The 56,397-nt window shown below is 65.8% G+C and carries 63 protein-coding genes (1 of these 63 only partly in view); 22 read left to right on the forward strand and 41 right to left on the reverse strand.

Going from position 1 to position 56,397, the window contains the following annotated elements; genetic code table 11:
- Positions 1-137: 137 nt before the first annotated feature.
- Positions 138-2,198 (reverse strand): MDR family MFS transporter, encoded by a 2,061-nt coding sequence (locus CH281_RS05980; protein ID WP_094693412.1) that lies wholly within the window; start codon positions 2,196-2,198, stop codon positions 138-140.
- Between the two features lie 3 nt (positions 2,199-2,201).
- Complete coding sequence (locus CH281_RS05985) at positions 2,202-2,687, reverse strand: MarR family winged helix-turn-helix transcriptional regulator (protein ID WP_094693414.1); 486 nt, start codon at positions 2,685-2,687, stop codon at positions 2,202-2,204.
- A gap of 226 nt (positions 2,688-2,913) precedes the next feature.
- Here CH281_RS05985 and CH281_RS05990 point away from each other — a divergent pair, with 226 nt between their 5' ends.
- Positions 2,914-3,264, forward strand: a complete 351-nt coding sequence (locus CH281_RS05990) for a VOC family protein (RefSeq protein ID WP_094693416.1) — start codon at positions 2,914-2,916, stop codon at positions 3,262-3,264.
- A gap of 2 nt (positions 3,265-3,266) precedes the next feature.
- On the opposite strand, the gene CH281_RS05995 is transcribed toward CH281_RS05990, so the two are convergent.
- The 9 genes from CH281_RS05995 to CH281_RS06035 form a co-directional block, all read right to left on the reverse strand.
- Positions 3,267-4,382, reverse strand: coding sequence for a TDT family transporter (locus CH281_RS05995; protein WP_094693496.1), 1,116 nt, complete (start codon positions 4,380-4,382; stop codon positions 3,267-3,269).
- A 68-nt stretch (positions 4,383-4,450) separates the two neighbouring features.
- Positions 4,451-5,359, reverse strand: coding sequence for a LysR family transcriptional regulator (locus tag CH281_RS06000; RefSeq protein WP_032391161.1), 909 nt, complete (start codon positions 5,357-5,359; stop codon positions 4,451-4,453).
- A gap of 24 nt (positions 5,360-5,383) precedes the next feature.
- Positions 5,384-6,244: a GIY-YIG nuclease family protein gene (locus tag CH281_RS06005; protein WP_052054712.1), complete on the reverse strand. Its 861-nt coding sequence runs from the start codon at positions 6,242-6,244 to the stop codon at positions 5,384-5,386.
- Entirely contained in the window at positions 6,228-7,418 is a 1,191-nt protein-coding gene (locus CH281_RS06010) for a DNA cytosine methyltransferase (RefSeq protein ID WP_256983373.1), read from the reverse strand. The genes CH281_RS06005 and CH281_RS06010 overlap by 17 nt, the downstream gene beginning before the upstream one ends.
- A gap of 35 nt (positions 7,419-7,453) precedes the next feature.
- Entirely contained in the window at positions 7,454-8,398 is a 945-nt protein-coding gene (locus CH281_RS06015; protein ID WP_256983374.1) for a copper resistance D family protein, read from the reverse strand.
- 16 nt (positions 8,399-8,414) lie between these two features.
- A complete protein-coding gene (locus CH281_RS06020) occupies positions 8,415-8,996 on the reverse strand; it encodes a copper resistance CopC family protein (RefSeq protein WP_027494867.1) in 582 nt (193 codons plus the stop codon).
- On the reverse strand, positions 8,993-9,655 hold the full coding sequence (locus tag CH281_RS06025; protein WP_094693418.1) for a YcnI family copper-binding membrane protein: 663 nt from the start codon (positions 9,653-9,655) through the stop codon (positions 8,993-8,995). Before CH281_RS06025 ends, CH281_RS06020 begins: the two co-directional genes overlap by 4 nt.
- Before the next feature lie 50 nt (positions 9,656-9,705).
- Positions 9,706-10,239, reverse strand: coding sequence for a hypothetical protein (locus CH281_RS06030; protein ID WP_094693420.1), 534 nt, complete (start codon positions 10,237-10,239; stop codon positions 9,706-9,708).
- Positions 10,240-10,255: 16 nt separating this feature from the next.
- Positions 10,256-10,906: a DUF6474 family protein gene (locus CH281_RS06035; RefSeq protein WP_027494864.1), complete on the reverse strand. Its 651-nt coding sequence runs from the start codon at positions 10,904-10,906 to the stop codon at positions 10,256-10,258.
- A 129-nt stretch (positions 10,907-11,035) separates the two neighbouring features.
- Between CH281_RS06035 and CH281_RS06040 the strand changes: the two genes are divergently transcribed.
- Positions 11,036-12,658: a TM0106 family RecB-like putative nuclease gene (locus CH281_RS06040; RefSeq protein ID WP_094693422.1), complete on the forward strand. Its 1,623-nt coding sequence runs from the start codon at positions 11,036-11,038 to the stop codon at positions 12,656-12,658.
- Between the two features lie 40 nt (positions 12,659-12,698).
- Here the strand turns inward: CH281_RS06040 and CH281_RS06045 are convergent, their stop codons facing one another.
- The 5 genes from CH281_RS06045 to CH281_RS06065 all read right to left on the reverse strand — a co-directional run bounded on the left by CH281_RS06045 (position 12,699) and on the right by CH281_RS06065 (position 17,248).
- On the reverse strand, positions 12,699-13,466 hold the full coding sequence (locus CH281_RS06045) for an SDR family NAD(P)-dependent oxidoreductase (protein WP_027494862.1): 768 nt from the start codon (positions 13,464-13,466) through the stop codon (positions 12,699-12,701).
- A gap of 112 nt (positions 13,467-13,578) precedes the next feature.
- Positions 13,579-14,595, reverse strand: coding sequence for a hypothetical protein (locus CH281_RS06050; RefSeq protein ID WP_045841519.1), 1,017 nt, complete (start codon positions 14,593-14,595; stop codon positions 13,579-13,581).
- Complete coding sequence (locus CH281_RS06055) at positions 14,592-15,494, reverse strand: sensor histidine kinase (RefSeq protein WP_373453876.1); 903 nt, start codon at positions 15,492-15,494, stop codon at positions 14,592-14,594. The genes CH281_RS06050 and CH281_RS06055 overlap by 4 nt, the downstream gene beginning before the upstream one ends.
- 312 nt (positions 15,495-15,806) lie before the next feature.
- Positions 15,807-16,514 (reverse strand): TMEM165/GDT1 family protein, encoded by a 708-nt coding sequence (locus tag CH281_RS06060; RefSeq protein WP_032388118.1) that lies wholly within the window; start codon positions 16,512-16,514, stop codon positions 15,807-15,809.
- A gap of 206 nt (positions 16,515-16,720) precedes the next feature.
- Positions 16,721-17,248 carry a hypothetical protein gene (locus CH281_RS06065; RefSeq protein WP_027494858.1) on the reverse strand — a complete coding sequence of 176 codons (528 nt, stop codon included), beginning with the start codon at positions 17,246-17,248 and terminating at the stop codon, positions 16,721-16,723.
- Between the two features lie 157 nt (positions 17,249-17,405).
- Here CH281_RS06065 and CH281_RS06070 point away from each other — a divergent pair, with 157 nt between their 5' ends.
- Together CH281_RS06070 and CH281_RS06075 are read left to right on the forward strand one after the other, a co-directional pair.
- Positions 17,406-18,353 carry an ABC transporter substrate-binding protein gene (locus tag CH281_RS06070; RefSeq protein ID WP_179274128.1) on the forward strand — a complete coding sequence of 316 codons (948 nt, stop codon included), beginning with the start codon at positions 17,406-17,408 and terminating at the stop codon, positions 18,351-18,353.
- Position 18,354: 1 nt separating this feature from the next.
- On the forward strand, positions 18,355-19,275 hold the full coding sequence (locus CH281_RS06075) for a sucrase ferredoxin (protein WP_094693426.1): 921 nt from the start codon (positions 18,355-18,357) through the stop codon (positions 19,273-19,275).
- A 79-nt stretch (positions 19,276-19,354) separates the two neighbouring features.
- Here CH281_RS06075 and CH281_RS06080 read toward each other — a convergent pair whose 3' ends face one another.
- Positions 19,355-19,978, reverse strand: a complete 624-nt coding sequence (locus CH281_RS06080) for a superoxide dismutase (protein ID WP_019667073.1) — start codon at positions 19,976-19,978, stop codon at positions 19,355-19,357.
- 259 nt (positions 19,979-20,237) lie between these two features.
- On the opposite strand from CH281_RS06080, the gene CH281_RS06085 reads away from it, so the two are divergent.
- Positions 20,238-21,377, forward strand: a complete 1,140-nt coding sequence (locus CH281_RS06085) for an acyltransferase family protein (RefSeq protein ID WP_256983376.1) — start codon at positions 20,238-20,240, stop codon at positions 21,375-21,377.
- Positions 21,378-21,643: 266 nt separating this feature from the next.
- Here CH281_RS06085 and CH281_RS06090 read toward each other — a convergent pair whose 3' ends face one another.
- A complete protein-coding gene (locus CH281_RS06090) occupies positions 21,644-22,588 on the reverse strand; it encodes an LLM class F420-dependent oxidoreductase (RefSeq protein ID WP_032407184.1) in 945 nt (314 codons plus the stop codon).
- Positions 22,589-22,866: 278 nt separating this feature from the next.
- On the opposite strand from CH281_RS06090, the gene CH281_RS06095 reads away from it, so the two are divergent.
- The 4 genes from CH281_RS06095 to CH281_RS06110 are packed head-to-tail and all read left to right on the forward strand — an operon-like array spanning position 22,867 to position 26,016.
- Entirely contained in the window at positions 22,867-23,217 is a 351-nt protein-coding gene (locus CH281_RS06095) for a rhodanese-like domain-containing protein (RefSeq protein WP_027494854.1), read from the forward strand.
- A complete protein-coding gene (locus CH281_RS06100) occupies positions 23,218-24,324 on the forward strand; it encodes a DUF4328 domain-containing protein (protein ID WP_094693428.1) in 1,107 nt (368 codons plus the stop codon).
- Positions 24,321-25,094 carry a glycerophosphodiester phosphodiesterase gene (locus tag CH281_RS06105; protein WP_027494853.1) on the forward strand — a complete coding sequence of 258 codons (774 nt, stop codon included), beginning with the start codon at positions 24,321-24,323 and terminating at the stop codon, positions 25,092-25,094. Before CH281_RS06100 ends, CH281_RS06105 begins: the two co-directional genes overlap by 4 nt.
- A 10-nt stretch (positions 25,095-25,104) precedes the next feature.
- Positions 25,105-26,016 carry a DUF5926 family protein gene (locus CH281_RS06110; RefSeq protein ID WP_027494852.1) on the forward strand — a complete coding sequence of 304 codons (912 nt, stop codon included), beginning with the start codon at positions 25,105-25,107 and terminating at the stop codon, positions 26,014-26,016.
- Positions 26,017-26,173: 157 nt separating this feature from the next.
- On the opposite strand, the gene CH281_RS06115 is transcribed toward CH281_RS06110, so the two are convergent.
- From CH281_RS06115 to CH281_RS06135, 5 genes are all read right to left on the reverse strand, one after another.
- On the reverse strand, positions 26,174-26,728 hold the full coding sequence (locus CH281_RS06115) for a ferritin (protein ID WP_027494851.1): 555 nt from the start codon (positions 26,726-26,728) through the stop codon (positions 26,174-26,176).
- Between the two features lie 112 nt (positions 26,729-26,840).
- A complete protein-coding gene (locus CH281_RS06120) occupies positions 26,841-27,386 on the reverse strand; it encodes a ferritin (protein ID WP_032371710.1) in 546 nt (181 codons plus the stop codon).
- A gap of 30 nt (positions 27,387-27,416) precedes the next feature.
- Complete coding sequence (locus tag CH281_RS06125) at positions 27,417-28,622, reverse strand: LCP family protein (RefSeq protein WP_256983377.1); 1,206 nt, start codon at positions 28,620-28,622, stop codon at positions 27,417-27,419.
- Positions 28,623-28,956: 334 nt separating this feature from the next.
- Entirely contained in the window at positions 28,957-29,766 is an 810-nt protein-coding gene (locus CH281_RS06130; RefSeq protein ID WP_373453877.1) for a CPBP family intramembrane glutamic endopeptidase, read from the reverse strand.
- 35 nt (positions 29,767-29,801) lie between these two features.
- Complete coding sequence (locus CH281_RS06135) at positions 29,802-30,572, reverse strand: DUF2470 domain-containing protein (protein ID WP_027494847.1); 771 nt, start codon at positions 30,570-30,572, stop codon at positions 29,802-29,804.
- 124 nt (positions 30,573-30,696) lie between these two features.
- Between CH281_RS06135 and CH281_RS06140 the strand changes: the two genes are divergently transcribed.
- From CH281_RS06140 to CH281_RS06150, 3 genes are read left to right on the forward strand one after another with little or no spacing between them, the layout of a single operon-like run.
- The gene (locus CH281_RS06140; protein WP_032388112.1) at positions 30,697-31,419 is read left to right on the forward strand and encodes a hypothetical protein; all 723 of its coding nucleotides are present in this window, start codon (positions 30,697-30,699) and stop codon (positions 31,417-31,419) included.
- Positions 31,420-31,428: 9 nt separating this feature from the next.
- Positions 31,429-32,361 (forward strand): prephenate dehydratase, encoded by a 933-nt coding sequence (gene pheA, locus CH281_RS06145; RefSeq protein WP_094693430.1) that lies wholly within the window; start codon positions 31,429-31,431, stop codon positions 32,359-32,361.
- The gene (locus CH281_RS06150; protein ID WP_032374193.1) at positions 32,358-33,023 is read left to right on the forward strand and encodes a histidine phosphatase family protein; all 666 of its coding nucleotides are present in this window, start codon (positions 32,358-32,360) and stop codon (positions 33,021-33,023) included. Before pheA ends, CH281_RS06150 begins: the two co-directional genes overlap by 4 nt.
- Here CH281_RS06150 and CH281_RS06155 read toward each other — a convergent pair.
- The 4 genes from CH281_RS06155 to CH281_RS06170 all read right to left on the reverse strand — a co-directional run bounded on the left by CH281_RS06155 (position 33,016) and on the right by CH281_RS06170 (position 36,129).
- The gene (locus CH281_RS06155) at positions 33,016-33,879 is read right to left on the reverse strand and encodes an ESX secretion-associated protein EspG (RefSeq protein ID WP_094693432.1); all 864 of its coding nucleotides are present in this window, start codon (positions 33,877-33,879) and stop codon (positions 33,016-33,018) included. The genes CH281_RS06150 and CH281_RS06155 overlap by 8 nt on opposite strands.
- Entirely contained in the window at positions 33,876-35,096 is a 1,221-nt protein-coding gene (locus CH281_RS06160; RefSeq protein ID WP_094693434.1) for a PPE domain-containing protein, read from the reverse strand. Before CH281_RS06160 ends, CH281_RS06155 begins: the two co-directional genes overlap by 4 nt.
- 66 nt (positions 35,097-35,162) lie before the next feature.
- Positions 35,163-35,474, reverse strand: a complete 312-nt coding sequence (locus CH281_RS06165) for a PE family protein (RefSeq protein WP_027494842.1) — start codon at positions 35,472-35,474, stop codon at positions 35,163-35,165.
- Between the two features lie 88 nt (positions 35,475-35,562).
- Positions 35,563-36,129 carry a histidine phosphatase family protein gene (locus CH281_RS06170; RefSeq protein WP_256983378.1) on the reverse strand — a complete coding sequence of 189 codons (567 nt, stop codon included), beginning with the start codon at positions 36,127-36,129 and terminating at the stop codon, positions 35,563-35,565.
- Between the two features lie 249 nt (positions 36,130-36,378).
- Here CH281_RS06170 and CH281_RS06175 point away from each other — a divergent pair, with 249 nt between their 5' ends.
- Positions 36,379-36,573: a CbtB domain-containing protein gene (locus tag CH281_RS06175; RefSeq protein WP_027494840.1), complete on the forward strand. Its 195-nt coding sequence runs from the start codon at positions 36,379-36,381 to the stop codon at positions 36,571-36,573.
- Entirely contained in the window at positions 36,564-37,334 is a 771-nt protein-coding gene (locus tag CH281_RS06180; protein ID WP_032366733.1) for a CbtA family protein, read from the forward strand. Before CH281_RS06175 ends, CH281_RS06180 begins: the two co-directional genes overlap by 10 nt.
- A gap of 130 nt (positions 37,335-37,464) precedes the next feature.
- On the opposite strand, the gene CH281_RS06185 is transcribed toward CH281_RS06180, so the two are convergent.
- A complete protein-coding gene (locus CH281_RS06185) occupies positions 37,465-37,797 on the reverse strand; it encodes a metallopeptidase family protein (RefSeq protein WP_027494838.1) in 333 nt (110 codons plus the stop codon).
- A 13-nt stretch (positions 37,798-37,810) separates the two neighbouring features.
- Positions 37,811-38,893, reverse strand: a complete 1,083-nt coding sequence (locus CH281_RS06190) for a septum formation family protein (protein ID WP_032366734.1) — start codon at positions 38,891-38,893, stop codon at positions 37,811-37,813.
- A gap of 34 nt (positions 38,894-38,927) precedes the next feature.
- On the opposite strand from CH281_RS06190, the gene CH281_RS06195 reads away from it, so the two are divergent.
- Together CH281_RS06195 and serS are read left to right on the forward strand one after the other, a co-directional pair.
- Positions 38,928-39,320, forward strand: a complete 393-nt coding sequence (locus tag CH281_RS06195; protein ID WP_027494836.1) for an ankyrin repeat domain-containing protein — start codon at positions 38,928-38,930, stop codon at positions 39,318-39,320.
- Between the two features lie 11 nt (positions 39,321-39,331).
- Positions 39,332-40,585 (forward strand): serine--tRNA ligase, encoded by a 1,254-nt coding sequence (serS, locus tag CH281_RS06200; protein WP_094693438.1) that lies wholly within the window; start codon positions 39,332-39,334, stop codon positions 40,583-40,585.
- Between the two features lie 7 nt (positions 40,586-40,592).
- Here the strand turns inward: serS and CH281_RS06205 are convergent, their stop codons facing one another.
- A complete protein-coding gene (locus CH281_RS06205) occupies positions 40,593-41,108 on the reverse strand; it encodes a hypothetical protein (protein ID WP_094693440.1) in 516 nt (171 codons plus the stop codon).
- On the opposite strand from CH281_RS06205, the gene CH281_RS06210 reads away from it, so the two are divergent.
- The 3 genes from CH281_RS06210 (at position 41,095) to CH281_RS06220 (ending at position 42,813) form a co-directional block, all read left to right on the forward strand.
- Positions 41,095-41,481: a hypothetical protein gene (locus CH281_RS06210; RefSeq protein WP_141215004.1), complete on the forward strand. Its 387-nt coding sequence runs from the start codon at positions 41,095-41,097 to the stop codon at positions 41,479-41,481. The two genes, CH281_RS06205 and CH281_RS06210, sit on opposite strands and share 14 nt — an antisense overlap.
- 96 nt (positions 41,482-41,577) lie before the next feature.
- Positions 41,578-42,318 carry a lysophospholipid acyltransferase family protein gene (locus CH281_RS06215; protein ID WP_027494833.1) on the forward strand — a complete coding sequence of 247 codons (741 nt, stop codon included), beginning with the start codon at positions 41,578-41,580 and terminating at the stop codon, positions 42,316-42,318.
- A 9-nt stretch (positions 42,319-42,327) separates the two neighbouring features.
- The gene (locus CH281_RS06220) at positions 42,328-42,813 is read left to right on the forward strand and encodes a GNAT family N-acetyltransferase (protein ID WP_094693444.1); all 486 of its coding nucleotides are present in this window, start codon (positions 42,328-42,330) and stop codon (positions 42,811-42,813) included.
- Positions 42,814-42,838: 25 nt separating this feature from the next.
- On the opposite strand, the gene CH281_RS06225 is transcribed toward CH281_RS06220, so the two are convergent.
- Positions 42,839-44,254 (reverse strand): sensor histidine kinase, encoded by a 1,416-nt coding sequence (locus CH281_RS06225; RefSeq protein ID WP_256983379.1) that lies wholly within the window; start codon positions 44,252-44,254, stop codon positions 42,839-42,841.
- Positions 44,251-44,934: a response regulator transcription factor gene (locus CH281_RS06230; protein ID WP_094621295.1), complete on the reverse strand. Its 684-nt coding sequence runs from the start codon at positions 44,932-44,934 to the stop codon at positions 44,251-44,253. Before CH281_RS06230 ends, CH281_RS06225 begins: the two co-directional genes overlap by 4 nt.
- Before the next feature lie 118 nt (positions 44,935-45,052).
- Between CH281_RS06230 and CH281_RS26550 the strand changes: the two genes are divergently transcribed.
- Entirely contained in the window at positions 45,053-45,652 is a 600-nt protein-coding gene (locus CH281_RS26550; RefSeq protein WP_143544768.1) for a hypothetical protein, read from the forward strand.
- Positions 45,653-45,735: 83 nt separating this feature from the next.
- Here CH281_RS26550 and CH281_RS06235 read toward each other — a convergent pair whose 3' ends face one another.
- The 6 genes from CH281_RS06235 to CH281_RS06260 form a co-directional block, all read right to left on the reverse strand.
- Positions 45,736-46,569: an LLM class F420-dependent oxidoreductase gene (locus tag CH281_RS06235; RefSeq protein ID WP_094693448.1), complete on the reverse strand. Its 834-nt coding sequence runs from the start codon at positions 46,567-46,569 to the stop codon at positions 45,736-45,738.
- 61 nt (positions 46,570-46,630) lie between these two features.
- The gene (locus CH281_RS06240; RefSeq protein ID WP_052053248.1) at positions 46,631-47,089 is read right to left on the reverse strand and encodes a nitroreductase family deazaflavin-dependent oxidoreductase; all 459 of its coding nucleotides are present in this window, start codon (positions 47,087-47,089) and stop codon (positions 46,631-46,633) included.
- A gap of 393 nt (positions 47,090-47,482) precedes the next feature.
- A complete protein-coding gene (locus CH281_RS06245) occupies positions 47,483-48,076 on the reverse strand; it encodes a DinB family protein (RefSeq protein ID WP_051365305.1) in 594 nt (197 codons plus the stop codon).
- Between the two features lie 5 nt (positions 48,077-48,081).
- On the reverse strand, positions 48,082-48,825 hold the full coding sequence (locus CH281_RS06250; RefSeq protein ID WP_027494825.1) for a CPBP family intramembrane glutamic endopeptidase: 744 nt from the start codon (positions 48,823-48,825) through the stop codon (positions 48,082-48,084).
- A 19-nt stretch (positions 48,826-48,844) separates the two neighbouring features.
- Complete coding sequence (locus CH281_RS06255) at positions 48,845-50,143, reverse strand: YhgE/Pip domain-containing protein (RefSeq protein WP_370878641.1); 1,299 nt, start codon at positions 50,141-50,143, stop codon at positions 48,845-48,847.
- A 51-nt stretch (positions 50,144-50,194) separates the two neighbouring features.
- Positions 50,195-50,788, reverse strand: coding sequence for a TetR family transcriptional regulator (locus CH281_RS06260; protein ID WP_032366746.1), 594 nt, complete (start codon positions 50,786-50,788; stop codon positions 50,195-50,197).
- 94 nt (positions 50,789-50,882) lie between these two features.
- Here CH281_RS06260 and CH281_RS06265 point away from each other — a divergent pair, with 94 nt between their 5' ends.
- Positions 50,883-51,929, forward strand: a complete 1,047-nt coding sequence (locus CH281_RS06265; protein WP_032366747.1) for an NAD(P)-dependent alcohol dehydrogenase — start codon at positions 50,883-50,885, stop codon at positions 51,927-51,929.
- 53 nt (positions 51,930-51,982) lie between these two features.
- On the opposite strand, the gene msrA is transcribed toward CH281_RS06265, so the two are convergent.
- Both msrA and CH281_RS06275 read right to left on the reverse strand, forming a co-directional pair.
- Positions 51,983-52,495 (reverse strand): peptide-methionine (S)-S-oxide reductase MsrA, encoded by a 513-nt coding sequence (msrA, locus tag CH281_RS06270; RefSeq protein ID WP_032366748.1) that lies wholly within the window; start codon positions 52,493-52,495, stop codon positions 51,983-51,985.
- A 55-nt stretch (positions 52,496-52,550) separates the two neighbouring features.
- Positions 52,551-53,582 (reverse strand): NADP-dependent oxidoreductase, encoded by a 1,032-nt coding sequence (locus CH281_RS06275; RefSeq protein ID WP_032374181.1) that lies wholly within the window; start codon positions 53,580-53,582, stop codon positions 52,551-52,553.
- 75 nt (positions 53,583-53,657) lie between these two features.
- Between CH281_RS06275 and CH281_RS06280 the strand changes: the two genes are divergently transcribed.
- Positions 53,658-54,494, forward strand: a complete 837-nt coding sequence (locus CH281_RS06280) for a Cof-type HAD-IIB family hydrolase (RefSeq protein ID WP_027494821.1) — start codon at positions 53,658-53,660, stop codon at positions 54,492-54,494.
- A gap of 78 nt (positions 54,495-54,572) precedes the next feature.
- On the opposite strand, the gene CH281_RS06285 is transcribed toward CH281_RS06280, so the two are convergent.
- Positions 54,573-56,397, reverse strand: partial view of a peptidoglycan recognition protein family protein gene (locus CH281_RS06285; RefSeq protein ID WP_094693450.1) — the 3' portion only. Its footprint extends 362 nt past the window's final position; the window shows 1,825 of its 2,187 coding nt (coding positions 363-2,187); its start codon lies off the right edge, out of view; its stop codon occupies positions 54,573-54,575.

A 56,397-nucleotide genomic window follows, 5' to 3' on the forward strand; every position in this document is an offset into this window, starting at 1 on the left:
GTCCAACGCCTCGAAAAACCGCACCTTCAACCCAGCACATGCCACGATCCCCGCAACTCCCTCAAATCGAGGGTGTTGCGGGGATCGTTAGAACCCGCCTTCCGGGTGTGCGGGGCCTTTCGCTGTTCAGAGTCGAATCAGTTGACGCTGTGGCCGTTCAGTCCGGCGTTGGCGTAGTGATTGTGGCTGTCGGGAATGTGGTTGTCTCCCAACACCCGAGCCACCTGCTGCTCGCTGAGTCCGAGTCGACGAAGTCGCTCGCACACTGCATCGAAGTCGAGCATCTTGGCGTCGAGTTCCTGCTGCAGCTCGATCACCTCGGCGCGAATGGCCTCGGCCTCGTCGAGTGCGGTCAACGTGTCCTCGGGCTGGGGCAGCAGCAGCGTGAGCAGTCGATCACGGGCATCGGTGCTCAGTCCATCGAAGGGACGCTGACCCGGCTGAGCTTCGTGGCGACCTTCGTTGCGACGCTCGAAGCGCCGTTCGTTGCCGTACTGCGCTCCGACGTAATCCTGGGTCGCCCCGAAGGACGGGATCTCGGCGAGCTGTTCCCGACGCTCGGGCTGTGCCTGAGCATCACCGTCGAGATCGTTCTGGTCCAGTTCGGTCTTGTCCAGATCGGCAACGGGTCCCTGAGCCGGTGCCGACGCGATGTCGATCGTCTTGCGCAGCGGGCGATTCGGGATGAAGACCACTGCGATGAGCGTGACGATCGCAACGAAGCCGGCGATCATGAAGATGCGTCCGGTCGCGTCGCCGTATGCGGTGCGGATGACGCTGACGATCGGAGCAGGCAGTGCCGTGAGGTCGAGGGATCCGCCGCCTCCGGCCGATCCGTCCACACCGAGCTGCGCCAAACCGGCTGCCGACTTCTCGGCGACCCGGGTTGCCAGCAGCGAACCGAGAACCGAGACGCCGATCGCTCCGCCGAAGGTACGGAAGAAGGCAACCGTCGACGATGCTGCACCGACGTTCTGCACACTGACCGTGTTCTGCACTGCGAGAACGAGATTCTGCATCAGCATGCCGGTACCGAGACCGACGATGGTGATGAAGATGCCGACCGTCACCAGGCTGGTGGCGTGGTCGATGGTGCCCAGCAGCAGGAATCCGATGACCAGCAGGACGGAGCCGGTAACGATGAACGGCTTCCACTGACCGAACTTGGTGATCAGCTGACCGGAGCCCACGGAGGCGACAAGCATGCCGAATACCAGTGGGATGGACAGCAATCCAGCTTCGGTGGGGGTGTAGCCGCGAGCAGTCTGGAAGTACTGGCCGAGGAACGTGGTGGCTCCGAAGAGGCCGACGCCGACGGCGATGGACGCGATGATGGCCAGGCCGGTGGTGCGCTCGGTGACGATCTTGAGCGGGATGATCGGCGACTTGTGCCGAGCCTCGACGATGATCGTCAGGACGAGCAGCGCAACTCCGCCGCCCACGAGGTACGCGGTCTCACGAGAGATCCAGGCGTAGTAGTCGGCCTTGCCTGCGAACGAAACCCACACGAGGAGAACAGACACGCCTGCGGTCAGCAGAAGTGCGCCGAGCCAGTCGATGGAGACATTGTCCTTGCGGACGGTCTTGATGTGCAGCGTCTTCTGCAGCAGGCCGAGGGCGATGACAGCCAACGGGACGCAGACGAAGAAGCACCAGCGCCACCCGAGGGGGCTGTCGACGATGACGCCGCCGAGGATGGGGCCACCGGACATCGATACGGCCATGACGGCACCGGTGTAACCGGAGTAGCGGCCACGATCACGCGGGGAGACGATGGTTCCGATGATGGCGATGACGAGTGCCGTCAGGCCACCCATGCCGATGCCCTGCACCACACGTGCGGCGAGCAGCACCGGAACGTTGTGCGCGAAGCCGGCGATGAGCGAGCCCGCGACGAAGATCAGAATCGAGCTCTGGACCAAGACCTTCTTGTTGAACAGGTCGGCGAGCTTGCCCCAGATGGGCGTCGACGCGGCGTTGGCCAACAGGGCGGTGGTGATGACCCAGGCGTACGCGGTCTGCGAACCCTTCAGGTCACCGATGATGGTCGGCAATGCGGTCGAGACGATGGTGGTGCTCAGCAGCGCGGTGAACAGCGCGGCCAGCAGACCGGTGAGGGCTTCGAGGATCTGGCGATGCGTCATCGCATCGGGATCGGCGACTGCCTGATTCGGCGGATTCTCCGCGGATGTTGTCATTGGTTATCTCGCAATCAATTCAATGCGGGCCACGTCCTGGTGCTGGGCGTGGGCGTCTTCGGTGAACGTGTCGTTGAGCTTGCGGATGGAATCGAGGGCATCGAGCGCCTCGGTTTCGCTCCATTCGCTCAACATCTCTGCCAGGCGACGAGCTCGCCTGTCCCAAATCTGTTTCAGTCGAGCTTGGCCTTCGCCCGACACGCAGACCCGGGACGCTCTTCTGTCGTCCGGATCGGGATGCCGATCGATGTAGCCGAGTTCGACCAGGTCCGCGATCTGCCGGCTGAGGGCGGACTGGCTGACGCAGAGCCTGCTGGCGAGGTCGGTCTGTCTGCATTCACCCTCTGTCGCGAGGATGGCCAGAACTCCGGTCAGCGCCTGCGGCAACGGTGAATCCTCGACTCCGGTGGTCACGGCCCGCTTCAGCGTGCGCCCGAAGAGGAAAACCTCTTCGACGAGCGATTCCGCTGTCGTGGATTGAACTGCCATGAGTACTCCAACGCTGAGTTCGATTTACTTGCTGTCTGCAACCATATATATACATACATGCGCTAAGCAAACAATATTCCTGTCTGGTGGGTCACAGCGTCGTGGCGAGGTGGGGCCGAGGTGGGGGATCGGCTCCCCCGATCTGGATTCCAGCCTGCGATCGGCGGCACAAATCCGAAACTGGGGAGCCGATCCCGGGCCCAGGGGAGGGCGATACAGTCCGAACATGGACGTTGTGCGCGCGATGCCCCTGCTCACGGTCACCGATCTCGATGCGGCGCTGGACGCGTATGTCCAGGTCACCGGCATGGAGGTGGTGATGAACCACGGTTGGATCGCCACACTTGCGTCACCGGGGTACAGCAACGCGCAACTGAGTCTGATCACCGTCGACCCCACCGGTCCGGTGAATCCGTCCGCGTCTCTCGAAGTGGACGACGTCGACGCGGCCTACCGCGCCGCGGTGGGTGCACATCTCGAGATCGTGTACGAGATCACCAACGAGGAGTGGGGCGTGCGCCGATTCTTCTTCCGAGACGCGGGCGGCAACGTGGTGAACGTGCTCGCGCACATGTGAGATCAGCTGGGCTGCAGCAGGTTTCCTCGCCACACGCCTCGGACAGTTCGAGTGGCGACAGTGATCCAGGCCGTCACGAGCACGACGTACAGGAGTACGGCAAGGGCACGGACCGCGCCGAAATCGAGGGCATTGCCCATCGCGGTCGCTCCGGTGACGCAGGTGCCGATCGGGAACGTGAACGACCACCACGTCAGTGAGAAGCTCATCTTCTTGCGCGCCGCGTGCACGGTCAGGGCAGTGGCCAGTGCGAACATCAGCGCGCCGAATCCGCCCATGATCAGTCCGTAGCCGATCCCGACGACGTGCAGCCCGACGGCGATCGACGACTGCGGACCGGTGAACACCATCGATGCATCGGTGCCGAGCAGGTTCGCCGCCGTGATCGACTGGCCGATCAACCCCAGCGTGATCCAGACCGTCGGAGCCGCGTCGACGGACGACAGACCGCCGTGCAGCAGGCGTCCGTAGATCAACGTCATGGTGAGCATTCCGACGATCAGCGACAGCCCGAACATCGCGTAGCACGCGCACAGCAGCGCCAACCGCCACTGGCCGTCGGGCAGATGCGGAAGCAACAACGCTCCGGTCGATGCAGACACCATCGGCGGGACGACGGGCATCAACCACGCCGGCAATGCCGTGACCTGCTCTCGGGGACCGGCCGTAACCATGCGAAACGGCACCGCGACGCTGGTGAGCAGGCCGGTGATCGTGCCGACGACCCACAGGACTGCGAACAGTGCCGTGGCCGCCGTGGGACCGATGAGGTCTCCGCCGAGAAGGCCGGCCCCGGCACCGACGGTGAGCAAGGCCATGGGCGGTGCGCCGTAGAACTGCATCATCACCGGGTGCTGCGCGTAGTCGACTGCGCGTGCGCGGTAACCGATCCAATGCTGCACGAACGCCGCGCCGATCACTGCGAGTGCTGCGGCAGCGAGTACCCATACGACGACGGCGAAGACGTGCAACGCAGGAAGGTCGACGGGAAGTGTGGCGGCCGCGGTGGCGACGATGCCGGTTCCCATGACGGCGGCGAACCAGTTGGGGGTGATGTGCTCGACGGTCCGCCTGCGCGACAGCCGGGGTGCATACGAGACGGACTCGAGGACGGTCATGACTTCACTGTGCGCGACGCGGCCCATGTCCGGTAGGCAGCAATTCGCCATCCAGTCATAACCGGAGATTATGGCTGGATGGACCCTGCGACCGTCAGAAGTTCTGCGGCCGGGCCACTGGGCTCACGGCCCGATCGCCAGATGGCGCGCAAGTCTCTGTGCAGGGACAGATCGGGGAGCGGCACTCCGATCAGACTGCCCGCCGCCAGCTCCGTCGCGACGGCCAGTGAACTGAGGACGGCACCGCCGATCCCCGCCGCCACAGCGGACTTGATAGCCGTCGTCGACGACACTTCCAGTAGAGGAGTCGTGGGCGGGCCGAAACCTGCTGCAGCAACCGAACTCTCGTACACGGACCTGGTTCCCGACCCGGCCTCGCGGGTGACCAGCGCCGTCTCGACTACCTGCGCGGTCGACGGTGCAGTGTGTGCCCACGGATGTCCGGGTGCCACGACGAGAACCAGTTCGTCGGTTGCGACGGTGCGGTACGTGAGTTCGGCCTGGACACTGGGGTTTTCGATGAACCCCAGGTCTGCGTCTCCGGCGAGCACCGTCGCGGCGACCACCGCCGAATTGCCCGAGCTCAGCGTGGGCACGATCTGGGGCAATTTTGTATGCAGTGTGACCAGCCATCTCGGCAGAAGATATTCGGCGACAGTCTGACTGGCCGCGATCTGCAGGTGACCGATGCGCTCGGCGTGCAGCGTGGCGATCGCCGTCGCCAAGTCCTCTGCCGACCGGACGACCGGCGCTGCCCAACTCGCGACGAGCTCGCCGAACTCGGTCAGCACCGTTCCGCGTGCGCCCCGCTTCAACAACGGCGCTCCGACGCGACGCTCCAGCGCGCGAATGCGAGAACTTGCCGCGGGCTGCGACATGCCGTGGGCGTGTCCGGCACGGCCGATGCTGCCGAGCTCTGCCACCGACAGCAACAGATCGATGCTGGTGAGATCGGCAACGTGAGGGGGAAGCGGCACAGGTCGAGCCTACGGCGACGGGAGTCAGTAGTCGCTGAACAGGTCCAGCTCGGCGTCGGGCTCGGGTAGGTCCTCTGGGTCTCCGGGGTCGTCTGGATCTTCGGGATCGCTACGTTCGTGCAGCACCGAACCCACCAGGGCGGTGACGTCGATGGCCGCGGGATCGGGAATGGGGTGACCCTCGACGAAGGCGAGTCGCTCTGCAGACAAATACGCCAGCCGCACCGCCTGCACCACCAGGACGCGTCGCAGACCCTCGGACACCTCGCCGCGCTCGCGAGTGACCGCAGCCAATCGGGAGATGGTCTCCGCGCGCCGCGCGATCCGAATGTCGGGGTGCCCGCGCTCTATTCGGATCTGCTCGGAGATCAGCGACCGCCGCAGTGACGCAGGCAGAGTGATGGGCTCGGAGACCGGCGGGATCTTCTCGTTCAGAATTGCCTTGTGACGCGACCTGTCGATGGCCTCGAGGTACGCCGTGTACTCGTGGGCGTTCAAATCGCGTTCGGCTGCGCGGAATTGTTCTGCGCCGTCGGACTTCTTGAGGTCCTCGTACTGCCAGAGCGGCCAGATCTCGATCTCCGCGACCTCGAACACGTCCAGCACTCGCATCGCGACGGCGTCGGTCCGCTGATTGGTCAGATGCCGCTGCACCCGAACGCTGAGCTTCTCCTTGGTCTGCCCCACGTAGATCGGCTCGCCGTCGTAGTCGTAGAACGCATACACGCCCCACTTGGCCGCCGACCAGACGCGTCCTCGATCGTCCTTCTCGCTCAGCACTTCTCGCAGTGCAGCTCGAAATGACTGCACATCGTCCGCAGGCAGACTGCTCTTGCGCGGCGCGACCGCCGACGCCCGCAGCGAGGACTTACCGTGACTGGACATGCGCAGCAGTCGCATTCGGCGCGATGGAACCGAGTGTCCCGTTCACCAGGGGCATCAGGTAGTGCTCCGCCAGCCACGCGACCACCGGAACACACACCGCATCACCGAAACCGAAGAGCGCCTGGTTGTTCCGCAGACCGCCGAGTGTGTAGTCGCCGGCTCCCATCAAGCGGGCGTACTCGAGAGGCGTCATCCAGCGCACCTGCAACCGGCCGTGGCCGATTTTGACCACCGCCTGCTTCGACGACCCACCGCGCGCAGTGCGCAGGCAGCCGGAGATGTCGTCGGGGCGGGCCTCCCACACAGCGACGCCATTGCGCGTACGACGGTAGGCGGTGCGGTAACTGACCTTGCGTGCCTTCTTCAGAATCGCGATGCGCTGCAACTGAATCGGAGACAACGAGCGTACGAACGCCTCGGTGCGGTCTGCATCCCACCAGCGCTCGTCGCGGTAATCCATCCGCTCGACCAGATCGCCGAGACCACTGGTCAACGGGATCGGCGGGCTGGGCAGCGGAGCCCGATGCGTCGACAGCGTCGAATCGCCGTAGACCGCCTGCAACCAATCCGGACGCAGTTCGCTGTTGGGATCGCGGGCATCCTCCGGCGGATGTTGTGCACCGATCAGGAACAAACGAGGACGGGACTGCGGGACGAACCGTCGAGCATCGATGGTGAGGACGTCCACCGAATAGCCGAGTTCGTTGAGCTCACGGACCGCGGCCGCCAGATCGTCGCCCCCATGACTGGTGGCCAGACCGACGACGTTCTCCAGCGCGACCACCTCGGGACGACCGTCACCCATTTCGTCCAACACCCGAGTGAAGTGCCGAAATGTCGAGGAGTTCTTGCCCGCGAGACCGGCCCGGCCCCCGGCCAACGACAGATCCGTGCACGGAAACGACGCCCATGCCAACGACAGACCGTCCGGCAGATCGTCGCCGCGCGTGCCGGCGACGTCCCCAAGCTGGAAATGGGCCGCGTCGTCACCGAAGTGTTGGCGATACATATGGTGCTTGTCGCGCTCGATGTCGTTGGCCCAGCACACCTCGAAACCGGCCTGCTCCAGGCCCATTCGCACCAAACCGATACCGGCGAAGAACTCGGCGACCGTGGGAATCCGATCGCGCGCGGACACCGAGGAACCACCCGGCACCACAGTCAACTTCGGCATGCACTCAGGCTAGTACAGAGCCCCGACAGACTCGCTTAGGCCGTGGTCGCCAGCGCCGCCGCCAGTCCGAACGCCACCGTCAGCAGACAGACATGAGCGGCAGCTCGTCCCACCGAGTAGTCCGCCGTGGAGCGGTGCGCAGTGGCGGTCGGCAACCACGTGCGGCGGATCCGAGATGCCACGGCCACCAGGATCACGGTCATCACGACTTTGGCGAGAACGATTCGGCCGTAACCTGTCTCGATCGCAGCGGCCGGGCTCTCCAACTTCAGGACCGCGTCGAATACGCCGGTCACGGCCACCCCGACGACGCACCACAGCGCGATCCGGGAATAGGCCGGTAAAAGCGTCGCCCACGCTGTCTTGGTCCGCAGACTCAGCGCCATCGCGCCGAGCACACCGAGCCACACCGAGGCGCACACCACATGAACGGCAACGGCAATGGACCCGAATGCGAATTGCGACATGTGTCCGGTGATCGGTCGCGCGACCAGGGCCAGCGCCGCCAGTGTGACCACGGGAACCGGGGACCAGGATGCGTCTCGTCGATATCCGAGTACGCCCATGGCGCACAGAACGAGCGCGAGGAGCACCGTCGTCGCGCCGAGTCGACCGACGGAGATCGACGCGACGAAGGCCGCAAATGCACTCGGCGACAGCGCCGTCACTGCTCGGCCCTCGGCCTCGGCTGCGGCCGCTGCCAACAGGACGAACTCGGCCACCGCCCACAGACCCGACAGGAACCCGATCGACCGCCACATCACCAGCGAGTCGAGGGCGGGGCGTCGAGATGCGGAATTACCGTCCAGGACAGCGAGAATTCCGAACCCCAACACCACCGAGCCCGACGCGACAGCGATGACGCGGAGCCACGACGACCCGCTGGGAAAGGTGGGGTACGCCAGTGCGAACGCTGCCGCGACCCCCACCACCGCCGAGGCTGCGGCGGCGAGCACGAGCCGAACGCTCCTCTCGCTCACCGCAGCCACGTCGGATCTACTTCTCGCTCTTCGGCTTACGCTGGTCTTCTGGCTTACGCTGGTCTTTCGGCTTACGCAGTGCGAATGCCAACGCTCCACCGAAGGCGAGGACCGCAACCACGACCAGCACGATGGGACCGTAGCCGCCGAGGAACCCGTCCTCGGACTCTTCCGAGGTACCCGACGCATCGGCCGGTGCCCCGGGTGTTCCGGACCCTTCCTGCGTCAGCGTGAACGTGGCCGTGCCGCTCACCGGATGACCGTCTGCCGAGGTGATGCGGTAGGCGAGGGTGTACTCGCCGGCAGGGCCCAGATCACCGACATCGACGACCACGCTCTGGCCCTCGATGCGAGCATCGCCCTTCGACCAGATGTTGCCGTCGGGGCCGACGACGTTGAGCGTGGCGAACTGCGACTGCGGCACCTCGTTGAAGGTCACCGATGCCGTCGCCGGAGATGCGTCGAGCGAGGAGCCGTCGGCCGGGCTGTACCCGGTGACCTGCGAATGAGCCGAGGCCATCGGAGCCGCGATCAGCAGTGCCAGCAAGGCCACCGCCGATACGACCACCGCTTTGGCGGACACGGTCAGCGCCCTCACGAGCGTCGGCTCCGCACGGTTGCACCGATGCCAAGGCCGGCGCCGACGGCACCGAGAACGAGCCCGGCACCGGCAATCCAACGGGCGGTGGTGTCCGAGGAGGACGTGGACGTCTGCTCGGCTGCGTCCGTCGTCTCGGCGTGGGCTCCGCCGTGCGCGTCACCGCTCGATGCTGCGAGGGTCAGTGTGGGAGCGGGCAATTCGGGCTCGCTGCCGTCCTCGGTCATCGGCTCGTTCCACTCGACGACCTCACCGTCGGTGTAGGTCTGCGTGGCCGGGAACGACACGGTCTCCTGCTCGGGCAGTGGCCCCGCCGAGAGCAGGAACTGCTGGAACTGGCCCGGACCGACCTCGGCACCGGGATTCGCCGTCCACGTCACCGACACGGCGAGATCGGCAGAGTCCTTCTCGACGGTGGACGTCCACCCCGGAATGGGCTGGGTGCGAGCAGAATTGAGGCCGGGCAAGGTGACCTTGACCGAGTTGGTCGATGCGGTATCGGACTCGGTGGGGACGCGGAACGTCAGGACCGAGTAGCCGCCCTGCGCGGCGTCGGGCGCGGAGACGACCACATGGGCGGAGGCTGCGCCTGCGCCGATCAGCAGTGCGCCGACGGTGGCACCGGATACGAACAAGGCACGCGAAATGGAACTCTTCATGATTGTTGGGTCATTTCTGTACGAAGGTGAAAGGGGATGTCGGATCAGAGTTACGAGCTGACCGACATCGGGGGCCCACGACGAGAAATGGCCCAGTCCAGGGCAATACCGTGCGCCGACGGCATCGCGACGGAGAACCGGACGCGACCGACAGCAGAACCGTCGGGCAGGGGAGTGAGGAGCGCGAGAACGGCACGAACGATCGATGTGATCGGGCCGTAGAGACGTTCGGCTGCGGCGATCAACAGCGCGGCGACCAGCGACGCGGCCGCGTGAAAGCCGATCATCGCGGCGCTGGGCAGCAGCGAATGGCTGTGTGACGAGCCCGACATGCCGGCCATGTCGCTCAGGCTCAGTGCGGTATGAGCGAGGAGTTGGCCACCCATCAGGGCGGGCAACAGAACGGTCGAGCGACGCGGAACGGCAGTCATGGCACCGACGCCGAGGCTGACCACGATCAGCAGAGCCAATCCCGATCCGCTGAGATAGCCGCCGCCCGCCATTCCGTGTGCAGCCACCGCGAGCGCGGCGGTGACCGTACCGACAGCTCCGCCGCGAAGCGGTGCAGCAGAGCCGTCGGTCATCGGATGGTCGGTGAGATCAGCGCACGCCGAGGCGAGCGAGCACGTCCGCTTCGATGCCGTCGAGCTCAGCGGAAATGGCGGCGTGGGCAGTCTTGCGACGTGCGGGCGGCATCTGCTCGGCGGCGCGGACAGCGGTGGTCAGATCGTCGAGACGCTCGCTGATCGCGGCACCGAAACTCTTGGTCTCCGGATCCGAATGACGCGATCCGATGGTGCTCAGCGACTTCTCGGCACCGGCGATCCGGGCACTGAGCTTGCCGCCGTGGCCCGAGTACTCGCTCAGCTGGTCGGGTGCGACACCCAGCTGCTGCGCCTTGCGGTTGTCGAGCTGCCCACGAACGACGGTGGCAGCGCGGTAGGCGATCGGAGCCAGCACCGGCAGCAGAAGCCGAGCAATACCGAGATACTTACGAATCTGAGCCACGTTCAGCGTGCCGGCCGCAGCCGCCTTCTGCTGCGCCCGCAACGCCGAGACCTGCGCCTTCTCGACGTTCTTCTGCGACTTCGCCTCCACCGCGCTGAGCTTGCGCTGCGCCTTGGCGATCGACTTCAGCTGCTTGCGCTCGTTCTTCGCGCCGAGCTTCGCCTCCAGAGTGGCCTTGTGCTTGAGGGCCTTCGCCTCCGCCTTGCGAGTGGCACGACCTTTGCGCTTACGGAACAGACCCATCGACAAGGCTCCTGACATGTGCTGCTAGGCGGTAACGGTGCGTTCCACACAGCCTAATGGGTCATTCCGCAGGCTCCACTCCCGCCTGATAGGCAGCTGTTCTTCTTCGGCTGTCGGAGGGCTCACCTAATGTCTAGCGGTGTGAACGGTCAACGAGATGCGGCAGCGTCGCACGCACCTGTGCTGCTCGACGCCGGATCGTTGACGCGATGTCGGCACCGGCTCTATCTCGACACCGCCTACGGGGCGCTCCTGCGCGGTGAACCCGAGAATCCCGGGGTGCGGCAACGCCGAGAGGCGGCCCAGGCGCATCGCGAGAACATTCGCGCGCAGTTGGCAGCGGCCGACCCCATGCAGTGGACCGAGATCGACGAGCCCACGGCCCGTGCTGCGGCCGATGCGACCGTCGCGGCCTGCCGCGCAGGCGTCGAACGTATCTGGAATGCAGTTCTGCCACTCGAACGCGATACCGGCCGCCGCGGACGGAGCGAGCTTCTCGTGCGTGACGCGTCGGGCGGCTACATTCCGGTGATCGTCGTCAATCACAAGGTGACCGACCCCGGGCGCGGTGCGCGCACCACACCGCTCACGCACTGGGCTCCGGCCGTCGACGAGACCCGCAAGGTGCGCAGCCAGCTGCGCGATCAGCTCCGCCTCGCGCACCTGTACCGCATGCTCGCCCACGAGGGCTTGGCCACGGCTACCCCGGTCGGGGGCGCAGTGGGTTATCGCGGAGAGTGCGTGTTGGTACACGACCTGACTGCCGCGCTCGACGAATACGACATTCGCTTCGCGGACCGGCTCGCTGTCGCGAGCGGTGACGCGGTGACCGTTCCCTCGCAGATCAGCGAATGCCGTTCGTGTGCTTGGTGGTTCGACTGCAAGCCGCAGTTGGTGGCGGCCCGCGACGTCTCACTCGTCGCATCGGGATCTCGAGCGGACGTGCTGCGCAGCGCTGGAGTGCGGACGATCGACGAACTGGCGCAATGGACCGGTCCGGCTCCCGAGGAGTGGCCCTTCGGCAACTTCGACGACGCGGTGTCCGCGGCGCTGGCTTGGCGTGCCGACGTGCCGCTGCTGCGTCGATCGGAGACCGTGACGGTCCACCGCGCCGACGTGGAGGTGGACGTGGACATGGAGAGCTATCAGGAGCACGGCGCGTACCTGTGGGGCACGCTCCTCACCGAGGCAGGTGGACCGCCGCCGGAGTATCGCGGCTTCGTCACGTGGGATCCGCTGCCCACCGGCGACGAGGGACGCTCGTTCGCGGTGTTCTGGAACTGGTTGATGGACACGCGAGCCGATGCCGCGGCTCGCGGCAAAACCTTTGCAGCGTATTGCTATTCGAGACAAGCCGAGGACAAGTGGTTACTCGACTCGGCCCGACGCTTCGCCGACGTCCCCGGAGTGCCCACCGAGGCGCAGATACGCGAATTCATCGACAGCGAGCAGTGGGTGGATATCTATCAGGCCGTCAGTGACCAGTTCATCTGCCCGAACGGCAAGGGGCTGAAGAAGATTGCCCCGGTGGCCGGATTCTCCTGGCGCGACGAGGAAGCCGGCGGCGAGGCGTCGATGGGCTGGTACCGCGAGGCTGTCGGATACGACGCCGATCCCGATCACACCCAGCGAGAACGGCTACTCGTCTACAACGAGGACGATGTGCTCGCCACCAAAGTGTTGCGCGAGTGGATGTCCGACCGCGCCGAGCACGAGATCCCGACCGTGGCGGACCTGCGCGCTCGCGTGTGACCCCGCGCCCGAGAAGTCGGGGCCACACGCGAAAGGACTTCTAGCGCGGTGCCATCCGGATCGCGCCGTCCATGCGGATCGTTTCGCCGTTGAGATAGTCGTGCTCGGCGATCATCTGCACCAGCTGGGCGTACTCGCTGGGCTGCGCGAGACGCGACGGGAAGGGCACGGACGCCTCGAGGCCCTGACGGTATTCCTCGGTGACACCGGCGAGCATCGGGGTGTCGACGATGCCGGGGGCGATGGTGTTCACGCGGATGCCGACCTGGGCCAGGTCACGGGCCGCGGTGATGGTCATCGCGTGCACGCCGCCCTTGGAGGCGGTGTAGGCGATCTGGCCGATCTGACCCTCGAACGCGGCGACCGATGCGGTGTTGATGACAACGCCGCGCTGGCCGGCGTCGTCGACGGTGGACTGCGACTGAATGCGGTTGGCGGCCAGCCGCATCACGTTGAACGTGCCGAGCAGGTTGATGGTGATGACCGTGCGGAACAGCTCGAGATCGTGCGGTCCCTTCTTGGACAGGATGCGACCCGCCCAGCCCACGCCCGCACAGTTGACGACGATGCGCAGCGGCACACCGGACTCGACGATCGTGTCCAGTGCGGCCTCCACCTCGGCCTCACTGGTGACGTCGGCGGGAATGAGGGTCACGCCGTCCGGGACACTGTCTCCGGCGCGCTCGATGGACTGCGGCAGATCGAGACCGAACACCGTGACGCCCGCGCCTGCCAGACGTGCTGCGGTTGCTGCTCCGAGGCCCGACGCGCCACCGGTGACGAGTGCTGCTGTTCCTGAAATCTCCACGTCGTACGATCCCCTTCGTTAGCGGTGTCGGGTCGCGGCACAGGCAGCGACCACGCTGTGTTCTGCACCATAACCGGCGGGGGACCTCACCCCACTCCCAGGCACCCGCCGATCAGGGCAGAATGCGGCCGGAGTCGTCGTACTCGACTCGCTGAGCGCCGTCACCGAGGTCGTCGAGCAGGATCGTCGCCGCGGCCGGTCTGCCCGGAGGCAGCAGGCGAACCGTCACCGATCCCGTCACGGCACCGTCCAGACTGCTCGACGCCCCCGCCGCGATGTCGTTGCGGACCTTCTCGCTCAATGCTGTGGGGCTTCGGTCGTCGAGCATCGTGACCTCGACGCCACGGGCGCGAGCCGAGCGTGCCGCTCTGGCCAACTCGGGCAGTACGAGCCCGCGAGCCCGCAGGGTGTCGCGGAGCTCGGCTTCGAGGAGTCGGCACGCCAGGACTTCCTCGTCGGTGAGATCGGGGCCGTCCGCGATGCGCTGCAGGAGCGGGCGGGCGAGCGTATCGAGACTGGCCAGGCGGGCGTCACGTTCTTCGAGTACCGCCGCAGCGGCGGCCTGGGCGGCGATGCGGATGGTGGATTGTTCACGGAGCTCGAAGATCGCTGCACCGAGGGGTCGGATGGTGAAGGCGAAGAACGTCGCCATCAACAACGGAGCAATATTGATGGCGCTGAACGACAACCCGAACAGTGCGCCTTGACCCGTCCAGGCTGCCCAACCGACGACGACAGACATCGTGAGCGCGAGTCCGAACCACGCGGCCGGCGTGCGGCCACGGACACACATGAACGTGTAGATCACGACGGACATACCCAGAGGCCAGGACTGCAGACTGCCGGTCAGCGGCACCGGCACCACGGCGAAGACGAACGACGCGGCCACCGGCCCGGACACTGTGAGCAACGCCGTGGACCGTGGGCTCAGCGGATCCCCCGGCGCTCTGAGCAGCAGGATGACCGCGGCCGAGAACACCAGCACCGAGACGAACGGCGGCCACACCGCGGACATACCCTTCAGCGTCGCCGACGCACACACGGCGCACGCGAGGATGTAGAAGCCGGCGACTGCGTACGCGGCCCCCGACTTCATCGACAGCAGGTCGCGAACATCCTCGCCGTTCATCGCGCCCAGCTCAATCGCACAGTGGTTCCGCGGCGGGAGGTGTCGATCTCGGCCGAACCGCCGTCGAGCTGATGCATCCGCCCCTCGATGCTGACGGCGACGCCGAGTCGGTGCGGAGGCACCGAGCGTCGATCGAAGCCGATACCGTTGTCTCGCACGATGACTCGCAGTGCCGACGGGGCCAGCGAGACCGTCACCGATCTGGTCGACGCCTGAGCGTGAACGACGCTGTTGCGCAGTGCTTCTGCTAGTGCGCCCGCGATCGACCGGACCGCATCGGCAGGGTAGTTCGCCGAGGAATCGGCGGGGTCCTCGCGGACCCTGAAATCGATCGACTCGTCGACTGTCGATGCGGAGGCCCGCATCAGAGCGATCGTGTCGTCGACGGTGAAATCGTGTGTCGCAGTGTCGGTGTGTAGTCCGTCCAGATGGGCCAATGCCGAACGTGCTTGACGGGCCAGGCTGGCAGTGCGGCCCTGGCGAGCGACCGCCAGCAGTGACGACATGACCTCGTCGTGGATGAGGGCGTCGAACCGTTCCCGTTCGACTTCGCGTGCATTCGCCGCAGCCGCCCGTGCGGCATCGCCGTGGGTGGCGCTGATGGTGGCGTCGAGAATGCGACCGGTACGCAGTGCGGCCAGAGTCGCCGCGACGAACACCGTGCAGAACATCAGCCCGAAGAATATTTCGGCGATGATGTTGCTGCGAGGAAACGGCTCTCGCACAGCTTGATTGATCAGTTGCACGATCACCACCGAGACGGCCGTGTGCACGAATGCCGGGATGGGTCGCCACACGGTCGCGGCCGCGAGTGAGGCCAGGCCGGGGAATGCGGACAGGAACATTCCGCTCCGATCGAAGGTGGTCCCGTCCCAGGCCACCCACCACAGCAGGGCCATGACCGGGAATGCCAACGCTGCGATCGAACCCGCAACCTGGCTGACCCTGATGCTCGGGTGAAAGGTGAAGGCTCCGAACGCGAGACCGGTACCGAACACGACGATCACGGCGGCCGGGGTCCACCACCCGGGGACGGTGACGCTGCTGCGCGCGATGTCGGGAACGAGCAGCAGTAGATATGCCGCGTAGCCGGTACCGACGAACCGGCCGAAGATCCTGATGAGCCGATCGGTCGAACGGTGTGCCGCGTCGCTACCCGTCGCCTGCAGGTTGTCGTTCATTCACCCCTCCGCGAGGAGTGTAAACCAAGGTCAGACGTCTTCGGTGGTGCTGCGCTTCTCCACTTCCTGCGGTGCGTCGCTGCGGGAGCGTCGGACGAACGCAGCGGCGACGACGAGGGCCGAGATCGCCACCACGACTGCGGCCGCCACGTACGGAGCCGACGTACCCGGCATCAGGCCCTCGAAGAACAGGACCGCGCCGAAGACGAAGAACAGAATGGCCGCACCGTACTGAATCATCCGTTCCGGCAAGTGCTTTCCGAGAACGGCACCCAGCACGATAGCGAGGGCGTCGGCGGCGACCATGCCCACCGTCGAGCCGATCCACACTCCGACCCAATCGTTGTCGGCGGCCAGAGTGACGGTGGCCAGCATCGTCTTGTCGCCCAGTTCGGCGAGGAAGAACGCGGACGCGATGGCCAGGAACGCCGACTTGGTGACTCGCGACGCCTTGGCACCCTCGTCGTCGGACAGCGAATCTCCGCGCAGGGTCCACAGACCGAACACGACGAACGCGAGCCCGCCGACGATCGAGATGGCTTCGGTGGGGATGGACACACCGAGGAAATGGCCGACGGCGACCGAGACCAGATGCACGACGGTCGTGGCCACCGTGATGCCGCCGATGACGACGTACCACTTGTAGCGCAAGGCGAACGTCATGGCCATCAGCTGGGATTTGTCACCCAGCTCGGCCACGAAAATGACAGCGAAACTCAACAGTAGAGCGGACAGCACAGCAGACTCCTCGGTCGTCGAACGGACCGAAGGTCTCGCCCACCGGAAGTACCGGTTCAGGTGCCGGGTCGTGGAAAACGACCAGTATGTCGACACGTTGATTGGGGGCTACTCCCCTTCGCTGCAGACGACTTTAAGTGCCGTTTCTCCAATTGTCCAATGCGCCAATAAGTTTGGGGACCCGAAAAATCGTGTACGGGGAGCGGTCAGGATGCGAGGAGCATCGCCAAAACTGCGGTGTCGGGATCGCTGATCGGATCGAGGCCGACCCGACTGATCATCGACGTCACGGTGCCGTCGGATTCCGCCTCCACCCACGCGGCCCGGTGATCGAGGCCCAGATGCGGAAGACCGGGCAGCAGAACACAACCCGACGCCGCGCCCGCACATTCCGGCAGAGAGGGCGTCGTCTCCGACGGTGGATGCAGCATCAGCAACGCGGCCGGCTGATGGTCCGAGAACCGCCCGGGAGCCAACGCGAAATCTCCGATCACCGGTCCCTCGGCCAACACCAGGCCGACCGTCCCCGGCTCCGGATCCTCGGGCAGCTCCTCCCGCACCCCGAACACCGTCGACGTCGCCAACAGACCCGGCATCGACGCGACCCGGACGGCCAGCGCCAGGAATTGAGCCCACTCCTTGGTGGTGTCCGGCCAACGACCGGAGATCACGAACCCGCGCAGTAGACCGGCGGCGTGAAAAGGCGAGACACCGATGAGATCTCGATCGTCCATTGCGCATCCCTCCCAGACAGGTACGAGGCAGAAGCCGGGTACACGACGTTGGGTAAGGAGAAGAATGACCCGAAAACGGCTGGCACACAAGATGGGGAGAGTGCCAGCCGAAAACGTAGCCGGCCCACGGCGGCTCGCCAGCCGATACGCTGCTGCGGTGAAAAACAGAGGATCCGCCCGGCGAACCGTCGTCTCGTTGCTGTCCGTTGCGCTACTGCTGAGTGTCGCCGCATGCAGTCGGGAAGCATCGACCCCGGGCGGGACCGGCGGCGATGTTCGCACCGTGCAGCATGCATTCGGTGAGACGAGCGTTCCCGTCGATCCACAGCGCGTGGCCGTGCTCGACGGCGACCGCACGTTGGAAGCCGTCGTCGCGTTGGGCATCCAGCCCGTCGCGGCAGTGAAGCCGCCGCTCACCGGTGACTACGCACCCGTCGTCCGGGATCGGCTCACCACCGAACCGATCGACATCGGATCCGTCGACGCCGACGTCGACATGGAGGCTCTGACGGCCGCCGCACCGGACCTGATCGTCATGCGAACAACGGGTGAGGACAACCGAGCGCTGTACGACCGGGTCGCCCCGATCGCGCCGACCGTCGTCGTGGAATACACCCCGGCCTCATGGCAGGACACCTTGCAGCAGCTGGCGGGAATCTTCGATCGGCAGGAGATCGCCGACGGTTTGCTGGCGGACTATCGACAGGCGGTCGACGAATCCGAGTCACGCTCACCTCGGGAAAACAGCACGTTGACCGTCGCGCGAGTGCGCACCGACTCGTTGCGGTACATGACGCAGGACGGATCGTTTCCTTACGCCGTCTTGGCCGATCTGGGCTACCGCGCGCCCGCACAGCAGGATCGCGGATCCGACGCGGTGCAGACGGTCGACGTCAGCCCGGAACTGATCGACGTGCTGGCGGCCGACGACATCCTTCTGCTCACCGATGCCGGGACGGAGGACGCCGTGGCGCAACTGCGACAGAACCCGCTCTTCACCGGTCTCGGAGCTCGGGTGACCGAGCTGCCGTCCAAGGATTTTCTCTTCGGCAACGTGCTGACCGCCCAGGCCCTGGTCGAGACCGCGACCGAAATCGGGGGCTGACGTGCCGGCATCCGAACGTTGGGTCGGCTGCGCTGCAGTGGCGCGCGAGAACGACGAATCGCTGCGCGGGACAGCTGCACGCGCACACGGCTGGGTGTTGATCGAGCACCGAGGCCCGTGGGGGCGCGAACCGTGGGGGCCGGACGGGCCGCTGGGGCGAATCGGCACCGAACTCTCGCGTCGCTGCAAGGCCGTCGGGATACGCCCGCAACTGGTGCGAGAAACGCACGGCAGGCGTGAACCCACCGAGACGCGACAGGTGTTTCTCGCGCACTCGGGTCGCCGCGGCCCGTGGCTGGAGAAATACACGGTCGACACCGTCGAGCAGATACTCGAACTACCTCTAGAAGCCGCCGCGGCGGGCACCCCACCTGGTATCGGGACTCGCGTCGACCAGCGGCTCTACCTCGTCTGCACGCACGGAAAGAAGGATCCGTGCTGCGCGGTGCTCGGTCGGCCGGTGGCGGCGGCCCTCGCCGGACCCAGCGAGCGGGTATGGGAATCGACGCACCTGGGCGGGGATCGATACGCAGCGGGCATGGTGGCCCTGCCGGACGGCAGCTACTACGGCAACCTCGAACCGACCAACGCGCAGGCCGTCGTGGACGACCACGACCGCGGGCATCTCACGCTGCGCCACTACCGAGGCCGCTGCACCGACGACACCGTCGCCCAGATCGCCGAACACGCAGTACGAACCGAATACGGGCTCACCGGAATCGACGACGTCCACCCGTCCGATGTCACGTCGTCCGGCGCCGCGTCGGATGTTGTGGTGGTGACGACGTCGGGAAGCGTGCAGGTACACGTGACACCCGATCCCGAGCCCCCGCGCCGAACGACCTGCCGTTCCGAGGACGTCGCGAGACCGGACCACGGCGTCACGACCATCGGGTCGGTGCCCGCCGCCGGGAGGGCGTGACCTTCGAAATGCGACAGGGCCACCGCGTCGAACGCGGTGGCCCTGTCTGCGATTGCGCGTCGTGCGGCAATCTCGAAACCTACGGGAAGATCAGGCCCGGGGTCTTCGACGTGGCGGCCTCGAAACGAGCCTGGACGTCGGCCCAGTTGACGACGTTCCAGAACGCCTTCACGTAATCGGCCTTGACGTTCTTGTACTGCAGGTAGAAGGCGTGCTCCCACATGTCGACCTGCAGCAGCGGAATGATGCCCAGCGGCACGTTGGCCTGCTGATCGTAGAGCTGGAAGGTGAGGAGCTTCTTGCCCAGCGAGTCGTAGCCGAGCACTGCCCAGCCGGAGCCCTGCAGGCCGTTGGCAGCAGCGGTGAACTGTGCGCGGAACTTGTCGAACGAACCGAACTGGTCGTCGATCGCGGCACCGAGTTCGCCTTCTGGCTTGTCGCCACCGTTGGGCGAGAGGTTCTTCCACCAGATGGAGTGGTTGACGTGGCCACCGAGGTGGAACGCGAGGTTCTTCTCCAGCAGGAAGATGCTGCCGTGATCCTCGGCCTCGCGGGCTGCAGCCAGCTTCTCGAGTGCGGTGTTGGCACCGGCGACGTAGGTGGCGTGATGCTTGGAGTGGTGGAGCTCGTTGATCTCGCCCGAGATGTGCGGCTCGAGGGCGGAGTAATCGAAATCAAGGTCGGGCAAGGTGTACTCGGACACGTGGTTCCCTTCTCTAACGACGCCGTGCCCATCGCGTGATGCGGGCACGTTCGTCCTACTGCGGATCTTTCGTAGGGTTCAACCCAATCTCATTCCTACCCCTTGTGCAACCGTTGTAACCGAGATGCTTTTCTCGGAATAAATCCACGTGAACAAGACAGTCGAATTCCTGGGCTGCGAAAACCTGCGATTGTCACGAAATAGTTGCGTAACAGCGCCGAATTGGTCCACACCATGAACGGAACCTAAACTCGAGGGTGTGAAAGGGGACCGTCCGAACCGAAATTCGGTCGACGAGTCCGCCGCCGCACCGGCCGTGACCGCGCCCCGCGTCCAGATGAACGGTGCCGATCTCCTGCGCGTCATCGCCGTCTGCGCCGTCCTCTACTCGCACATCTCGTTCTACCTACTCGACGACGTCGGCGGCGACTGGTGGATGCTCGACATCGTCAACCTCGTCCTCATCGACGACATCGGCCTCAACCTCCACCTCTCCTTCGTGGGCGTGAGCATGTTCATGCTGCTCACCGGACTGCTCATCACCCGATCCGCCATGCGGCAATCGCGTCGGGACTTCATGGTCGCGCGGCTCGCCCGACTCGTGCCCGCCCTCTGGTTCGCCATCGCCCTGGCCGTCGTACTCGTCAAACTCGGCGTCAACGGCATGTTCAGCGGACAACCCGGAATCAGCAACGGAGAGGCCGTACTCAGCTTCTTCCTCGGCGGCTTCTTCCTCCGACCCGAGGTCGCCGTACTGGGCGTCACCTGGACACTCGTCGTGCAGATCGTGTTCTACCTCTACTGCGTCGCAATGCGCTCGGCACTACGCGCAAGCCCGATCACCGTGCCCCTCATCGGAGCCGCACTCTGCACACTGGTCATCCTCTGGAACCTCTACCTGCCCCAGCCGTACACCATCCCGTTCCTCACCAAAGTCGCCGGAGTACTGCCCACCCTGTTCCTCGGCCAGATCTTCTACCTCGGCTGGGCGAAACTCGTCACCTGGCGCTGGATCGTCATCGGCGTCGTCGCACAAATCGAAGTGATCCGCCTCGCCATCGACGTCCACACTTTCTGGATGGGCGAGACCTACCTGTGGTCACTGCTCGTCGTCACCGGCACCGTGCTGATCCTGGCCCGATACGACGGACCCATCACCCGCTGGCCCATCATCGGCTGGATCGGCACCCGCAGCTACGCCATCTACCTGATCCACACACTCGTGCTCTACCGCATCTACGCAGCCGTGGAACCGCACTTCGGACCCACCGCGGCCGTCCTGACCTTCCTGACCGGCACCGCCGCACTCGCCGAAATCATCTACCGCTGGATCGAACTGCCCGCAGCACGACACATCAGTACGCGCTACCGACAACTACGCACCCGATCTGCCGCTTGACCCAGCCCGCTGGGTAGTCACCCCCGCTGGGTAGTCAATGTGACATTTGGTGGCCTTTTCGGGGGTGAATGTCACGTTGAGTGGACTGGGGTGCCACGACTGCGCTCGATCTCCCGCCGACCCGACATCTGCGGTCGACCGACATCACCCGGGTGTCGGCCTCGCCGGCTACTCGCCCCTGCTGGGTAGTCAATGTGACATTTGGTGGCCTTTTCGGGGGTCAATGTCACGTTGAGTGGACTGGGGCGGATGGGAGGCGGGGGAGATCAGAGCTGCGGGATGACTTCGGAGGCGACCAGTTCGAGGTGATCGAGATCGGTGAGGTCGAGGGTCTGCAGGTACACGCGAGTCGCGCCGATGGCCCCGAAGCGGCCGATTTTGTCGACCAGTTCGGCGGGACTTCCCGCGGCCCCGTTCTCGCGGAGTTCGGATACGTCGCGGCCGATGGCGGCTGCGCGTCGGGCGATGTCCTCTTCGGTGCGGCCGCAGCACAGGACGAGTGCGTTGGAGTAGACGAGGGAATCGGGGTCACGGTCGGCGGCAGTGCAGGCGGCGCGGACGCGTCCGAACTGTGTTTCGGTGTCGGCCAGCGAGGCGAAGGGGATGTTGAATTCGTCCGCGTATTTCGCGGCCAGGGCCGGGGTGCGCTTCTTGCCTCCGCCGCCGATGAGGATGGGTGGACGCGGCGATTGGACGGGCTTGGGGAGGGCGGGGGAATCGGTGACGGGGTAGTGGGTTCCCGGGTGCGAGAACGTCTCGCCGGCCGGTGTTTCCCACAGCCCGGTGATGACGGCGAGGGACTCTTCCAGTCGGTCGAAGCGTTCACCGAGCGCCGGGAACGGCAGGCCGTACGCCTTGTGCTCGTCCTCGAACCAGCCGGCACCCAACCCCAGGTCGACGCGGCCACCGCTCATGGCGTCGACCTGCGCGACGCTGATGGCGAGTGGGCCGGGGTAGCGGAATGTGGCGGAGGTGACGAGCGTGCCGAGCCGGATGGTCGACGTCTCACGAGCCAGGCCGGCCAGGGTGATCCACGCGTCGGTGGGGCCGGGCAACCCGTCGCCGCTCATTGCGAGGTAATGGTCGGATCGGAAGAAGGCACCGTAGCCGAATTCCTCCGCGGCTGTGGCGACCCGGAGGAGGTCGTCGTAGGTGGCGCCCTGTTGCGGTTCGGTGAAGACGCGTAGCTCGACCGAGGAGTGAGAAGTCATGTTTGCCAGGGTAATCAGCTTGGACAAACGACCGCAGACAACAGCTGTGTCAAATCACGATCGATCCACAGCCTTCGTTGGTACTCGATACACCGGCAATCAGTTGTGAGGCCGTGACCTGTGGATAGAAACCGGCACGGGCCCCGATTCTGTGCATCAACCTGTGGATATTGTGGATAACTTTCGTGAGCCAAAGTGACGTAGGTCATAGCTGGGGCCGTCCATCGTCAGGCGGGCACGAGTGGCAGTCGCGATCGCACCCGTGACAAGATCGAGAGGTGTCTCACCCCGAGCAGTCGCCCGCCGTCACCGTAGACCGCCTTCCGGTGCCGTTCCCGGAAGCGGCAGTGCTGCTCGACGTCCGAGAAGACGACGAGTGGCAGGCCGGACATGCACCCGGTGCCGTGCACATCCCGATGGGCGACATTCCGTCCAGAGCAGGCGAAATCGACAACCAATCCGAGATCTACGTCGTCTGCAAAGCCGGCGGGCGCTCGGCTCGGGTCGTCGAATACCTCAATCGCGTGGGCTACGAGGCCATCAACGTCGAGGGCGGGATGCTCGACTGGCATGCCGCCGGTAGGCCGATCCAGCGCGACGACGATTCGGACGAAGCGAGAATCATCTAGATGTCGGCACCGCAGGGGCGCGCACAGGCGTTCCAGGTCTGCGCCCGCTGCAGCACTCGCTGGGCGGTCGGCGCACGGCCGGGTACGTGGTGCCCCCGCTGCCACGGCGTGCTGCTCTCGCCGGTGTCCGCTCGGGCACCGGCACAGGGCCGCCGCAATTTTCGGTGGGTTGCGCGGCCTGCGTCGTCGAAGGGCAAAGCCGTCGGTCCCGCCCGGGTCGCGGTACCGACCCCCACTCCGCGGTACGACTCGACGCCCACGTGGGGACTGCGCGACACCCCACGCGACCCCGCAGCACACACGCCCGCCGGCCGCGTCGAGCAGTACGCAGCCAACGCGCAGACGTTCGTCTGGATCACGGCGCTGCTCTTGGGGCTGGCGGCGTTCGCCGAGCTGTTTCGCTACGGAATTCTGCTGTACAACCGCACCCGATTGCTGTCGCCGATCACGCTGGCAATTTCCGATGCGCTGGTCTATTTCGCACAGGTCGGCGCGCTCATCGTCGGTCTGCTCGCGCTGATCACGACGTCCTGCTGGCTGATTCGGCAACGCCGGCTGGCCTACGCATCGGTCGGTGCGACCGAGCCGCGGTCGGTGCGATGGATGCTGCTGCTCTCGATGCTGCCTCTGGTTCGGATCGTGATGCCCGGGGTGTACCTGACGGAGATCGTGCGCCTCCGAGCCGAATCCGACGGCGACGTGTACCGCGAGCTCACCTTGATCCGGATCTGGTGGGCCGTCTGGGCGACGAGCAACGCGCTGGTCGTCGTGCAGGTGCTGTGGAGTCTGCGCAACACACTGCAAGCCCGCGCCGACGGCGTTCTGCTCGCCGCCGTCGTGGCGCTCGTGGCCGCAGTTTCCGCGGTGCTGACCCTGGCCGTCATGCGCCGACTCGAGGGCCGCACCCTACGCGGTTCGGCGCTGTCTCGTCCCACCCGCTGGGTCATCGCACCCAGCGTCGAGCGAAAGACCACGCAGTCCGAGGCCAAGCAGTCCGAGACCGAGCAGGCCGAGGCCGAGACCGAGCAGACCGAGACCGAGCAGACCGACGCAGCTCATGCGGACTCCGGGGCCGAGAAGGACGACCGGGCGGTGACGGTCTCGTGAGCCCGGACCGACGCGGCCCTTTGGTCGTCGCGCACCGAGGAGCATCTGCGGCGAAGAAGGAACACACGCTCGCCGCCTACGATCTCGCGTTGCGGGAGGGAGCGGACGGCGTCGAATGCGACGTCCGGCTCACGAAGGACGGCCGCATCGTGTGTGTGCACGACCGCCGCGTCGACCGAACCTCGAACGGCACCGGAATCGTCAGCGAGATGACCTTCGACGAGCTCGCCCGGTTGAACTACGGCGATGCTGACGAACCCGCCGAACTTCTGACGCTGCACGACCTGATCGCGCTGATTCTGGATTGGACCAGCAAGCCGGTCAAGCTCTTCATCGAAACCAAGCATCCGGTGCGCTACGGCTCGCTGATCGAGGCCTCGGTGCTGGCCGAGCTGCACCACTTCGGCATCGGCGCGCCTGCCTCGGCGGATCATTCACGGGCGGTCATCATGTCTTTCGCGCCCTCGGCCGTGTGGCGAGTGCGCCGCTCGGCACCGATGCTTCCGACGGTCCTCCTCGGCGACAGCTCGCACTATCTGGGCGGCGGAGCAGCGACGACCGTCGGTGCCACCGCGGTCGGTCCGTCGATCCGGGCGTTGCGTGAGCACCCGACGCTCGTCGATCGAGCAGCCGCGTCGGGCCGTGCCAGTTACGTGTGGACGGTCGACGAGAAGGAGGACGTGGACCTGTGCCGCGAACTCGGTGTCGGGTGGATCGCGACCAACCATCCCGGACGAACGCGCGCCTGGCTGGAATCGAAGAACGTGTAGGTTTTCTGGCGTGGGTAAGAGCAAAAGAAACAGCGGACCGAAGCAGGACAGCAACCGGGCGGCCAAGCTCGCACAGCGTGAGGCCGAGCGCGCCAGCCTCGAGTCGGGGACGACGCGGCCGTTCGAGGGCCTGGCCGCAGAATGCGACTTGGTAGCGCTGCGCGAATTCGTGCCGTCGGCCACCGCCACCGCGCCGATCACCTCCGGCGGCCGCACCGTCACTCTGGCAACGGTATTGCCGGGAGCCGTCGCCGCTCTGGTACGTGAAGAGGCGGGCACTGTAGAAGGATTCGTCGGCCTGCAGGTTCAGACGCAGTCGAAAGACGTTGCAGCAGATATCAGTAGCGCGTTGGGCTGGGTCGCCGCCGCCCCCGCAGGTGAGTCGCTCGAAGCCTCGAAGGTGGACGAGAACACCCCCGCATTGACCGATGTCCTCGACCCGTCCGCACTCCTCGAGATTACCGTGCATCAGGATTTCAATTGGTGGATCCCGGAAAGTGCCACTCCCGCAGCCGATGTGGCCGCAACCGTGGAGCGCGCGAATCAGGCGATCATGCCCTCGGCGCGGATCGAGGCGGACGGCGTCGTTGCAGCATGGTGGGTCGATGCCGGCGACAAGGCGCACATCCGGTGGGTTCGCCCGGAGAGCGAGGACGACGTCATGCTCGCCCTCGCACGGTTGCACGCTGCCGGAGACTTGAATCTCGGTGAGGGCTCGCGGTATGCAGGCTCGTTCCGTACGCACGGGTTGCTGGTGCCGGTGTTCGATCTCGATCCGGAGATGCATCCCACCGAATGGGCTGCTCCGACAAAGGAATTCGGGGAGAAGCTGAACGAGGCTCTTGCCGTCGACGCCCCGCTGACGGGAGCGCAGCTGCGCTCGCGGGACGGCCTTCGTGGCCGTCAGGTCACCCTGCGCTGAGCAGTCGAGCTCAACCGAGAGGTGCGGCGGCCCGAAAGTCGGTGCACCGAAACGCACGTCGGGTGGCCGTCGGACAAGGGGCTGCTTGTCTGACGACCACCCGTATGAGCGCGAGATCTCTCGCGTTACTCGTCGATGCGTGTCGCGTGGAGCGAAATTACAGCGATCCGCCGGCGACGGTGGGTGCGCCTGCATCGGCGACGACGCTGGTGTTCATCTCGCGGGCAACGAACTGCTCGAGGTCGAACAGGTTGTGGCCGGCGCGGTCTGCGATGTTGAGCAAGGTCTTCATGCTGGCAACTTCCTCGACCTGTTCCTTGAGGAACCACTGCATGAACTGCTCGCCGAGGTAGTCGCCCTCTTCGCGGGCGGTGCTCGCCAGAGCGATGATCTGCTCGGTGACCGTCTCTTCCTGTGCCAGTGCGAGGGCGATGGCCTCACGCGGGTCCGTGAACACGGACTTCGACGCGTCGACACCGGTCAGTTCGACGGTGATGTCGCGATCGAGGAAGTACTGGACGATCATCATCGCGTGGTTACGCTCTTCGACCGACTGCGCGTAGAAGTGCTTGGCCAGCTGCGGCAGGTCGACATTGGCGAAGTAGACGGCGGTGGCGATGTACTGCTGCGAGGCGTTGAACTCGTTGCGGATCTGGTCGCGAAGAAGTGCGTGGAACTTGGTGTGGTTCGTTTCTTTGATGTCTGCGCTCATGGTGAGGACAATATGCCTGGTCAGAGGGCATTGTCATCCAAGTCGAGCCTTATTGAGGCGAACGTAGCCTAATACAGTCAATCCTAAATGTCGGCTCTGAGCAGGGCGTAAGTTACGCGCTTCCGGCCTCTTTGGGTGCATTGGTGGCGCGGGTCACCGAGCCGAGCTCGCGTGCCACGTACTGCTCGATGTCGAACAGATCCGAACCTGCTCGCCGCACGATGTTGAGCAGGCTCTGCATCGCGGCTACTTCCTCGACCTGTTCGGTGAGGAACCAGTGCATGAATTGCTCCCCGATGTAATCGCCCTCGGCTCTGGCCGCCTGTGCGAGCGCGGTGACCCGATCGGTGACCGCCACCTCCTGCGCCAACGCCAACTCCACCGGTTCGGCGACCGAATCGAACGCGGTCACCACGTCGTCGATGCCCGACGCGTCCACCTCGAGTCGGTTGTCGATGAGGAACCGAATCATCATCATGGCGTGCCGACGCTCTTCGGCCGACTGGGCGTAGAAGCGGTGCGCCAACTGCGGAAGATCGTTGCGGTCGAACCAGATCGCGATGGCGACGTACTGCTGCGAGGCGGTGAACTCGTACCGAACCTGGGCGCGCAGTAGATCGTGAAACGAGGTGGTGGGCTCATGCGACGGCAATGTCATGATCCACAACGTACCGGCCCCACACCCCCGTCAGGGGCCGCCGGTCAGCAGATCTGCCGGAATTTCCCGATCCTGAGCGATGGCGTCGAAGAATGCCGGTGCCCTGGTGTCGTCCCAGAGGAGGACGTTGCCGACATCGGAGTCCTGGAAGCCGCCGACCGGCACGGTCGTCGTCACCGGCCCACCGCGCATAGCCCAGGCCAACCCGGCCAGGTTCCAGATGTGGTCTCCGTCGTCGACACTCAACGACGACGCGGTATCGGACACCAACGGCCAGAGTTTCAAAGGATTGAGGAAAGTGGAAGCGCTGGTTGCCTTGTCGAGCAGAGCGGACATGAAGGCCCGCTGGTTGTTCATCCGGTCGAGGTCGGCCAATGCGGTCGCGCGGGATCGCACGAAGCCGAGTGCCTCGGAACCGTCGAGATCCTGACAGCCCGCGGGAATGTTGATGCCCGCCAACGGATCGTCGATTGCGTTCTGCACACACACGTTGACTCCGCCGACAGCGTCGACGATTCCGGCGAACCCACCGAAGCCGATCTCGGCGTAGTGATCGATGTGCACTCCCGTCGCGCCTTCGACCGTTTGCACCAGCAGGGACGGCCCGCCGAATGCGAACGCCGCGTTGAGCTTGTCCTCGCCGTTGCCGGGAATCGGCACGTACGAATCGCGGGGCAGGCTGACCATCGTCGTCGCCCCGCCGCCCTCGGGGATGTGGATCATGATGATGGTGTCGGTCCGGCTGGGGCCCACCTCGCCGCCGGTCGCGAGAGATGCTTCCTGCTCCGGCGTCAGGCCGGCTCGTGAATCCGATCCGACGAGAAGCCAATTGGTGCCCGGGGTGTCGCCGATCCTGCCGGGGTACGAGGTCAAAGCGTCGACTCGCGTGAGCGAACTGTCGACGTAGTAGACGATGCCGCCGATGCCCAGAACGAGCACGAGCAGGACGATCAGGAAGCGACGGCCCCAGCGCCGACGCTTGCGCGGCTTCGCAACCTTGGGGGGACGTGAATCACGTTGTGGCCGAGCTGGTTCCGGTCGGCGTAAGGCGCGCTGCGGAGAAGCCGGTGGCTGCCTGCGCTCGTCGACGTACGGTTCCGGCTGTTGGCGCGGTGCGTACCCGGTGCGCCCGGCCTCGTCCTCGGCAGCGCGGGAGTACTGGCGCGTCGAGTTCGGCGGAACGGAACCGGCAGGGCCGGGTTCGGGTGCCTGCGACCACGCCTGTTGCGGTGGCACCGGGGCACCGTGACGAGGTGCGGCCGGGCGACCGTCGCGCCTGATGAATTCGGTGCCCTCGGGTGCGGGCCCCGGACGGCGAGGGGTCCCTCGCTCCGCGGGAGGTTCCGGGTTGTACCGACGGGGGTTCGGAACCGGCGGCGGACCGGGTCGGTACTGACGTGGTGGCGGCGGTGGCTGTCCAGGGGCCCCACCGGCGCGCCGAGGCGGGGGAGGGGGCTGCTGGCCGGGTGGTCGACGCGGTGGCGGCGGCTGGCTCGGCGGCGGGGTACGCCGATTCGGCGCGCCGTGCCGTCCGTAGCGATCGTCGTCGTTCACGAATCGACTGTACCCATCAGGGCAACCACGCCAGGTGTTCGCGCAGCAGGGCGTAACCGACGAACGCGACGATGTCGATGAGTGCGTGCGCGATCAGCAGTGGCCACAGCCTCCCGGTGCGCTGCCAGTATCGGCCGAACACCAGACCCATCAGGAAGTTGCCGACGCCGCCGCCCACCCCCTGATAGAAGTGATAACTCCCGCGCAGCAGCGAGGAGCACAGCAAGGACTTGTTCTCGCTCAAGCCGAGTCGGCGGAGTCGAGAGATCAGGTAGGCGACGACGATGATCTCCTCGGCACCGGAGTTGGCCAGCGCATACAGAATCAGGGCGGGCACTCGCCACCAGTGGTCGTCGAGCGCGCTGGGGACGACGTTCAAATTGAATCCCAGGGCGTTGCCGACCAGGTAGAGCGCGAGACCCGGCAGCCCGATGAGTGCCGCCAGCCCGACGCCGTGGCCGAGATCGATCTTCAGGCGCGGTTTCGCCAGTCCGATCGCACGCGGTGCCAGATCTGCTCGCCACAGCAGGTACAGCCCCAATGCTCCCCACGCGCACAGGCGCAGGATGCTCAGCAGCTGGAACAGCAGGTCGATGACGCTGAAGCTCGATCGCGAGGAGTTCAGGGCGACCGTCTGATCGGACAGCGCTGCGGTCTGCAGGGCATCCTCGACCAGCGAGAGAATGCTGCTGATGCCACTGAGGCCGAACGTCACCAGCAGCACGATCGCGATCTCGACCTTGATGGTCGTGCGTTCGCGAGCATCGGGCGGTGGAGCGGCGCTCTCCGGCGGCGGTGGCGTCAACCAATTCCTGAAGTCGATCACGGCACGAGTGTGCCCTGTTGTGCCTCGCGGCGGCGTCAGCCCCGGGCGCGCAGACCGTTGAGGAACGGGCAACCGGCGAGGACCCGGAGGGCCCGGCTCAGGGAGATCGTGTCGTCGACGGGCGCGGCGAAGCCCAACCGGACGTCGTTGTCGCCGCACTCGCCCTCGATACGCAGACGAATGCCGTAGCGGTCGATGCCCAGCGGACGCACGCGTCCCTGCCGCAGCGACGGTGGGAGGCGTCGGGACAGTTGCGCGAGGAGGTCGGGATGATCGGAGTCGAGGTGCTCGAGCCAGCTCGTTTCCATCTCCCAGAACGGATCGGGCTCGGCTGCCAGCAGCGAGTCGACGTCGACCGGCTCGGCTCCGGTGCTGTCCGCCACCACTGCGGAGCCGACGATCAGACGCACCAGGGAGGTGGTGTGGCCGACGTCGAGCAGTGCCGCGTGGGGATGCTCGGCGGCCACCGCGCCGGCCATCGGGCGCATCAGCGATTCCGGCACCGGGCGCAATTCTCCGCGCAGCCACACCAGTGACCGCACCGGTTCGCGCAATGCGAGAGGTGCGTGATCGGTGAGCTCGACGACGGCAGGAACGCCGGCGCGGGAGGACTGCCACCTGATCGCGTCGTCGAGGGAATCGGTGGGGACCGCCAGAATCATCTCGCCGTTGGGGCGCAGGTGGTGCAGGGACGTCACGACGGGGTCGCTGCCGTCGATCACGAGAGCTGCACCCTCGGCGCGCATGCAGGCGCTGCGTACGCGCTCGGCGGTGGACGGTCCGGTGGTGGTGGTTGCGCCGAGCATGGGCTCCTCCGATGCGATCGGTACAGTTGAATGGCCAGTAGGTGAGGCATACCTAAGTAACGTGCCCCTAAGTTAGCCGGATGCGGCGGGTATCGCAAGGGCAAGCTGGGACTACCGTGAAGACGTGCCGATTCCGTTGACCCTCGGTGTGCCGCACCGACCAGATCCGAACGCGCTCGTCGCCGGACTGCTGCAGCCGTTCTGCGCCGATGCCCCGGCCGTGCAGGCCGCTCCACGCGCCGCCGAGTACGGCCCGCCCGTCGTGCTGGCCTCGACCCTGCTGACGCTGCCGCCCACCGAGAACCTCGGGCGCATCGTCGTGCGACTCGACATCGACCCGGACGAGCTCCGGGCCTCGAGCGCAGGCAACTACGAAGCCGTTCGATTCGAGGTCGACGCGGTCCCCGAGCATCTCGCCGACGCGCTCGGGTTACGGCTGCCCTCGCCCCTCGTCGTCTTCCCGGTGTTCGACGCGATCGACGTGGCCGAGACCGCGGAGACCATCGTTGCCGCTCATCGGACCCCCGGCATCGGTGTCGGCGACACGGCGCGGCGTATCGCCGACGTGCTCGCCGTCGTCTCGCATGCCGATGTCGGTCTGGTCGCCCGCGCCGACACCGGAGACGAGGTGATCGCGATCCTCGCGGCGACGGTGGCATCGCTGCGCGGAGACGACATCGCGTCGGCTCTGGCCGCGCCGAATGTCGACGCTCTGCGCAAGCTCATACCCGAGGCCGCCGAGGCCGTGCGGGAGGTACTGCTGGGGGTCGAGATCGCCGACGCCGTCGCCGCCCGCGCCCGGCTGGTCGACGTCGGTTTGATCGCTTCGGGGACGTCGACAACGTAACCTCGAGACGTGCCTCGCATCGCTTACTTCGGCCCATCGGGAACGTTCACGGAGATGGCGCTGGCGCAATTCGAAACGCTCGGCGCATTCGATGGGGTCGGCCTGAGTGGGGGCGTCCAGAGGGTGTCGGCCGCGAGCCCGCCCGCGGCGCTCGAGGCCGTTCGATCCGGTGCCGCCGACGCCGCAGTGGTTCCCATCGAAAGTTCCATCGAGGGGGCCGTGCCGCCGACGCTCGACGCATTGTCCGAAGGACGGCGATTGCAGATCGTCGCCGAGACGGAGATCGAGGTCGCGTTCACCATCGTCGGCGGACCCGGTGTCACTCTCGACTCGGCCCGCACGATCAGCGCGTACCCCATCGCCCTCAGCCAGGTCCGGCAGTGGTTGCAGGCCACGATGCCCGACGCCGTCGTGCAGTCCGCGACCTCGAATGCCGGTGCAGCAGAAGATGTTGCCGCCGGCGTGGTCGACGCCGCCGTCTCGACACGCTTGGCCGGGGAGCGGCTCTCATTGCCGACGTTGGCCGACGGCATCATCGACGTCGAGGGTGCGCGCACCCGCTTCGTGCTGGTGACTCCGCCGCAGCCGGTGCCCGCCCGCACCGGTGCCGACCGCACCTCGGTGGTGCTGAAGCCGCCGAACGACCCGGGTACGCTGCCGGCAGCGTTGGCGGAGTTCGGAATTCGCAACATCGATCTGACGTTCATCGAATCACGCCCTACCCGTTCGCAATTGGGCACCTACATGTTCTTCGTCGATTGCGCCGGGCATGTGGACGATCCCCTCGTCGCCGAGGCGCTGACCGCGTTCCACCGGAAGATGCCACTACGTTTCCTCGGATCATGGCCCACAGCAACGACATCGGGAGGTTCGGTGCCGCAACCGATCGACGAGCACGTGCAGTGGTTGTCCGAAATCCGTTTCGGTCGGGGTGATCTGTGATGGGCAAGCTCATTCTCGTTCGGCACGGGCAGACCGTCTCCAACGTCGCGAAGAAGCTGGACACAGCGCCGCCGGGAGCCGAACTCACCGAGCTGGGTCACCGGCAAGCCGAGGCGTACGCGCAGACACGGTTGGGTAATCCTCCCGCCGTGTTGGTCTCGTCGATTGCTCTGCGCGCCAAGCAGACTGCGGGCTACGTCGAGCGCGGCACCGGAGTGCCCCTCGTCGTGACCGACGGTATCCAGGAGACGTCCGCCGGAGAACTGGAAGATCGAGACGATCCCGAGGCGCACCGACTGTTCACCGAAATCTTCTACCGGTGGCATACCGGAGATCTGGATGCAGCCGCGCCGGGCGGCGAGAGCGGGCGCGCAGTGTTGGCGCGCTACGTCCCGGTGCTCGACGAGCTGCGTGGACAGTACCTGGGTGACGACACCGCCGGAGACGTCGTCGTCGTGAGCCACGGGGCCGCAATTCGACTGGTCGCGGCGGCCCTCACCGGTGTCGACGGCACCTTCGCCGCAGACAACCATCTCGACAACACCCAGACAATCGAGCTGTTGCCGCTACCCGACGGTGGCTGGGCATGCGCCAAGTGGGGCACGTTCCTGCCGCCGTTCGAGGGCAAGGGCAGCGACAAGGCAGACAACCCGATCAGCTGATCGCGGGATTGCCGATCGCTGGGTTCGTGGTCGCTGGGTTGGTGGTCGCTGGGTCCTTGGCCGACGAGATCAGCTCTGTCAGAGCCGCTGTCACCCGGTGATCCGACGCGCCGGTCAACGAGCTCCACGAACGACCGTCCGCGGCGACAGCGGAGGTGGCGACGATCCGTCCGACGCGGGTGTCGAACAGGGCCACCGGACGCCCGGCCCCGCGCCGAGTCCCATGCCTGCGGGTCACGGCCGTGATCTCGGTCCTGCCCGCGCACGTGGCCATCGCCGAGGCCAGAGTGAGGGCCCGGTCGTCGGCGATTCCGATGCTACGCAGACGGGAAGCGGTGCCGCCCACGTCGGACGGTGCCGCGTCCAGTGCCTCGGCCAGCAGGTCGGTGGGCGCGTTGATGCTGCCGGGATCGAACGGCGGTGCCGATCCCAGCGACGAGACGAGGTCGCGAGCCGGATCCCCGGCGATGACGCGCAGGGTGACGATGTTCTCTCGCCGTACCGCCGACACCGCGATGGTGTCGTCGGATGCGATGCAGATCCGAGTCACAGGAACGGTGTCGCCCTCGAATTGTCGCGCCGAGACGTACCAGCGGGGTTGTTCCATGACCCGCAGCCAGTGGCGAACGTCCTCGTGGACCGCGGAGCCATCCCACAGCCCTGCCGCCGCGAGGGCCTGACGGCCGCGGTCGACAGCACGGTCGCGGGCTGTCGCGTCGTCGAAGCGTGGAAAGACGTCGAGCACGACGGGTAGTTCGGCAATCGAGAGTTCGTCGACCAGGAAATCCATCTCGTCGACACCGAGTGCGGCACTCGGCAGTGTGTGGCCCACCGGCACGGTTCCCAAGTCGATCACCGGCCGTTCTCACTGATGTTGTCGAGGGCTGGGTTGTCGAGGGCTGGGTTGTCGAGGGCTGGGTCCGGTAGTGCCGGGTCCGCTCCGATGACCGACGGTGCCACCGTGCGGCCGTCGGCGAAATGCTCGAACAGTTTCAGGTATTCCGGGGTGTCGTGTTCGTCGTCGTCCTGCGCCCGTGTTCCCGACGCGGGCGCAGCACCAGTTCCAGTTCCGCGCTGAGCGAGTCCGCCCTCGGCTGCGGTCGGTGCGCCGACCGCGGAGGCAGGACTGCTCTGTACTGCACCCGTGAGCGCCGGTCCACCGCCGAGGGGACTGGACGCCGAGCCGGGCACTCCCAGTCCGCCGCCGATGCTGCCGATGCTTCCGCCCAGTCCGCCGTATGCCACCGGACGGGTGGATGCCGGCCCGACGGCGTGAGGTCCCGAACCACCGGGTGCGAAGGAGTGGCCGATGCCGGATCCGGGTCCAATCGGCGGCGGCGTCGAGACCAGGTTGGATGCCGCGGTGGCCACCGTGGATACGCCTGTTCCGGCGATCGAGGTGGCGGCACTGCCGAGCTGCCCGGCTGCGGCTGCGACGCCGGGGTTCTGAGTCGCGGCCATCAAACTGCCGACCGCAGCCTGAACGGGAGACGTCATCAGCGCACCGTTGGCGAATTTGCCGAGACCACTGCCGGATTCGGACACGATGGCGGGCGCATGATCGAACGTCGTCTTCGCGATCAGGTGCGAGGAGACCAGCTCGAAACCCTCCATGACCATGGCTGCGCGGATGTCGAGCAATCGATCTGCGACCTCGGCTGCCTCGTAACTTCCGTTCAGTGCACCGCCGGTCGACGCAGCCGTCACCTTGGCAGCTTGCACGGCACCGATCTCGACGAGCGACGGCATGGTGGCCAGTGCGACGCCGTACGAGGTTCCCGCGGCGGGGGCTTCGATCGACAGTGCCGCCGCCTTCAGTGCGGTGGCACCGGTCCACGTGGCGAACCGGGCGAGGGCGGCCTGCGCGAGGAGAGCCGACTCACCCTCCCAGCCTGCAGTCAGAGCTGTCGTGATGGCGGCGATGCTCACCGAGGCCTCGGTGAAGGCCGCGGCCACCGAACCCCAGGCCCCGCCTGCGACATGTAGAGGCACCGGCCCGGGCCCCAACAGTCGCGTCGAATTTCCTGTCGCAGTTCGTGGTAGCCACACCACACCTGTCACACCGAGCGTCATTGTCCAGCCCCCATCATGTTCGAGCCCCCGTGTCGTTTTCGAAACCGTTGCCGGTCGATGAGTGCGTCAGATGCCGGCGAGCCCCGGCAGGCCTCCGGCGGTGTCGTCGTCGGTCGCCAGGTAGTCCGCGGCCTGTTTGCGCAGTTCCTCGGCGGCCCGGTGTAGCTCCGAAATGCCTTGTGCTGCAGCAGGGCCGAAGGTATCGGCCGCGGTGGCGAAGAAGCGATCGGTCAAGAGCGACACCTCGTCGGTGCCCGGCGGTAGCGGCCGAACAGGAAGAGCCGTCGCAGTGACGGCGGCCTGCAATCGGGCAGCGACCGCATCGAGTTCCGAGGCAGCGAGCTGCAGAGCCACCGGATCGACTTTGATGACGGTCATGAGCACGCTCCCTGCGATCGACGAACTGGGCTGTCGGTAGGTAGGACGCCGCCGTGCCCGGATCGGTTCCATCGATGCCGGAAAGAATTCAGAGAGACTTCTGTGCCACCGAATCCGTCGTCCACAGCGAGCCTCGGCGATGGATCGAGGTGCGCGTCAACGGTGCGACGTCGACCCGCCAGAACGAGCTGAGCGGTGCCGCCAGCACCAGCACGACCGCGGCCCTGATCACCGCGGGTGCGGTCACGGCCAGCGTGCGGCCCGGCGTCGAACCGACCTCGTCGAGCCACGTCCGGACGCGAGCGAACAACGCCTCCAGAGATTCACCGCCCGGCGGTGTGAATGCCGGGTCGCCGAGCCAGGCCATCGCGTCGGCGTCGGGCAGATCGGTCATCTCGAGACCGGACCACCGGCCGTACGCGACGTCGGCCAACGCGGGTTCGACGGCGACGTCGCTGCCGAAGATGTCGGCAGTGGATCGGGACCGCAGCTCCGGGCCGCACACCACTCGGTCGGCACGCGGAAAGTCGGTCACCTCGGCGAGTGCGCGCACACCCGCCTCGTCGAGTGGCTCGTCGGCAGGAAAGCGGCCCGAGCGCATCGCATCGGTCCTTGCGTGGCTCACCAACGTCAGGCGGGTCGTAGGCGCAGTCACCGCGTCATTGTGGCATCGGACTGTGTTCTCTCGAGGACAGTGATTGACAGAGAGTCGAACGCGGTGCCACAGTGCGCAGGTAAGACGCGATGTACGCAGGTAATCCGGTGAAAATCCGGAACGGTTGCGCCACTGTGATCGACGTCGGGCAGATGTCCGAATTCGAGAGCCAGAAAACTCGTACATCGCATGGCCGTCCCTTCGACTCCGAAGGGACTACGGGACGCACAATCCCAGGAGGACACCCCCATGGCAATACTTCATGCACCCAGCAACACGACGGAATCGGCGGCCCTCGCCGTCATCGTCGCCGCGACGATACTGCTTGCATTCGTTGTGCTCTACCTCGTCGGATTCGACCAGGGCGCGATCTCGCGTAGTGGCATGTACATGCACGAACTGATGCACGACGGCCGCCACCTGCTGGGCCTGCCATGCCACTGACCGGGACATTCGTTCAGTTGCTGGTGCGAGGTCTGCTCGCCGGTCTCGTCGCGGGACTGCTCGCCGGCGGAGTTGCCTTCGTCATCGGTGAGCCGCACGTCGATTCGGCCATCTCCATCGAAGAAGCAGCAGGCGAGGCACACCACGCCGACTCCGATGCGACTGCTGCGCACTCGCACGGAGACGAGGACGCCCTCGTCAGTCGCGACGGGCAACGCGTCGGACTGTTCCTCGCCACCGGACTCGCCGGACTCGCACTCGGCGCGATCTTCGCGTCGGTACTGCACTATGCCCGACGGTTCAGCTCGCTCCCGGGCTCGATCCTCGCGCTCCTCGGAGCCGGGGCCGGATGGCTGGCAATCGAAGCGGTGCCGTTCTTCAAGTACCCGGCAAACCCACCGGCCGTCGGAGACCCGGAGACGATCACCCAGCGCACCTGGCTGTGGTTGGCGTCGGTGATTCTCGGTCTGCTGGCCGTGGGAGTCGCAATCTACGTGGCGAAGGCGGTGGCGTCGCAGTCGTCGGTGGCGGTTCGCGTCGGTGCTCCGACGGTGGCGTTCCTCGTGATCGTCGGTGTGGGCTACGCACTTCTGCCGGGTGTGAACGAAGTGGGTTCGGACTTCCCGGCGACCCTGCTGTGGGAATTCCGACTCTCGTCACTGGCCACGCAGGCAACCCTGTGGCTGGCTCTGGGACTGGGATTCGCGTTCCTCACCGACCGCGCGGTGCGGCCGGTTCGTCGAGAGGCTGTCTCGGCTTAACCCTGTTTTGCCCGCCCCCCCAGGTTGGGATCAATGCGCCTCTGTTGCAGTCTGACCGACTGAAACCCACATTGATCCCAACCGGGGGTGGCATTACGGGGGTGGGGGTGGCGATCGGGGGCGAGCGCGATCAGCCGAATCCCAGTTGATGCAGGCGTTCGTCGTCGATGCCGAAGTGATGGCCGATTTCGTGCGCGACGGTGATGGCGATTTCGCGTCGAGCCTCGTGTTCGTCGTCGACCATGTCGAGGATCGGTTTGCGGTAGATCGTGATGACGTCGGGCAAGTGTCCGCTGTATTCGTAGCGTTCGGTCAACGCGATTCCCTCGTACAACCCGAGGATGTCCTCGGTGGGGTGCTCCTCCTCGACGAGGACGACGACGTTGTTCATGAAGTCGGTGAGTTCTCGCGGCAGTGTGTCGAGAGCGTCGGACACCGCTTCCTCGAAGTCGACGCGGGTCATATGGGTGGGGATGTCAGCCTCCGGTGGTGATCGGAGCAGCACCGGGCAGCGGAGTCGGGAGGGCGCGGCCGTCGGGGGCTGCGGGCGGCGGCACGGGTGCGGCACCGTTGATGAGGATGTCGCCCTTCGCGCTGCCGACGATGGTCGCGAATCCACCGGAGTCGAGTTCCTTGCCCACCGAGCAGGTCACCTGACGGCTACCGGCGAGCCAGCTCGAGACGTCGATGGTGTCCCAGAACAACGTCAGGGTCTTGTCTCGCAGCGCGTTCTCCGAGCCGAGGTATCCGTTGACGGCGTCGGTGCAGGTCTTCTCCAGGTACGCGTCCTGGTCGCCTTCCGACGGGTGCCCGCCGGGGAACTGCTGCGTGAGGTTGATCACCGAGGCCACCTCGAACGCGTGGGGAGTCGAGCATTCCACCGGGTCGGCAGGCACGTTCTGGTTGATTCCGATGCACGTGCCCGTCGGCCACACCTTGGACTGGTCCTGGTCGAGGATCGAGCCGGTCATCTCGAGCAGCGCACCGGTGTTCGACGGCATTTGCACACCGCACCGCAGCGTGCGCTCGCCCTTGGCCCATCCGGCCTGGCTGGGGAACATCAGGCCGACGCCGTAGCGGCCGTTCGGGTCGAACTTGGCACCGACGTAGCCGTCGACGGCGGCGGTGCAGTGCTCGTCGCGCAGTTCACCGAAGCGCAGCGCTCCCGGGTACGGCGCGCCGGGGCCGAATTCGATACCGGGGTAGACGCTCATGTCGATGTCGCGGGCCACCTCGAAGCGGTGGGCGTCGGCGCACGGCACTTCGCTGAGGTCCTGACGATCGGTCTCGGGATCGTCGGTGGGCGTCCACTGCAGACATACGCCCGGGTCGGCGGCACCGAAGGACTTCGCGGACACCGGACCTGCGGTGGCGGGGCCACTGGCCGTCGAATGCGTGGTGATCTTCTCGGGAGTCGAGAATCCGCCGGACAGGAACACTGTTGCCCCCGCGGCCAGGACTGCACCGACGGCCACCATGGCGAGGCCGCGTCGAGCAGTGGTGGCCGAGAGAGTTCTCCGACTCTCGCTCGTCGTGGGGTCTGGTTCTGTAGCGGACATCGCCCTCCATCATGCCCGAGTATGTTCGGTCGACATGAGCGACCCAACGGGTGACGACGACCTCAGTGAGCTGGCCGGTCGACTGTTCGCAATGGCACGTACCGGTGACGCCGTCGGTCTGGCGAGTTACGTCGACGCCGGAGTTCCGGTGAATCTGCACAACGAGTCGGGGGACACCCTGCTCATGTTGGCCGCCTATCACGGTCACACCGATGCGGTACGGGTGCTGGTCGAACGCGGTGCCGATGTGAACAAGGCCAACGACAAGGGGCAGAGCCCACTCGCGGGCGCTGTGTTCAAAGGCGAGGACGAGGTGGTGCGGCTGCTCGTCGACGGCGGAGCCGACCCACACGGCGGCCACCCCTCGGCGATCGACGCAGCCACGATGTTCGGACGCGAGGACTACCTGGGCTTGCTCGGCAAGTAAGGTTTGCTCTCGTGATCGACCTGAAATTGCTTCGCGAGAACCCCGACGCAGTGCGCGCCTCGCAGCGCACCCGAGGCGAGGACCCCGCTCTCGTCGACGCTCTTCTGGACGCCGACGCCTCCCGCCGCGCCGCTGTGTTGGCCGGGGATCAGTTGCGTGCCGAGCAGAAGGCGCTGGGCAAGAAGGTCGGCAAGGCTTCGGCCGAGGACCGTCCCGCGCTGCTGGCCGGGGCATCGGAACTGGCCGCGAAGGTCAAGGCGGCCCAGGCAGCCGAGGCCGAGGCCGACGCAGCTCTCGACACGGCTCACCGGGCGATCTCCAACATCGTCGAGGAGGGAACGCCCGCGGGCGGCGAGGATGACTTCGTGCTGCTCGAGACCGTCGGCGACGTCCCCGAGTTCGACTTCGAGCCCAAGGATCACCTGGAACTCGGCGAGTCGCTGAACCTGATCGACATGGAACGCGGAGCCAAGGTGTCGGGCTCACGCTTCTACTTCATGACCGGCTACGGCGCGTTGCTGCAGCAGGGGCTGCTTCAGCTCGCCGCGCAGAAGGCCGTCAAGAACGGGTTCACCATGATGATCCCGCCGGTTCTCGTGCGGCCGGAGATCATGTCGGGAACCGGCTTCCTCGGAGCACACGCAGACGAGATCTACCGCCTCGAAGCCGACGACCTGTATCTCGTCGGAACCTCCGAAGTTGCTCTCGCGGGCTACCACTCGGGCGAGATCATCGACCTCGCCGACGGCCCGAAGCGCTACGCCGGTTGGTCGTCGTGCTTCCGTCGTGAAGCGGGCAGCTACGGCAAGGACACCCGCGGCATCATCCGCGTCCATCAGTTCGACAAGATCGAGATGTTCTCGTACATCAAGCCCGAGGACGCGGCGGCCGAGCACCGGAAGCTGCTGCAGTACGAGAAGGAAATGCTCGCCGCAGTCGAATTGCCCTACCGCGTCATCGACACCGCAGGCGGAGACCTCGGGTCCTCGGCCGCGCGCAAGTTCGACTGCGAAGCATGGGTCCCCACGCAGCAGGCATACCGCGAGCTCACCTCGACCTCGAACTGCACGACCTTCCAGGCCCGACGCCTCGGCGTGCGATACCGCGACGAGAACGGCAAGCCTCAGACCGCCGCCACCCTCAACGGCACCCTCGCCACCACGCGGTGGATCGTGGCGATCCTCGAAAACCACCAGCAGGCCGACGGCACCGTCCGGGTTCCGGAAGCCCTCGTGCCCTTCGTCGGGACCGATGTCCTGAAGTAATTCAGGATCAGGCGATGTCGCCGATGCAGTAGCCCTCGCCGCCGATCGCCAGCAGGAACGTGCGATTCTGGTACACCCCCGAGGCGTCGATGATGTCGGCATTGACCTGCGTGTAGACGCCGTTCTGGGCCGTCACGAACACACTGTCGGGATCGAACGAGGTGATGCTCGGCAGAATTGCCGGGTTCTCGGCCAGAGGTGGGGCAGTGGGAGACCCGGTGCCGTTCGGATCCCACGTGCCGCGGCTGTCGCACACCAGCGGGTAGCTCTCTTCGACGTCGCCCCGATTGACGGGGATACCGGCGATGCGTCCCAGATAGCGGTCGACGGTATAGACCGCGTCCGTCGCGTCGAACACCGGCGTCGTGCCGGTGGGATAGACGGTCGGGCAGGCGTAACCCGACGCGATCTCGCTGCGTTTGATGGCGACCGTTGCCGTGGGTCCGGTCCACGTCACCGCGTACTGACCGTCGACCGCGGGAGCCGCCACCGCAGCGAGGATGGCGCCGGTGTCGAAGTACATCGTCGGAATGTCGGTCGGCGGCACAGTCCAGCACCTCGCGGTGACGACACCTATTCCGCCGCCGGTGAGATCGTTGACGAACGGCCGTAGTGCCGCGGCGGCCGCAGGATTTCCGGGGGCTTCGCCGACGGGCGGACCCGGTGGGATGGGCGGCGGTGCCGGGGTGGTGGTGGGCTCTGGGGTGCTCGACCCGGCGGCATTCGCGGACTCGGCGGTGGACCCTGCACTGCTGCTGGACGGGGCTGCGGCCTGCTCGGATGGGATCCCGACCGCGGAATCGCAGGCACCGACCAGCGCAATCATCGCTATCAGCGGCAGCGCGGTTCGGCAGACTCGGCTGCGCCGCGGTGAAGCCGCTCTGTTCTTCACGTGAATTCTCTCCCCCGTAGCTTCTCGAACTGCGCACGACCCGACCGCGCTCCTGGCCGGACCTTTCTCCGACCCCGTCCACCGACTACGCTAACCGACTGTGGAACCCGTCTACCGATCAGTCATCGGCATCGCTCGCACAGTGTTCGCGTTCGAGGGCCTGAAGTTCGAGGTCGAGGGCGAGGACCACATCCCTGCTACCGGTGGAGCGGTCATCGCCGTCAACCACACCGGATACATGGACTTCACCTACGCCGGGTTGCCGCCGCGGCGAGTGAAGCGCTACATCCGCTTCATGGCCAAGAAGGAAGTCTTCGACAACAAGATCTCCGGACCCATCATGCGCGCGCTCAAGCACATCCCCGTAGATCGTGGGGCAGGTGCGGAGTCCTACAAGTCGGCCGTGCAGAGTCTGCGCAACGGCGAACTGGTGGGCGTCTACCCCGAGGCCACCATCAGCCGGAGCTTCGAGATCAAGGAATTCAAGTCCGGTGCAGCGCGTATGGCCATCGAGGCCGGCGTCCCCATCATCCCGACGGTCATCTGGGGTGCGCAGCGAGTGTGGACCAAGGGCTACCCGAAGCGATTGGGCCGCACCAACACTCCGATCTCCATTGCCGTCGGGGAACCGATTGCGCCGGTCGGGCCGCCGAACGAACTGACCGACAAGCTGCGGTCGGTCATGCAGAAGATGCTGCTCGAGCTTCAGGAGGGCTACCACCACGAGCCCGGCGCGTACTGGGTTCCGGCCCGACTCGGTGGCAGTGCCCCGACCCTGGAGGAAGCGGACAAGCTCGACGCCCAGGATCTGGCGGCGCGCGCAGCCAAGCGCGTCGAGTAGTCGGCGGGCATGAACCTCCGCGGTGAACGGGTCGTGTTGCGGCCGATCACCGCCGAGGACGTGCCGGAGCTACGCCGAATACTGCACACCCCCGATGTGCATGCGCGGTGGGGTGACGAGGACGCCGACGAGAGCTGGCCGTTCGACAACCCTGAAGAGACCCGCCTGGTTGTCGAATTGGATTCCGCGACAGTCGGTTTGATCCAGTACGGCGAAGAGACCGACCCGATGTACCGGCACGCGTCGATCGACATCTTCCTCGATCCGGCTGTACACGGCCGCGGCGTCGGAAAGGACGCGGTAGGCACGCTGGTGCGGTACCTCACCGTCGATCTCGGTCATCACCGCCTGGTGATCGATCCCGCCGCCGACAACGCGGTAGCGATAGCCTGTTACAGCGCAGTCGGTTTCGAGCCGGTCGGGATCATGCGCAAGTACGAGAAGGGACCGGACGGCTGGCACGACAGCCTGCTGATGGACTTGATCGTCGAATAGCTGACATGTTCGGGGTTTCAGGTGTTCACGCGTTCAGGGGGAGAGTCAGCCGGAATCGCGCGCCCGAAGGCCCTGCGAGGCAGACGAGTTCGCCGCCGTGGGCGCGCGCCAGTGTTCGAGCGATCGACAGCCCCAGTCCGACGCCGCCGGACGCTCGGTCACGGGCGGAGTTCAGCCTGACGAGCCGTTCGAAGATGCGCTCACGGTCCGCCTCTGCGACACCTGGTCCTTCGTCGTCCACGGTGACGAATGCGTGGGTGTCCCTGCCGACCGCTACCCGAATCGTGCCGCCGGACGGGGTGAAACGACCGGCATTGTCGAGTACGTTCGACAGGATCTGTTCGATGCGTCCGACATCGATGTGAACCGGAATCGGTTGCGCAGCATCGACATCGAACCGAATATCCGGCATCAGCAGCGCAGCTCGCTCCACGGTGCGGCGGGTGATGTCGACGAGATCGATATCGGTTGCGTCGAGATCCGACGTGTTCTCCGCACGGACGGAATCGAGCATGTCGCCCACCAAGCGTGACGCCCTGCTCGATTCCCCGACCAGCAGCTCGCTCCAGCGTGGGACTCGATCGGGGCGATGCTCGGCGTCGCGCTGCAGCGACTGCGCCAACGCCGAGATCCCGGCGACGGGAGTGCGCAGCTCGTGTGCGGCGTCGGCCAGAAAGCGCCGCATGTCCTCCTCGGCGAGGCGGGCTGTGCGCGCCGCTGCTGCCTCGCGGCGCTCGGCGTCCTCGAGGGCGTCGAGCATCTCGTCCACTGCCGAGGCAGTACGGCCGAGGTCGGTGTTCGGTTTGGTGGGAAGCAGCCGTCTACCCCTGTCGCCGTTGGTTATTCGGCGCGCGACCGATGTCATCGAGTCCAGCGGGGACAGTGCTCGCCGTACGGCAAAGGTGAGTGCAGCGGCGGCCAGTAGCAGCGTCACAGCACCCGCTACCAGCATGAGGATGCGCAGTTGTCGCCGAACATCGGCGATAGCGGTGGTATCGCCGAGGAGAGACAGCGTCGAACCGTCGGGCAACGGTTCGGTGATCTCGAACGAATCGGACGGGGGCGCAGGAGTATCCGGCGGACCAGGGGGACTCGGAGTTCGCGACTGGCCCGCAGGCGGAGCCGGGGTGGCAGGCCGGATGTCCGGGCCAGGCGGTCCGCTGCCGGGAGCGCCGTACACCGTGCCGTCCGCAGCGGTGACCCGAACTCGGATGGCGTCGCCCTGCAGGGCCTGCACCAGATCCCCGGGCCCGACTCCGCTCTCCACGAGCTCGACAGCCCGAGTTGCCCGGTCCGACAACCGCGCCTCCAGATCACGCCGAAGCTGTTGACCCAGAACGACATCCACCGACGATCCGACAATCACCAGCAGTGCCGCGAACAACACGACGACGGTGGCGACCACCCGCATCCGGAGCGACGGGGTCGGCGTCCGCTTCACTGCGGAGCCCGCAATGCATAACCCAAGCCGCGGACGGTATGGATCAACCGCGGCCCATGCGCTTCCATCTTGCGACGCAACGCACTGATGTGAACTTCCACCAGGTTACCGTCGTACGCGCCGTAGCCCCAGACCGATTCCAGGATGGAGGTTTTGGAGACGGTACGTCCGCGTTGTGCGACGAGGAACGTGGCCAAGCGGAGCTCCGTCGCCGTCAGATCGAGAACCTGACCTGCCCGAGTGACCACTCCGGCGGGCTCGTCGACCAGTAGATCACCGACCTGGACCGCGTCGGAAGAACGACCACGACGCCGCAGCACGGATTTGGCGCGGGCGACCACCTCGTCGAGTTGGAAAGGCTTGACCACGTAGTCGTCAGCGCCGTCGCTTAGGCCCCGCAATCGGTCGGCCAGCTGATCTTTCGCGGTGACCATGATGATGCCCGCGTCGCTGCTCTGCCGGACGACGTCGATGAGATCGAACCCGTCCCGTGCACCGGGCAGCATGACGTCGAGGATCACCACATCGGGACGAAAGCCTGCCATCGTGGGCTCGAAGTCGTCGCCGTCGGGCAGGGACACGGCGGTGAAACCCGCGTCCTCGAACGCCGCCACGAGCGCTTCCCTGATGGGTAGCGAATCCTCCACCACCATCACCCGGGGAGCGGAACTGTATGTCATGCCTCGATTGTCACCCACCAGCTGAAGTGATCCTGAAGATGCGCTCGGCTTCAGGGTGACTTCAGCTAGCGGCGGCAGTGTCGGAGACAGACCGAAACAGTCCGAACAAGGAGTCAACGTGAACGATCAGACCCAACCGATTCCCGCCGCATCGAACCCCGAGCCCGGCACCGCTCGGGAGAACAAGCCCAAGCGGTGGAAGGGACGGGTGCCGCTGGCCGCGACCGCAGCAGCGGGACTTGCCATCGGAGCCCTGGTGACGGCGGCGGTGTTCGCAGCCACCGGACCCGCCGCCTCGCCTGGCGTGTCGACCTTGGCGTCGTCTTCTGCCCTCGGACAGCGCACCGATGGCGGTGGTGGGGCGGATGTACCTGCGGTGCCTGATGCTCCTGCCACTCCGGATTCCGGCGACGGATCGACGGTCCCTGCGGTTCCGTCACCACCGGGACCCGCGGACGGAACAACTCCGGCCGTGCCGGATAGCGGCGCAACCCCGCCGCCTCCCGCGGGTGGCCCGGGCAAGGGCGGACCGGCCGATGGTGGTCCGGGTAAGGGTGGGCCGGGCGCAGGTGGCCCGGGAGCGGTGTGCGCACCAGAAGACGGAGCGACGCCGCCCGCGCCGCCGGCACCGGCCGATGGCACAACTCCGCCCGCGCCGCCGGCACCCGCTGATGGTGCGACGCCTCCCGTACCGCCGGCAGCGCCGTCCGGTTCCTGAACGCAAGCTAGGTCGGTCCCCGCACCGGATCGGTGCGGGGACCGGTGTGGGTGGACGCGCGACTTCCGAACGCGCCCAGGGTCTTATCTCCCGCGGTACGCGGACGCCAGCGCGGCGTACTCGTCGAGGATTTTCAACGATTCGTCGTGCGGCGCGGTGGGCAGCATGAGCGCAAGCTGCCCGAATCCCAACTCTTCGCAGGCGTGCCAGTACTCGGGATCCGCGGGGGTGCCGAACTGTAGCAACGGAACGTCGTGCCCGAGTCCTTCGCGCATCGCATCGATGCGCGCGGACATGACATCGACGGGCTGTGGGTTGGCTATCCACCCGGCGTCGTGCCGGATGACGCGCTTCACCGTCGCATCGGAGGCACCGCCGACGAATATCGGGGGGTGCGGTGTCTGCACCGGCTTGGGACGGAGGTAGGAGGGTTCGATATCGACGTGCTTGCCGTGATACTCGGCCGGCTCGTTCGTCCACAGGGCTTTGATTGCTTCGATCTGCTCGTCCAACAGTGCACCCCGTGTCTTCGGGTCGGTGCCGTGGTTGCGGATCTCCTCGAGGAGCCAACCCGCTCCCACGCCGAATACGAACCGGCCCCGTGAGATCAGGTCGATACTGGCGGATTCTTTTGCAGTGGTGATGGGATCACGCTGAATGAGCAAGGTGATACCGGTGACCAGCTCGATCTTCGATGTCACCGCTGCGGCCGCTGCCAGAGTGACGAAGGGGTCGAGCGTCCGATAGTAGAAGTCGGGCATCTCTTCGCCGGTGGGAAACGCCGTCTCCCTACTGGCTGGGATGTGAGTGTGCTCGGCAACAACCAGCGAGTCGAATCCACGCTCCTCGATGGCGCGAGCCAGCGACACCGGGTCGATCCCGTCGTCGGTGACGAAGGTGGAGATTCCGATTTTCAAGGCTGTTCCTAACGTCGGGTGTCGCCCGTGCACGGGGCGTGAAGTGGGATCACAGCCGGGGTCACTCCAGGATGAAGACGGGGAGTTGCCGGTCTGTCTGGGACTGGAATTCGGCGTACTGAGCGAAGGACTCGACGGCTAGCGTCCACCATTTCTCGCGCTCGGCCCCGTCGAGCTCGCGGGCCTGGAGGGTGAGAACCTTCGTCCCGTCTTGCACCGTGACGGTGGGGTTTGCCTTGATGTTGTAGTACCACGACGGGTTCGTGGCACCGGCACCGTTGGAACCGACCATGGCGTACTTGCCGTCGGCTTCGACGCGCATCAAGGGCACGTACCGCTTCTTGCCGGACTTCGCCCCGGTGATCGTGAACAGCACGACAGGCAGACCCTGATACTCGGCCCCCTCGGTGGTGCCCTGCTCGAGAATCTGCTCGGTCAGCTCGCGGACCCAGGACTTGGGGCTCAGCTCGGTTTCGGTGGCGGTCTCGTTGTTAAGCACGTGGGCGCCAACAATCGCCATGGCCGGAAATTCCTGACACGTCTCGCTCACCGAAACTTTGCCCCTCTCCTGGTAATTCCACCCCCTTCCACACCGGGGATCGTGGCATCGATGCGTGGGCAACGCGTGGTTGGCCGCGGGCGCAGATTATTGCCGAAGACATTTTGGGGTACATCCGTGTCGGACGTGCATCCGATGCGCGATCGGGCAGGCTGGGGTCTTCGCTTCGATAGCAGGGGCGACACCGGTATCGAAGCTGCGCTCCGGGAAGGCCGTGAGAATCGAGAAAAAGAACGGTAGACGGACAGTGATCACTGCCCGGGATTTCCGCGCAGGCTGTCGTCGCGCTGAATCGGGTCATCGATCGCGGTTGGACAGGTACACCGCGAAAATAGCCGTCGAGCCGAAAATGGCTCAGTCGGCGGGACGGGCTTGATCAGCCTCTAGAGCAACGGTTTCCAACTCGGATCGGTACTCTGCCCACCAGGCTGCGTCGCCGTCGGCCATGTTCTCGTTGCCGAGGCGCAGTCCGACGGAGTTGTCGATCAATTCGCGCAGTATGTCTGCGTGTCCGGCATGTCGATTCGTTTCGATGCACAGATGCACCAGTACGCGATGCAACGTCACTTCTTGTTTGTCCGCAGGCCAGTGCAGGACGCGTCCCGCTGCATCCAGGTCGAGTGAATCGATGGTCTTGTCGGCATACGTCCACGCCTCGCGGTACAGGGCGACAATGGATTCCGACGATTCTTCGGCGGTGGCCCACATGTCGGAATTCAGCCGGGCCATGCCCTCTGCTTCCAATTCCGCGAAACGAGCTGGAAACTCACGACCGAACGTGAGGCCGAAGTAGCCGTATTCGACGATGGCGAGGTGTTTGACCAACCCCAAGAGGTTGGTTCCCGTCGGCGTCATCGGTCGTCGCTTCTGGTATTCGGTGAGGCCGTCGAGCTTCCACAGCATGTTCTGGCGAGCGATCCGAAGGTATTGGTGCAGCTCGTCTTTCATGTCGCTCAGCTCGTCGATGCGTGCCACACGAGGGCTGCGGCCAGTGCGCCGAGTCCGTTCAACGACCAGTGCAGGGCGATGGGTGCGATGAGACTCCCGCTTCGGCTGCGCAGCCAGGTGAAGACGACCCCGGCTGCTGCGGTCGCGACGACTGCGAGCGCGATCCCGACGATTTGCCCGAACAGCCCGCCGCCGAGAAATCCGCTGAGTCCCACGTTCCCGGCGGTCAGGCCGAGCGAGGACGCGATGTGCCACAGACCGAACAGTAGGGATCCCGCCGCGAAGACTCCGCGGGCACCGTAGATGCGGCCCAACGTGCCGTGCAGCACCCCACGGAACGCAAGTTCTTCCGGGATGACCGTCTGCAGCGGAATGACGATCATCGAGGCGACCAGCGCCGCAGAGATGGTGGCATAGCGATCGGCCATGAAGAAGGGCCGCGTCATCGGTAGCAATGCACCGATGGCGATGACCGTCAGGACGATGCCGACGGCACCGAGTGCGTAGAGCGAACCCGTCTTCCACTGCTTGGGTGACAGTCCCAGCTCGGCCCATCCGAGTCCGCGACGGTTCGACAGGATCACCAGGAGAACGGCGGCGATCGGAACCGTCGCGATACTCGCCCACACCGTGGTGAAGTGTGCGATGAGGTTGGTGCCCACGAGGACGAGAACGACGATGGCGACGTCGAGATAGGCGCGGACGGCCCGTCGGGGTGCCACGCTCCCGGCTGGATTGACGGCAAGCATTGGATCGAGTGTACCGGCGTCAGCTGATGACACCCGGAGAATCGAGGCCTCTGTCGAGGCCCTTACGGTCGTAGAGAAGGGTGAACACCAGGCCGAACACGAGCCCGATGAGCAGCCCGAGGGACGTCATACCCACCGAATGCAGCAGGCCGGCGTCGGGCGAGGCGTTGAAGTACAGGATCGATCGGGTGCCGAGGAAAATCTGATGCATCGGCTCGAACTGGGCCAGCCACGTGAAAATCGGCGGGCTCGCCTCGAGAGGAATCGTGCCACCCGAGGACGGCAGGGCCAGGATGATGAAGACGACCAAGTTGACCAGCAACCCTGCTGTGCCGAATGCGGACATCACCGCCAGCGCCGTGAATCCGACGGCGGTGATCGCGAACGCGCCGTACATCCACAGGGTCCACGCATGGGTGATGGGCATGCTCAGCAAGTGGCTGATCAGTAGGTACAGGGCGGATACGAGCATGGCCAGAACGAACATCACCAGCCACTTGACCAACAGCGTCTGGAACCGGCTGATCCGGGTGGGTCCGCGGTGGATGTACTTCGGGCCGATTTCGGTTGGAGTGAACCCCAACAAGCCGTCGACGAGGGTGCTGACGATGGTCGCACCGGTGAATCCCGCCAGGACGAGCAGTAGCGCGTAGTAGAACGCAGACAGGCCACCGCCGGTACCGTCGGGCAGTGGATCGTGCTGGGCAACAATCACATTGATCGGCTGCGCCAACGTCAGAGCGCTCGCGCCCGCCAGGGGAGTGTCGCCGAGCTGCTGGCGAACCTGATCGGTGATCTGTTGGCCCACGGTCTGATTCACCGATTCGAATGCAGGAGTGGCCACTCCGGTCACGAGCGACATTCCGAAGCTACCCGCCCGCGGATTGGTGTAGACGGTGATGATCGGCTTCTCGATATCACCGGGAACGATGCTGCCCTCGGCCAGGATTCCCATTCTCTTGGTGAAATCACTGGGGATGACGATGGAGCCGTAGACCTCGGCCGTGGACAGCAACGATTCGGCCTGCGCCGGGCCTACCTCGCGGAAAGCGACCTTCTCGGAATCGACGTTCTGAATCAATCCGTCGACGATGTCGTTGCCGATATTGCGTTGCTCACCCGCGAGGGTGTCGCCCTCGTCCTGGTTGACGATCGCAATGGGCAGATCGTGCAAGTTGCCCCGTGGATCGAGAACACCGCCCAGATACAGGGCCGCGAGAAACGACATGAGGGTCGAGACGACAAGGATCGGAGCGAGCCAGAAGCGCGGCGAACGAAGGACGTCGGCCATCGACCGAGGGGTTCTGTCGGGTGTCACCGGATCAGTGTCGCAAGTTCGGCTGCTCCGTGCGCGGTAGTTCTACCCCTGCTAGGAAGTCCCGCCCTTCTGGACAGGTCGGCAGAATGCACGCCGGACGGTGGCGGCGAGGGCGGCCCGGCGTCGGTCGTGGTCCGTCTCGGGCTCACTACGGTCGGCGGTGTGAATGATCGCCGCCTGAGCCCACGTGCCGGCCAACGCGATCAGCATCGACCAGATATCCGCGGGGTCTACGTCGTCCACGAGCAGCCCGGCGCGTTGAGCCTCGGCGATCATGACGAATTTCTCATCGTCGTGTCCGGGTCTGCGGTCGAACAGCGGCCCGGTCGGGGTTCGCTCCAGCCGGGCCCACGTCAGCAGACGTACCAGCGTGGGGTCGCCGAGGTACATGTCGTAGAGCTTCATCGCGTACCCGGGCAGGTCGCCGGGAGTGAAGGCGATGTTCTCGATATCGGTGTCGACTCGCGTGTCGAAGGCGGTGTCGAACAAGGTGTCCTTGTTGCCGAAGTAGCTGTAGATCAACGATTTGTTCGATGCGGCCGTCGCCGCGATTCGGTCCACTCGTGCTCCGGCGATGCCGTGCGTCGCGAACTCCTCGGTGGCGGCGGCCAGCAGCCGAGCTCGGGTAGCCGTCGAATTGCCCATGCGAGAACCATACATTTCCAACTGGTTGGTTGAAAACTGTCCCACGACCCGCTACCGTTTCCAACCAGTTGGTTATTTCTGAAGGGATACGAACATGCGGACAGCTACCGGATACAGAGCCGTCGACGAGACCGCGGCACTCGAGCGGTGGACATTCGACCGGCGGGATCTTCGCGACGACGACGTTGCCGTTCGGGTGACGTACTGCGGGGTGTGCCACACCGATCTGCACTCGACGCGGAATCCCGGTGACTTCCCTGTGGTGCCCGGGCACGAGTTCGTCGGGGAGGTGACCGAGATCGGTCCCGGAGTCACGGATTTTGCCGTCGGCGATGCGGTGGCCGTCGGAAACATCGTCGACTCGTGCGGGCGGTGCGATATGTGCACGGTGGGTCAGGAAAATTTCTGTCGAGAGTTCCCGACCCTGACCTATGGAGGGCGCGACAGACACGATGGAATTACCACTCGCGGTGCGTATTCCGACGAATACGTGGTTCGCGATCGGTTCGTCTACCACCGCCCGGAGAACCTCGACCCAGCGGCAGTGGCACCCCTGATGTGTGCCGGCATCACCGTGTGGGAGCCGTTGCGCCGCTGGAACGTCGGCCCCGGTGTGAGGTTGGGGGTGGCCGGAATCGGCGGGCTCGGCCATCTGGCGGTCAAGCTGGGCCGCGCACTCGGGGCGGAGGTCACCGTATTCACCACCAGTGCAGGCAAAGCCGCCGACGCGAAGGAGCTGGGTGCTCATCACGTGGTCGTCTCGACCGACGACGCCGCGATGAACGCACTGGCAGGTGGTCTCGATCTGATCATCGACTGCGTGCCCGTCGAGCACGATCTCGCGCCGTACCTACGTTGCCTCGCACTCGACGGAACGCTCTGCACAGTGGGCTATCTCGGCTCGACGACGGTCGATTTCCTGGATTTACTGATTGGCCGGAAGAGTCTGGCGTCGGCGGGCAGTGGTGGACGCCGATACACCCAGGAATTGCTTGATTTTTGTGGCGAACACGGCATCGTCGCCGAGGTGGAGACGATGCCGTCCGCTCGAGTGAACGAGGCTTTCGATCGGTTGGCAGCCAACGACGTTCGGTACAGGTTCGTACTCGATATGTCGGACCTGGCTGCCCTACCCATGTGAGTGAAACTTCGTAGCAGGCTACGAAGTTCCATGCACATGCGGCGCAGCCGCTCCTAGGCGGTTGCGCGACGCGGCAGCTTCCAGTCCGGGCGAACCCAGTGGCAGGTGTAGCCCTCGGGGTACTTCTGCAGGTAGTCCTGGTGCTCGGGCTCGGCTTCCCAGAAATCTCCTGCCGGGGTCACCTCGGTGACGACCTTGCCCGGCCACAGGCCCGACGCGTCGACATCGGCGATCGTGTCCTCGGCCACGCGCTTCTGCTCGTCGTTCAGGTAGAAGATGGCCGAGCGATAGCTGGCTCCGATGTCGTTGCCCTGACGATTCTTCGTGGTCGGGTCGTGAATCTGGAAGAAGAACTCCAGCAGATCCCGGTACGACGTCTGGGTGGGGTCATAGATCACTTCGAGGCCCTCGGCATGGTTGCCGTGGTTGCGGTACGTCGCGTTGGGGATTTCGCCGCCGGTGTAGCCGACGCGAGTGGAGACCACCCCGGGCAGCTTGCGGACGAGCTCCTCGGCTCCCCAGAAGCATCCTCCGGCGAGAATGGCGGTTTCGGTGGCTGCAGACATGTGCTCTCCTAGTTCTCTATCGAGCGATACGTGGGGTTCAACGAACGAGTTGTCCTCATAATTCCGAATCGTGGGTGCGTTCGCCGACCTCCAGGACGAGTTTGCCGGTATTGGCACCGTCGAACAACAGATTCAGCGTCGATCCGAACGCCGTGATTCCGCCGATCTCGATCTGCTCGCGCGCGGTCATCTTGCCGCTGGTGAGCAGCTCCGACAGAGCGTCGACGCCTTCCTGGTAGCGATCGAGATAGTCGAAGATGATGAACCCGGTCATCGACGCACGGTTGATCAGCAGGGACAGGTAGTGCGCGGGTCCGGGCTGCGGTTCGGTGGCGTTGTAGCCGGAGATGGCCCCGCACAACACCACTCGCGCACCCTTACGCAGGCGCGAGAGCGCCGCGTCGAGAATCTCGCCGCCGACGTTGTCGAAGTAGACGTCGATGCCCTTCGGTGCAGCAGCCTTCAGGGCCTTGTACACCGACTCGTTCTTGTAGTCGATCGCCGCGTCGAAGCCCAGCTCCTCGGTGAGCCAGGCGCATTTCTCGGGTCCGCCGGCAATTCCGATCACGGTGGCTCCCTTGGCTTTCGCGATCTGACCCGCGATGCTGCCGACGGCACCAGCCGCCCCGGAGATGACGACGGTATCGCCCTCGGCCAGCTTGCCGACGTCCATCAACCCGAAGTAGGCCGTCAATCCCGGGAAGCCGAGGGCACCGAGCCAGGTGGGTGCCGGTGCGATCGATTCGTCGACCTTCTGCACTCCCGACCCGTCCGAGATCGCATGCTCGGTGACGCCGAACGAGCCCGAAACAACCTCGCCCACAGCGTAATCCGGATGCCGAGACTCGAGGACGCGGCCGACGGCATGAGCACGCATCACCTCACCGATGCCGACGGGAGGCACATACGAGCGCGCATCGTTGAGCCACCCGCGCATGGCGGGATCGAGGGAAACGTAGTCGACGGTGACGACGAATTCGCCGTCGCCCGGGGTGGGGATGGGTTCCTCGGTGAGATCCCACGTCGACTCGTCGGGACGCCCCACGGGCCGCTGAGCCAAGCGGATCTGACGGTTCACGGATGTCATCTACCGTTCCTTCCACATCGAAGACGTGCATGTCGAAAACAGGGTCCTTCGACACTAGGGCAGAATGACGTCACGATGACCAACGCGCCGAACACCACCCGCCTCGCCCCTCGCCTCGTCGCCAGCGATGTCGACGGGACCCTGCTCGACCAGCACGAACGTGTCAGTGAACGCACCAAGCGAGCTGTCGCAGCCGTCGTAGCGGACGGAGTGCCGTTCGTGCTGTCCACCGGTAGGCCGCCGCGGTGGATCCACCCCGTCGTCGACGGTCTCGGATACGCGCCGATGTCGGTGTGCGCCAACGGTGCGGTCATCTACGACGCGGCCACCGATCGCGTGCTCAGTGCGGAGACCCTCGATGTCGAGACGCTGCAGTGGCTGGCCGACGTCGCGTACCGCGCGCTACCCGGCTGCGGTCTCGCGGCCGAGCGCGTCGGTCGATCGGCGCACGACGCGGCGACGCCGCAGTTCGTCAGCTCGCCCGGCTACGAGCACGCGTGGCTCAATCCCGACAACGTCGAGATGTCCGAGGACGACGTCGTCGACGTCCCCGCGGTGAAGCTGCTGATACGGCTGTCGGGATCGACCAGCGGCCATATGGCAAACATTCTCTCGCCGCTGATCTCCGGCCGCGCCGACCTGACCTTCTCCACCGACAACGGGCTCATCGAACTGTCGGCCCCGGGCGTCACGAAGGCGTCGGGCCTGGCGAAGGTCGCCGAGACCCTGTCCGTGGACGTCGCCGACATCGTCGCCTTCGGGGACATGCCCAACGACGTCCCGATGCTGTCGATGGTCGGCCTGGGCGTCGCCATGGGCAACGCGCATCCGGCTGCCGTCGCCGCCGCGGACGAAGTGACCGTCACCAACGCAGACGACGGAGTGGCGCAGGTACTCGAACGCTGGTGGTGATACGCCGGTACAGGGGCGCATCGAACACGACAAGGGCCGAGTCACCACGGTGACTCGGCCCTTGTCGACTGTCTGAACTCAGCCCGCGGGTGCGGGCTCCGGTGCCGGAGCGGGCTCGGCAACAGGTGCCGGCTCCACCGGCGCGGCGACCGGCTTCTGCATTTCTGCGTTGTACGTGTCGTTGTACGTCTTGATCACCGTGGTGACGATTCCGGTGAGCTCGTTGAAGATCAACGAACCGTTCTCGAAGTCCGTGCGGAAGCCCTCCGGCACCTTGAACTCGTCGGTGATCGGCAGACCGAGGACGCCGTCGACGCCACCCTGCTGCAGGTACTGCTGGAAGATCTTGCCGATGACGGCCACAGCCTGTCCGGCCATGTTGGTGATGATCTCGCCGTTCTGGAACTGCGCCTTCTCGCGGCCGCCGCTCACCTGCACCAGGCCGCTCACCGGCACACCGAGTGAGCCGGTCTCGCCGCCCGAGGCCAACCACTTCTGTGCAACAGGACTGGTCGATGCGAGACGCTGCAACTCGGCGACCAGCGCCGGGATGTTCTCGCCCAGAGTCGAACTGACGTCGGTGCCCGGGCGTGACGGTGCCGGGTCGGTCACCGCGGTGTCCGGTGCGGTGGCATCGGGCGCGGTCTCGGGTGCTGCCGGTGTGACGTCGCCGCCACTGCCGAGGTTCGCGGCCGCGATGTCGCGGATCTCCCCGAGCCTGGCGTATCCGGCATCACCGGGGCATTCGGTGTTGCCGACGTCGCGGTGACCGAAGATCACCGGCAGGTCGACGGTTTTGCCTTTGCCGATGAACGTGAAATCCGTTCCCTCGGAGGTCATCGTCGTGGTCCCCTTGGGATCCAGACCGGCCTTACCGAGTCGCCAGCCGAGGAACTTGCCGACCGAATCGACGGTCTCCTGCGACGGATCCTGAGTGGAGTAGTCGCCCATCATGGCCACTCCGACGGTGTTCTCGTTGAATCCGCCCGCGTGCGCACCCTGGACCGGCTTGTCCAGGCCGCCGGCGCGACCCTCGAAGATCTGGCCGTACTTGTCGACGAGTGCGTTGTAGCCGATGTCGCACCAGCCCAGAGTCTGCGCGTGGTACGCGTAGATGGCGCGGACGATCTCGGCCGATTCGGACTTCGAGTAATCGTTGCTGCCTGCGGTGTGGTGCACGGTGGCACCGCCGATGAAATCGTCGATTGTCGGGTTGGCACAACGGATCGACTCGTCGGCACCCCACTGGGCGCGGGTGATGACGTTGGGGCCTGCATCGCCTGCCACCGGAGTGGCGAGGTCGCTGAGTGCGGAATCGGCGGGGGATGTGCCGGGGGTGATGAGCACGGCGCTGATGTCGCTCACTGCCGACGCCAACTGCTCGGCCGACACCTCAGGAGCGGCTTCGGGCGCAGCAGGCTCTATCGGTGCCGGATCCTGTTGGCGCAGCGGCTTGCTCGACGACGCGGGCGTGTAGCCCAATGGCTGCTCGGCAACGGCGGGAGCAGGTGCAGGTGCGGAGGCATCGGAAGGCAGCGGAACAACCGGGACCTCCGGAACCGGCGGCGTTGCAAAGCTTTCGGGAGCTGCACTGCTCGTCAGCGGAGTCAACAGCACCTGCACGGCCTTGGTGAGTCCCACGAAGATCGGTTCGGTGCCCTGCTTTTCCGCAGCGGGAACGGCGTCGCTCGCAGTGGTGTCCACCGGTGCGGTCTGCAGCCACGGGCCCCAGGATCCGTCCTCGAGCTGACGTCGAACCTGCGCGCTCGCGCCGTTCAGCTGCTCGGAGGTCAACGCCACCATGCTGAACGGGGTGTCCTGCGAGATCTCCTTGACTGCGGCTCCGAGCGGCGGCCCGGTGGGGTCGGCCGCTTCAGGATTGACCGGTGCCGAGGCGTCCACC

The organism is Rhodococcus sp. 06-221-2, from assembly GCF_002258365.1.
Taxonomy (GTDB): Bacteria; Actinomycetota; Actinomycetes; order Mycobacteriales; family Mycobacteriaceae; genus Rhodococcoides; species Rhodococcoides fascians.

Bases quoted from the DNA above. Each gene is read 5' to 3' on its own strand.
- CH281_RS05980 (WP_094693412.1), bottom strand. From the start codon at position 2,198: ATGACAACATCCGCGGAGAATCCGCCGAATCAGGCAGTCGCCGATCCC.
- CH281_RS05985 (WP_094693414.1), bottom strand. From the start codon at position 2,687: ATGGCAGTTCAATCCACGACAGCGGAATCGCTCGTCGAAGAGGTTTTC.
- CH281_RS05990 (WP_094693416.1), top strand. From the start codon at position 2,914: ATGGACGTTGTGCGCGCGATGCCCCTGCTCACGGTCACCGATCTCGAT.
- CH281_RS05995 (WP_094693496.1), bottom strand. From the start codon at position 4,382: ATGACCGTCCTCGAGTCCGTCTCGTATGCACCCCGGCTGTCGCGCAGG.
- CH281_RS06005 (WP_052054712.1), bottom strand. From the start codon at position 6,244: ATGTCCAGTCACGGTAAGTCCTCGCTGCGGGCGTCGGCGGTCGCGCCG.
- CH281_RS06010 (WP_256983373.1), bottom strand. From the start codon at position 7,418: ATGCCGAAGTTGACTGTGGTGCCGGGTGGTTCCTCGGTGTCCGCGCGC.
- CH281_RS06025 (WP_094693418.1), bottom strand. From the start codon at position 9,655: ATGAAGAGTTCCATTTCGCGTGCCTTGTTCGTATCCGGTGCCACCGTC.
- CH281_RS06030 (WP_094693420.1), bottom strand. From the start codon at position 10,239: ATGACCGACGGCTCTGCTGCACCGCTTCGCGGCGGAGCTGTCGGTACG.
- CH281_RS06035 (WP_027494864.1), bottom strand. From the start codon at position 10,906: ATGGGTCTGTTCCGTAAGCGCAAAGGTCGTGCCACTCGCAAGGCGGAG.
- CH281_RS06040 (WP_094693422.1), top strand. From the start codon at position 11,036: ATGTCTAGCGGTGTGAACGGTCAACGAGATGCGGCAGCGTCGCACGCA.
- CH281_RS06050 (WP_045841519.1), bottom strand. From the start codon at position 14,595: ATGAACGGCGAGGATGTTCGCGACCTGCTGTCGATGAAGTCGGGGGCC.
- CH281_RS06055 (WP_373453876.1), bottom strand. From the start codon at position 15,494: ATGGCCCTGCTGTGGTGGGTGGCCTGGGACGGGACCACCTTCGATCGG.
- CH281_RS06065 (WP_027494858.1), bottom strand. From the start codon at position 17,248: ATGGACGATCGAGATCTCATCGGTGTCTCGCCTTTTCACGCCGCCGGT.
- CH281_RS06090 (WP_032407184.1), bottom strand. From the start codon at position 22,588: ATGACTTCTCACTCCTCGGTCGAGCTACGCGTCTTCACCGAACCGCAA.
- CH281_RS06100 (WP_094693428.1), top strand. From the start codon at position 23,218: ATGTCGGCACCGCAGGGGCGCGCACAGGCGTTCCAGGTCTGCGCCCGC.
- CH281_RS06115 (WP_027494851.1), bottom strand. From the start codon at position 26,728: ATGAGCGCAGACATCAAAGAAACGAACCACACCAAGTTCCACGCACTT.
- CH281_RS06120 (WP_032371710.1), bottom strand. From the start codon at position 27,386: ATGACATTGCCGTCGCATGAGCCCACCACCTCGTTTCACGATCTACTG.
- CH281_RS06135 (WP_027494847.1), bottom strand. From the start codon at position 30,572: ATGCTCGGCGCAACCACCACCACCGGACCGTCCACCGCCGAGCGCGTA.
- CH281_RS06160 (WP_094693434.1), bottom strand. From the start codon at position 35,096: ATGACGCTCGGTGTGACAGGTGTGGTGTGGCTACCACGAACTGCGACA.
- CH281_RS06165 (WP_027494842.1), bottom strand. From the start codon at position 35,474: ATGACCGTCATCAAAGTCGATCCGGTGGCTCTGCAGCTCGCTGCCTCG.
- CH281_RS06175 (WP_027494840.1), top strand. From the start codon at position 36,379: ATGGCAATACTTCATGCACCCAGCAACACGACGGAATCGGCGGCCCTC.
- CH281_RS06180 (WP_032366733.1), top strand. From the start codon at position 36,564: ATGCCACTGACCGGGACATTCGTTCAGTTGCTGGTGCGAGGTCTGCTC.
- CH281_RS06185 (WP_027494838.1), bottom strand. From the start codon at position 37,797: ATGACCCGCGTCGACTTCGAGGAAGCGGTGTCCGACGCTCTCGACACA.
- CH281_RS06190 (WP_032366734.1), bottom strand. From the start codon at position 38,893: ATGTCCGCTACAGAACCAGACCCCACGACGAGCGAGAGTCGGAGAACT.
- CH281_RS06195 (WP_027494836.1), top strand. From the start codon at position 38,928: ATGAGCGACCCAACGGGTGACGACGACCTCAGTGAGCTGGCCGGTCGA.
- CH281_RS06205 (WP_094693440.1), bottom strand. From the start codon at position 41,108: ATGTACTTCGACACCGGCGCCATCCTCGCTGCGGTGGCGGCTCCCGCG.
- CH281_RS06220 (WP_094693444.1), top strand. From the start codon at position 42,328: ATGAACCTCCGCGGTGAACGGGTCGTGTTGCGGCCGATCACCGCCGAG.
- CH281_RS06230 (WP_094621295.1), bottom strand. From the start codon at position 44,934: ATGACATACAGTTCCGCTCCCCGGGTGATGGTGGTGGAGGATTCGCTA.
- CH281_RS06240 (WP_052053248.1), bottom strand. From the start codon at position 47,089: ATGGCGATTGTTGGCGCCCACGTGCTTAACAACGAGACCGCCACCGAA.
- CH281_RS06245 (WP_051365305.1), bottom strand. From the start codon at position 48,076: ATGAAAGACGAGCTGCACCAATACCTTCGGATCGCTCGCCAGAACATG.
- CH281_RS06250 (WP_027494825.1), bottom strand. From the start codon at position 48,825: ATGCTTGCCGTCAATCCAGCCGGGAGCGTGGCACCCCGACGGGCCGTC.
- CH281_RS06260 (WP_032366746.1), bottom strand. From the start codon at position 50,788: ATGGGCAATTCGACGGCTACCCGAGCTCGGCTGCTGGCCGCCGCCACC.
- CH281_RS06265 (WP_032366747.1), top strand. From the start codon at position 50,883: ATGCGGACAGCTACCGGATACAGAGCCGTCGACGAGACCGCGGCACTC.
- msrA (WP_032366748.1), bottom strand. From the start codon at position 52,495: ATGTCTGCAGCCACCGAAACCGCCATTCTCGCCGGAGGATGCTTCTGG.
- CH281_RS06275 (WP_032374181.1), bottom strand. From the start codon at position 53,582: ATGACATCCGTGAACCGTCAGATCCGCTTGGCTCAGCGGCCCGTGGGG.
- CH281_RS06280 (WP_027494821.1), top strand. From the start codon at position 53,658: ATGACCAACGCGCCGAACACCACCCGCCTCGCCCCTCGCCTCGTCGCC.